Here is a 56731-nt window from a genome sequence, read left to right on the forward strand (position 1 = left end):
AAGGGAATCAAATCGATCCGTAGTCGGGTAGCGAGTATTGCTGAATACCTTCCTGAAGGTACGACGATGGAAGATTTCAAAACGATGATTCTCCGCTACATTTTCGACGTGGAAGATGTGAACGATGTTCCGCAGTACAAACTGACCGAAGAAGACTGGAAAGCCATTTATCAATTATCCGAAGAGCGCTATCGAAATTGGGACTGGAACTACGGAAAATCTCCGAAGTCGAACATCCAGCAGACGAAGCGTATTGAAGGAGCAGGAACATACGATATCCGGCTTGATGTGAATAAAGGATATATCAACAATGCGAAAATCTATGGAGACTTTTTCGGTATCGGTGACGTTACGGAAGTGGAAGACCGCCTGATCGGTACGAAATATGAAAGGGAAGCAATCAGGGAAGCTGTAGAGGACCTTGATATTTCCCATTATCTCGGCAAGGTTACTATGGAAGATTTTCTTACCATTGTTTATTGATGGACATACCCGGTTCAGAGAGAGCCGGGTTCTTTTCAAAGGGGCAAGCAACACAGTCGTGCCGTAATAAAAGATTGTTCTACTTAACCTTAGGGGAACATATGCATGGGAAGATAAATGTCACTTTTCACGAATAACTGGAGGGATTGCATGATCACCTGGAAAGAAGAGATTATGATTGAAGCCGACATTGATACCGTTTGGGGGCTTTTCAAGGATGAGCATATTAAGCGCATCATGCCCCAGGTGGAAGAGCATGCCCTGATCGAAAAAGAAGAACATGAAGTAGGTGCGAGACACCGGCAGACATACCGGGAAGGAAAACGGACGGAGACTTATATAGTAACGACAACCGCCTATGAAAACACTGAGGAATATAGGAAGAAAGAGGTCACTTTTACGGTCGGACGTGCTTTCGACATACGTACCTCCTATGAATTTCACAAAATAGGAGAAGAAGAGACAAAGCTCGTTTACGAAGGTACGAATGAAGGGGTGAATATTCTCGGCAAAGTGATGTTGAAATTCGCTACAGAGAAAAATAACAAAAAAGTTGTCCGCGAATTTTTGGAACGTGTAAAGGAAGAAGCGGAGAAGGAGAAAACTGATGTTCATTCATAAAATAGATGAAGAAGTAAGCTTGCGTCTAATTGAAACGAGGGATGCAGAACGTGTTTTCGAACTGGTGGATCGTCATCGTCTCCACTTGCGGACATGGCTTCCGTGGGTGGACCACACAACAAAAGTGGAGGATACGAAGGAAGCGATTCAAGGGTTCAGAAAAGGGTATGCGGAAGATAAGAGTATGACGGTGGTTATCCTTTACCGGGATAGCGTCGTCGGCATGACCAGTTTCAATAAGCTTGATTGGACGAATAAGGTGGCTTACATAGGATATTGGCTTGCAGAAGATTACCAGGGGAAAGGTATTATGACGAAGAGTGCGAAAGCGATGACGGACTTCGCTTTTTCTTCCCTCAAAATGAACAAGGTCGATATCACCGCTGCGGTTGAAAACAGGGCGAGCCGTGCTGTTCCGGAGAGACTAGGATTCACAGAAGAAGGAGTGATCCGGGAGGAGGAGTGGGTGAACGACCGCTTCGTCGATCATGCAGTATATGGGATGTTGCAGAGAGAATGGTGCTGAAATAAGTTTGCGAATACTCGGACAATATTTTATAATAATAAATGAATTCGATATAATGAATGACTATTCATTCATTTCAATCAATAAAAGGGGGAAACTGTCGATGAATGTAAGTGAACGGCTGAAACAGACAGCTCGGGAAATGCCTGAGAAGGATGCCTATATTTTTCAGGGGGAAAGGACGAACTATCAGACTTTTGATGCTTCGGTGACGAAATTCGCAAGTGCGCTGAAGAATCTCGGGTACGAAAAAGGGGATCACGTAGCGCTGATCAGCGGAAATAGCCCTGTCTTTATGATCGGATTATATGGAGCGCTCCGCGCCGGTTTGACCGTTATCCCGATCAACCCTACGTACACATCAAAGGAAATGGGATATATTTTGAAGAATGGAGATGTTAAAGGTGTCATCGCTCTTGACATGATTGTCAGCCAGTTGGATATCATCGATGATGACCTGATGGTAGAGCATTACTTTGTAGCGGACACAGGAACGGGAGTGAATCTTGACTCCTATTCTATAGCACCAAAAATGAAACCGTTTACAGAAACGGTGGCCTCCGGATCTCTTGATTTCACTCCTCCATCCCTCGATGAAGAAGACCTTGCTGTAGTATTATACACATCCGGAACGACCGGAAAACCTAAAGGGGCCATGCTGACACATAAGAATATTTACTCCAACGCTACAGATGTTGCGGAGTATCTAGAGATCAGTGAAACAGACCGGGTCATCGCGACATTGCCGATGTTCCACGTGTTCTGTCTGACAGTAGCTCTCAATGCTCCGATCGCAAACGGAGGAACGGTTGTCATTATCCCGCAATTTTCTCCTGAAGCTGTCTTCACTGCAGCCAGAGATTATAAAGCGACCGTCTTCGCGGGGGTTCCTACCATGTATAATTATCTGCTCCAAACAGGGGATGGGCAGGAGGACTCCTTTGGACATATGCGAATCAATGTCTCCGGAGGATCATCGCTTCCGGTATCGCTTCTTGAAGCTTTCGAGCAGAAGTTCAATGTCAGAGTTTCCGAAGGGTACGGGCTGTCTGAAGCTTCCCCGGTTACAGCTTTCAACCCGCTCGATCGACCACGGAAAGCGGGATCGATCGGTACGAATATCATAAACGTGGAAAACAGAGTAGTCGATGAGCTTGGAGAAGAAGTTCCGACAGGGGAAGTTGGAGAGCTTGTTGTAAAAGGACCGAATGTCATGAAGGGCTACTATAAGATGCCTGAAGAGACTTCTGTCACGATTAAAGACGGATGGTTGTACACAGGAGACATGGCGCGCAAGGATGAAGAAGGTTATTTTTACATCGTTGACCGCAAGAAAGACATGATTCTTGTGGGCGGATATAATGTCTACCCGAGAGAAGTCGAAGAAGTTCTTTACAAACACCCTAATCTCACAGAAGCTGCCGTTGTCGGAGAACCCCACCCAGAAGCAGGAGAAGCGGTCATCGCTTTTGTCGTCTCGGACGACCCTGCGCTTGATGAAGCGACGGTCATTGATTACTGCAAAGAGGAACTTGCGAAGTATAAGCTTCCGAAACGGATCGAGTTCCTCGAAGAGCTCCCGAAAAATACTACAGGTAAAATTCTGAGAAAGAGCCTGCGTGATCAGCTAAGCAAAAATTTGTAGTTGTTAGGTGTCAACAATTAGAAACTTCGCAAAAACGTGTGCGTTCCGCCGCAAAAACATTTCGGTGAGATTTTTGCGTACTTGTACTACAATAGTATTTGAGAAAGGCAGTTCTGATAAAGAACTGGCTGCATAAGAGGAAAGCCTCTCATTAGTAAGAGCCTTTCTGATTATGTAATTCCCTCACTCAAAAGTTAACCAGTCGTCTCTTTTGGCCAATGCTCTCGTAGCATTGGCTCTTTTTTTGTTAGAAAAGTGGAGACACCTTGCTCAGCCCTTCTCGCATAAGTGAAAATCAGCCTAAAGAAGCGTTTTTCTTCTTTATGGATGGTTTTCACTTATGTCGCTAAGGGCTAGGTGTCGCAACTAGACATAGAAAAGCGTAAAAGGCCCGCTTAGAAACCCGAATAAATTACGATATGCGACGCTTTCTTCCTTCTCCGACCCTTGAAACATCGCATTGTAAAGACTATATGATGTTTTCTGCTTCGGCAGATAAGAAACCACCGCATAAAATATGTTATGCGGTGATTTTACTTATTCTTTTCTGAAAACTGTCGCAAAGGCGAACACCACTCTTCGTTCGGGTTCTATCATTAAGGGAGTCTTATTCCAAAAAAGAAAGCTTCCTCTCTCAAAAAGAGAAGGAAGCCTAGTCCCGCTTATAATCAACCATATATTCGTCTTTCGTTATATAAAATGTTCTCTCCGGACGGTGAGTGATCAGACCGAGACGCTCCAGCATATAACAATTCACTCGGCGATAAGGATCGTTTTCGATGATCGGAAGTTCTCCTTCCTGCTGCATATACGTATCCACGGCTTGTTGCATCATATCGATATCTTTCGCAAGCTGCAGGTCTTCTTCCTCGAATAATTCATATGTTTCCCGCGACATATAATACGTTTTCTGCGGTTTGCCTGCAATGAAAGGAGCGAGCAACTCATAGTCGATAGTAAGATCCGGCTTTATGATGACGCTCAAAGGAACGCCATCCGGTTTCATTTCTGCGTACTCGTTAATAGCTTTTCTGACATCTTTGAGCGTAAGGTCCATAACCTCCAGCTTCTTTGTTGCGACCTGCGCTTGCTTCTTCTTTCTTCCCCACATAGTTATCACCTTCACTTCCCCTTGAAGTTATATGTCTATTATAGCAAAAATATCGAAATTTTCGGAAAAATAATTCGTATTTTGTAGACGAGGGAGGGAGAATCTGCTATAGTAATGAAGAAAATATTGGAATTAAAAGAAGGGGAATGGTAACGATGAACGAAGCGCTGAAAACTGAATATGAAGTGAATGAGAAAACGATCGCTCTTCTTGCTGTAGAAGAGGACGGGAAGATCAGAATGAAGGTGATGGAAGAAGATGATTTTTTCATTGTGGATAAGTCCCCTACGAAAGTGATCGATGCTTCCTGTAAATATTTCGGCAGTGATCTCTCCGGAAGAATCTCCGGTACAAAAGCGATTACCAACTACACACATAAATCCCCCATTGTCGTCTCCGGAATGCTTAAGCTTTACTATTTCCCGACGATGTCCCCCTCCCGGGTTGAATGCTCCTGGATCTCTCACAATTTTGTCCGTGACTTCTTTCCAAGCGAAACGGATTACAGAAAAACGATGGTACAATTCATGAATAATGTCTGGGAAGAACTCGCAGTTTCTCCGGGTGTGTTTTCCAATCAATTGGAACGTACCGCCCAGTTCCGATTGATGTATGAAAAACGTTTCATTTCTCCAGTGAGGCATTCGTTCGTCTCAGAGCCTTCTCCATCAACTCCTGTAAGATAAGTTCCACTTTTTTTCGAATGGCCGGATTGAAATAGTTCCGTTTCTCTTCATATCCTTCCGCGATGAAAGAAAAGGTAGTGAATGACTCGTGCCTCGATGTTTCCACCACCTGTACGTGATGATCATCCATGAACTTCCGCAGGTGACGCCTTTCCTCCCGGGCCACCATTTCCATTTTTCCGATCAGTTCCAGGTAAGGCTCTTTGATTTTGTAGTTTCCGTTTATGATATGATGACGGTCCTGTTTTATGACAGTGAGTGCCATCGTAAGGAACAGATAGCGGGAGGCTTTATCGAGTTCTTTTTCTTTGATATGGGCCATCGCGAATTCTCCTCTCACGTTTTCGAACGTATGTTCTCATTTTAGTGTATCACATGTACACCATAAATATGAAATCCAATTTTCGGGAATACTTTGCAGTAGGCAGACGGGCGAAATTCCATTAAAATGAAAGTACTATATCGAACAGAGTAGGATGAACTTATTATGCCAACGCTCGAGGAACTGCAACTATTAGCTGAAAATGATCAACTGTTTGATTACGCCATCCGTCAGTTGGAGAGGCTGGATCGTTTCGGACCGCTGCCGGGAATACTCCTTCCGCTGATTGAAGCCTTCCTTCCGATTTTACCGCTTCTTGTATTCGTGGTTGCAAATGCAGTGGTATACGGTCTTTTCGAAGGGTTTCTCTATTCATGGATCGGAGCGACCACAGGGGCTGTCCTTGTGTTTCTTCTCATCCGTAAACTGGGGCGGCAGCGTTTTTTCCTGTTTTTGAGGAAGCATAGGCAGGTAAAACGGGTGATGGTGTGGCTCGAGGAACACGGCTTCGGCCCATTATTTCTGTTGATGTGTTTTCCTTTTTCTCCGTCTGCCATCATCAATGTCGTTGCGGGGTTATCTGGAGTGAAGACGAGAGATTTCCTGCTCGCGGCAGTTCTCGGGAAATCCGTGATGATTTTCTCCATCACATTCGTAGGGGACAGTATCACTTCCTTCACATCAAATCCGGTCAAAACCATCGTCGTTCTCATCTGTATCAGCCTTTTCTGGATGCTCGGGAAATTCCTTGAGAAGCGTCTGGCCGTTCGTGCAGAGAGAAAGAAAGGTTAAAGTTTCCTCCGCGTGGGTAAGATATTACTACTAAATACCTGTGGAGGAAGCAGAATGAAAAAATACAAACATCTGATCCGTACAATCATTCTAGCCGTTCTGGTCGCTATCGTATTCCGGGCTTATTTCTTCGCCAGTTACATCGTGGACGGAGAATCGATGGAGCCCACCCTTTATGACGGGAATCTGCTGATGGTGAATAAAGTGTTATACGATTGGACCGATGTGCACCGGCATGATATTATCGTGTTTCATTACAACGAGGAAGATGATTACGTGAAAAGAGTGATCGGCTTGCCGGGGGATCATGTAGCGGTGAAGAATGATACCCTATATATCAACGGAGCGCCGGTAGAGGAGAAGTATCTTGATGAACTTCGTCCGGATGATGGTCGGGTTTTTACGGGAGATTTCACGTTAGAAGGGGTCACTGGCAACTCCGAAGTGCCGGAGGGCCAGCTCTTTGTTATGGGAGATAACCGAAGGGACAGCCTTGATAGCCGCAGCTTCGGTTTCATAGATATCCAGTCGATCGTCGGCAAGGTGGAAGTCCGCTACTGGCCGATGTCTCAACTCGGAATGACGTTTCGATGAACTGCCGCTTTGGTGGTTCATTTTCTTTTTGTATTGTAAAATAAGGGAAAAGGGGGAAGGCGGATGAGCGTCAGATTCATTACCGGCCGTTCGGGGGCAGGGAAGAGTGAGTACTGTCTTGGGGACATTGAAGCGAAGTTGAAAGAAGAACCGAACGGGCGCACCATCGTGTATCTCGTTCCGGATCAAATGACGTTCCAGCAGGAGTATGCGCTGTTGAAACGGGGCAACATCGACGGGGCGACCAGAGCTCAAGTGTTCAGTTTCTCCAGGCTCGCCTGGAAAGTGTTTCAGGAAACGGGAGGGGCGACAAGGTCGTACATAAGCTCCACAGGCGTGCAGATGCTTCTTCGTAAAATTGTAGAAGAGCGGACGTCTGATTGGAATGTGTTCCAGAAAGCGATGGAGAAGCAGGGATTCATTCATCAGCTTGAAGAAATGATCACAGAGTTCAAAAGGTATCGGGTCACACCGGAAGACCTGAGCAGACAAGTGGAGTCGATGGAAAGCTTTGTACACAGGACACCGGGAGAACTCGCGTTGCAGGATAAAGTCGAAGACCTGCATTATATTTACAGCCGACTTACCAGTTACATGGAAGGGAGCTACGTCGATGGAGAAGACCAACTTAAGCTTTTGACAGAGAAGATTCCACACTCTGCGTTTCTTGATGGAGCAGAAATTTACATAGACGGGTTTCATAGTTTCACTCCACAGGAATACGAGGTCATCCGCGAACTATTTCAACAGGCAAGTCGCGTTCAGGTGACGCTGACGCTCGACGAGGAGAAAAGCGAGGTCGAGGACGTCGATCTCTTCAGGGAAACGAAAGAGACGTGTGCAGTGCTGAAAGAGATGGCGAAGGAAGGGAACGTGGAAACAGAAGAATCGCTCCAGCTTTCCAACACGGAAGGACGTTTTCAGGATAAACCGGCGTTTCTGCATATGGAGAAACATTTTGAAGAGCGTCCGGCGCCTGCCTTCGAAGGGAAAGTACCGATCGGCATTTATGAAGCTGTCCACCCCCGTGCTGAGGTGGAAGGAGCGGCTCAGGAAATTTTGCGCCTCGTACGGGAAGAGGGATATCGGTACCGGGAGATAGCCATTCTTATGAGAGAGCCGGGAGTGTATCACAGTCTGATCGATACGATTTTCTCCGATTATGGAATCCCTGTGTTTCTGGATGAAAAAAGGACGATGCTGAATCACCCTCTTCTTGAATTGGTCCGCTCAGCGCTTGATGTCATCGAAGGAGGATGGAGATACGACGCTGTCTTCCGATTGTTGAAAACGGGATTCATTCCTTCTTCAGACCGCGTTCACCCGCTGGATGAGGATGCGATTGATGAGCTGGAGAACTATGTTCTTGAGTATGGCATACGCTCCAGGCAGCAATGGAGATCTGATGAACCATGGATCTACCAGCGGTTCCGGGGCTTTGAAAAAGCGGCTCAGACAGACGAGGAGAAGAAGAAACAGGAACGCATCAACGCATATCGTCTTCAAGTGACGAAGGCTCTTGAAGTCCTCGACGATGAGCTGCGGGGCAGAAAAACGAACGAGCAGCGTGCTGCTTCCTTGTTTGAGTGGATGAGTAACATCCGGGTGCCTCAGACGCTTGAAAAATGGCGTGAGTATTATGATGAATCAGGGGAAGTGGAAAAAGCTCGCGAGCAGGAACAGGCGTGGGATAATGTGCTGCAGCTGCTCGATGAGATGGTGGATATGATCGGAGAAGAGACGATGTCGCTTCAGGTATTCCGACAGGCTTTCGAGAGCGGTCTCGATGCCCTGACGTTCGCGCATGTGCCACCCAGCCTCGATCATGTCGTCGTAGGTAGCGTAGATCGGTCCCGACTGAGCGGAATGAAGGCAGGATTCCTTCTCGGAGTGAATGAAGGGACATGGCCGTTGAAACCGCCTGGCGATGGTATGATTTCAGAAGAAGATAGGGAGGTTCTGGCCGGATACGGGATAGAACTGGCAGCAGGAAGCAGAGAAAAGTTATTGTATGACCGGTTCTATATGTATCTCGCCGCTACGATGCCGGGAGAGAAATTATGGGTCAGCTATCCCCTGAGTGATGAAGAAGGCCGTACCAAAGCGGCATCACCGATGATCGGACGTATAGAGGCACTGTTCCCTGCTTGCAGCGAGCATATTCTGCTACAGGACCCGGATGATCTGGAAGATGCGAGCCGTTTCATTACGACCCCGGTCAAGACGAGGTCCGCCCTTACCGCTCAACTCGGTCGTTACGTTAAAGGTTACCCGATGCGGGACGAATGGTGGGGAGTATTGGACTGGTATATAGAAAGAGAGGAGAAGAATAGCACAACAAGACGTGTGCTGGAGAGTCTCTTCTATAAAAACGTCCCCGTACCATTGAAGAAGGAAACGGCGCATCGGATGCATAAGAAACAGGTGAAGACGAGTGTATCTGCGCTTGAATCGTACTATAGCTGCGGTTTCCAACATTTTGCCGGAAAAGGGTTGAATCTCGAGGAACGACGGACGTACAAACTCGATGCTCCGGATATCGGACAGCTTTTCCACGAGGCCCTTCGTCAGATCACCGACTGGATCGGAGAAGATGGCAGGCAGTTTTCTCAGCTTGATCGTAACGCGGCTACGCAGTATGCACGCCGGGCCACCCAGGAACTTGCTCCTGTCCTTCAACATCAGGTGCTGAAGAGTTCGAACCGCTATCAGTATATCCAGAATAAGCTCGAGAATGTCATTGCGCAGGCCACTTATATCCTCGGGGAACAGGCGCGGAGGACGAAATTCGCTCCTGTAGGGCTTGAGCTCGGGTTCGGTCAGGTGAAAGATGCGGAATTACCTCCGATGAGTGTAGATCTACCGAACGGCTTTGAATTGATGCTTCGTGGCCGGATCGACCGGGTGGATCAGGCGATGGAGAATAATGAATTGTTCCTTCGTATCATCGATTACAAATCGAGTGCGAAAGGTCTTAATTTATCGGACGTGTATTACGGGCTGTCGCTTCAAATGCTTATTTATCTTGAGGTCATCCTGCAAAATGCAAAAGACTGGCTCGGCATGGAAGCGACGCCGGCGGGTGTCCTTTACTTCCACGTTCACAACCCGATGATCACCGGGAAGAAGTTATTGAACGATGACGAAATCGAGCAGGAGATCGTGAAAAGCTTCAAAATGCAGGGACTTCTGCTCGAGGATGAATCGGCTGTCCGGATGATGGATACCGAAACGGACAAAGGACATAGCCCGGTCATCCCTGCAGGTCTGAAAGCGAAAGGCGGGTTCTATTCGAACTCGAAAGTAGCCGACCGTGAGATGTTCCAGGCGCTCGATACGTATATCCGGAAGCTGATGACGAGAGCCGGTATGGACATCACCGAAGGTACGATTCCGTTGAACCCTTACCAGAAGAAGCAACAGACGGCATGTCAATTCTGTTCGTTCCGATCGGTCTGTCAATTCGATCCGACCCTTGAAGAGAACCAATACCGGAAGCTTACAGAAATGAACGATACGAAAGTTTGGGAGAAACTGAAAGAGAAGGGGGAGGCCGATGGTTAGTTGGACGAAAGAACAGGAACAGGCCATCTATGATCATGGCCGCGATATGCTCGTATCAGCGGCAGCGGGTTCCGGCAAAACAGCCGTGCTTGTCGAAAGAATCATCCAAAAAGTGATCGACCGGGAAAGCCCCGTCGATATTCACGCCCTGCTCGTCGTAACGTTTACGAACGCCGCGGCCCAGGAGATGAGAAACCGCGTGACCGAAGCATTGAATGGTGCCCTGGAACAGAACCCGGGCTCGCTTCATTTAAAGAAGCAGCTCTCTCTCGTTCAGAGTGCATCGATTTCTACCCTCCACTCCTTCTGCCTGGAGATGATCAGGAAGTATGCCTACCTTCTGGATCTCGATCCTGCCTTCCGGATTTCTGATGATGTGGAAGCGGATCTCATGAAACAGGAGGTGCTCGAAGAACTGCTGGAGGACTGGTACGGAAAAGAAGGAGAAGAGCGTCGTGAATTTTTCGAACTCGTCGATCGTTTCTCCGGAGACCGTCACGATCTGGATGTGGAGTCGCTTATTCTGCAGATGTACACCTTCTCTGAGCAACATCCGTGGCCGGAGACCTGGCTTGAAGAGGTGGCAGAGATGTATAACGTCACTCCGGAGCATGAGGAGGCGGACCTCCCCTGGTTCACCCTCCTGAAACGGGAAGTGCACCATCAGCTTGATGCCATGGAGAAAGAGGCGGAAGAATTTCTCTCCCTTACACGTCAGCCTGACGGTCCCTATACATACGGAGAAACGGCAGATAAAGATCTTGCCCTCATCCGTGAAGCGAAAGCGAATCTCGCTATCTCCTGGCAATCGCTCGAAGACTATGTAAAAGAAGCGAAGTTCCCGGCACTATCGAGGAAGAAATCGGAGGTAGCTGAGGAGAAGAAAGAAGAAGCGAAAGATGTACGTGAGAGGTATAAGAAGCGCTTCAAGCAGATCCAGGAAGAGTGGTTCGCAAGGCCTCTCACCCGTTACCTCGAAGAAATGGGAGAACTTTACCCTGTAGTAAGACAGCTGACGGTCGTAGTGAGAGATTTCAAACAGCGTTACCAGGAAAAGAAGAAAGAAAAGGCTGTCGTCGATTTTTCCGATCTGGAACACTTTGCGCTCGAGATTTTGCGGGATGGGGCTTCTACTCCTGATAACCTTATTCCTTCTTCGGTGGCGAAGGGGTATCAACGCCAGTTCACAGAAGTGCTCGTGGATGAATACCAGGATACGAACCTCGTTCAGGAAACCCTGCTGCGTCTGCTGACAGACAGTAGCGAAGCGGGTGATCTCTTTATGGTGGGCGATGTGAAACAGAGCATCTATCGTTTCCGTCACGCAGAACCTTCTTTATTCCTTGAAAAATATCGTCGCTTCCAGACGGAAGAAGACGAAGGGAAAAGGATCGACCTTGCCCGTAACTTCCGGAGTCGCCATCAGGTGCTCAATGCGACGAACTACCTGTTCCGTCAGATTCTTGATGAGGAAGTCGGCGAAATGGATTATGAAGAAGAAGTCGAACTTATTTATGGAAATACTTCGTATGAAGACTGGACGGAAGAAGACACAAGTACAGAGCTTGTAATTGTGGATAGGGAAGACCCGGAAGAAGAAAAAGAGGACCCGGAAGAGGAAGATTTCAGGGATCTTGAGAAAGCTCAGCTCGAAGCTCGTACGTATGCGAGGAAAATAAGAGCATGGCTCGGCTATGATGGGCATGCACCGATGCAGATCGTAGACAAGGAGAGCGGGATGCCTCGTCCTGTAAAATTCCGTGACATCGTTCTTCTGCAGCGATCCATGACGTGGGCTCCGGTCATCGTTGATGAATTGAAGCAGCAGGGGATTCCGGTGTATGCGGAGCTCTCTACCGGTTATTTTGAAGCGATTGAAATCCGCGTGATGATCAGTCTGTTGAAGACGATCGATAACCCGAAACAGGATATCCCACTTGCCTCTGTTCTGCGATCTCCGATTGTCGGACTGGACGAAGATGAACTGGCCCGTATTCGTTTAGCAGATAAGAAAGCTGGATATTACGAAGCCATGAAAGCTTACCGGAATACGGAATCGGATGACCTCACCGGTAAATTGGATGATTTCCTTGAGACGCTGCATGTCTTCAGGGAAAGAGCCAGACAGGGAGCGTTGTCTGAGCTGATCTGGGATATCTTCCGGGAAACGGGATATTATGATTTTGCAGGTGGGATGCCGGGAGGGCGCCAGCGTCAGGCGAACTTACGAGCCCTTTACGACCGGGCGAAATCCTACGAATCAACGTCCTTCCGCGGACTGTTCCGCTTCCTTCGTTTCATCGAAAGGATGGAAGAGCGGGGCGACGATCTCGGAGCCGCACGGGCCCTCGGAGAGCAGGAGGATGTGGTGCGGATCATGACGATCCATAAAAGCAAAGGCCTTGAATTTCCGATTGTCATTCTCGGAGGTATCGACAAACAGTTCAATATGAGAGATCTTCATTCCCGTTATCTGCTTCATAAAGATCTTGGTTTCGGCTCGAAATATATCGACCCGAAGAGGCGCCTCATATATCCGACGATTGCCTACCATGCGCTCAGAGAGAAGAAGAAGCGGGAGATTCTTGCTGAAGAAATGCGGGTTCTTTATGTAGCACTCACGAGAGCCAAAGAGAAACTGGTTCTCGTCGGTAACGTTCCTTCTTTCCAGAAGAAGCAGGACAAATGGAAACGATTCGCAAATTACGAACCGTGGATGCTTCCGGCTTCGGACCGTCTCAGTGCAAAGTCTTATCTCGACTGGATCGGTCCGTCCCTTATCCGCCACCACCAGGCCGAGGTGCTGACAACAGAAGATATCGAGGTGAAAGCGCCTGAATCGATTCATCAGGATGAATCGGAGTGGAACATCGATGTCATCCACGGGAGTGAGTTATCTACAGTGGAAGAGGATATCGAGAAAAGGGATGAAGCAGTGAAAGAAGCCGTGGAGGAATGGAAGCCCGTCGGTCACGGAATAGAGCCGTTTGTAGAGGAGAGGCTGGATTACAAGTATCCTTATGAACAGGCAGCCCGACGCCGGGCCAAGCAGACGGTGACAGAAATAAAAAGAAAACAGGAAATCGATGAATATGCGGACACGTCCGTCGCTGTCCCGTATCGTGCTCCGATGAGGAAACGTCCGAAATTCATGCAACAGGAAAAATCCCTCACTGCCGCTGAACGTGGAACAGCGATGCATACCGTGATGCAGCATATTCCGCTCCGCCCTCACTCGCCTTTAGAAGTGGCCGAGGAAGTGGAAAGGCTCGTCGAAAGAGAAGTGCTCACCCGTGATGAAGCCGACGTCATTGACACTGATGCCATCTCCCGTTTCTTTGATACAGAGATCGGTGAACTCACCGTATCGCTTAACGATATAGAGAGAGAAACGGCTTTCAACTACATGCTTCCGGCTAAAGAAATTTACGCGGACTGGGAAGGTGACGAGGATGAATGTGTATTCATCCAGGGGATCATCGACCTCGTCCTCCCTTATAAAGATGGGTACATTTTACTTGATTACAAGACCGATCAGCTCGACGGGTCGGAATCTGAAAAGAAACTGGCTGACCGTTATCGTACGCAAATTGCCATTTATACGCGTGCCCTCGAATCCATCAGGAAGAAAAAGGTGCACAAGCGACTGCTGTACTTTTTTGACGCAGCGAAAGTCGTTGAGGTGGAAGGAGAATAAACGGATGGAAGACATCTGTGAACTGTGCTGGCGCTACCCGGTGAAAACGACAGAGCATCATCTGATCCCGAAGCAGCATGGAGGGGTCCATGGACCGACTGCTCAACTCTGCAGTCCCTGTCATCGGCAGATTCATGCTCTGTTCTCCAATCAGGAGCTGGCTCGTTTCTACAACAGGCTGGAACGGATTCAGGACCACCCCGATATGAAGAAATACTTGAAGTGGATCCGTAAGCAGGATCCAGCTAAGCGCATTACGACCAGGAAAGCCAACAGACGAAAATGATGGGGGAATCAGCATGAAGGAAGGAACACCTATACAAGGGAAGGAACGTCTGGAGTGGGTGGACACTGCAAGAGGACTGGCGATTTTAGGGATTTTCATGGTGAACGTTCCAGCGTTCAATGCTCCGTTCTTCCTCTATGGAGGGGGAGAGGAGTATTTCCCATCTGCGACGAGTGACGCAGTAAGGGCGATCATCGATATATTTTTTCAGGCAAGTTTTTATACCCTATTCTCGCTGATGTTCGGCTTCGGTCTTCAAATGATGAAAGATAGGCTTGTGCAAAAGGGAACAGCCTATGAAGCGGTGCTCAGAAGACGACTCTTCGTGCTGTTTCTATTCGGTGTGTTCCATGCTTTTGTAATATGGCACGGAGACATTCTACTGACTTACAGCGTGCTCGGTACTTTGGTGATTTTGTTCATGAAACGAAAGGACCGGACAGTTCTCGCATGGGCCTATGGATTGCTGCTGGCTGTCACGGTTCCTTTCACCCTGATGTTGTATGCGGCAAGGAATTATGGTCTTGAATATATCAACAGAGACGGAATAGAAGCAGCAATGACGAATTATGGAAATGGCTCCCTCCTGGATATCTGGTCGCAGAACACAGCTGACTGGTGGTATACGAACAGTCCGGGGAACTGGCCGTTTCTCATTATGAGCATGCTGCCGATGATGTTGTTCGGCATGTACATAGCGAGGAAGCGCTGGCTTCATGAGCCCGAGAGACACGAAGCGACGCTGTGGAAGTGGTGGAGCATTACGGGCTTGCTGTTCTTCTTGTTCAAGCTAGGGCCGTATTTCTTCGGAACACCTGCCTGGTTCGATATGGCTCAGGACAATGTAGGAGGTTCTGCATCTGCTGTATTCTATGTCCTTTCCGTTACATTGTTATATAAAAGCGCAGGGAAAGCATTGATCCGCCCTCTGAGGTGGGTCGGGCGCATGTCACTGTCCAACTATATCTTCCAGTCGGTGATCAGTTTCGTCGCTTTCTACTCGGTAGGTCTCGGCTGGTACGGGAATGTCACTCCTCTTCAAAGTGTACTCTTCGTGTTCGTTGTGTTCTCAGGTCAGATCATCATCAGTAGATGGTGGCTCTCACGGTACCGCTTCGGTCCTCTGGAGTGGGTATGGAGGACAGCGACGTACGGACGGAAGGTATAAAAATAGAAAAAAGATGATTCCGAATCGCTTCGGAATCATCTTTTTTTGATATTATGCAGCGCTGAGCACTTCTTTGATCTGTTCGATCGCCCAGTCCAGGTCCTCTTCAGAGATGATGAGAGGAGGAGCGAAACGGATGACATTCTCGTGGGTTTCTTTACAGAGAAGTCCTTTTTCTTTCAGCTGTTCACAGTAGCTGCGGGCAGGTTCATTGAGCTCTACACCGATGAATAACCCTTTTCCGCGCACTTCTTTGACAATCGGGTTATCAATGGACTTCAGTTCTTCCATCATGTGATTTCCGAGTCTCAAGGAACGATCGGCAAGCTTTTCATCCTCCAGCACTTCAAGAGAGGCAAGGGACACAGCGGATGCAAGCGGGTTTCCACCGAATGTAGACCCGTGGGAGCCCGGGTTGAATACGCCGAGGATGTCTTTGTTCGATACGACACAGGAAATCGGGAAGACCCCTCCGCCGAGGGCTTTTCCGAGAATAAGCATGTCCGGGTCTACATCTTCCCAATCACAGGCGAACATCTTACCGGTTCTTGCGAGACCTGCCTGGATCTCGTCCGCAACAAAGAGAACATTTTCCTGTTTGCAAAGTTCAGACGCTTCTTTCAGGAAGCCTTCCGGAGGCATGACGATTCCAGCCTCACCCTGAATCGGTTCAAGAAGGAATGCTGCTGTGTTTTCCGTAATCGCTTCACGCAAGGCATCGATGTCGCCGTAAGGGACGATTTTGATGCCTGGTAGTGTCGGACCGAAGCCACGCTTGTTTTCTTCATCAGAAGATAAGGAAACGGCGGACATCGTACGTCCGTGGAAGTTACCGGTACAGGCGATGATTTCCGCCTGGTCTTCTTCCACACCTTTCACGTCATAGGCCCAGCGGCGTGCAGCTTTGATTGCTGTCTCCACAGCTTCTGCGCCTGTGTTCATCGGAAGAGCCATTTCCTTGTTCGTGATTTTACAAATCTTTTCATACCAAGGTCCGAGCTGGTCGTTATGGAAAGCACGGGAGGTAAGTGTTACACGGTCAGCCTGGTCTTTCAGTGCCTGGATGATTTTCGGATGGCGGTGGCCCTGGTTGACGGCTGAGTAAGCACTAAGCATATCCATATAACGGTTGCCCTCGGGGTCTGTCACCCATACGCCTTCTGCCTGTGAGATGACGACAGGAAGCGGGTGGTAGTTCTTGGCACCGTATTCTTGGGTCTGGTCAATGATTTGCTGACTGTTTCTGGTCATGGAAATCCTCCTTCAAAACTTTTCGACAATTCTTATCCATTATAACAGGTTTATCTTTGTAATTCTTCACACATTTTTCGTTAGTCACATCAGGAAAGAAGTGGTACGATATAAGGAGAAAAGGAGGTTGTATTATGGCACATCTACATATTACGTCATGGGTATTGGCGTTTGCCCTGATAGGGCTGGTGACGACATTCACCAGAAGTGGAAATGAGAAAGCTGCGAAGATCTCCCATATGATTTTGCGGGCGGATTATTTGTTGATTCTTTATTCCGGAGGGTCTTTGTTCGCGGCTTATTCCAGCTACGGACCCCTTGTCATCATCAAATTGTTGATCGGTCTTTGGACCATTGCAGCAATGGAAATGGTAACCGTGAAGTACAAGAAGAAAAAGCCTGCGAAGAGTTGGTGGATCCAGCTTTCCATAGCAGCTATTCTGGCATTGATTCTCGGTTTCGGATTCCTGCCACTTGGTGTATTGCCTGTATAGAAATATGAAAAAGGAGTGTTCCGGGTCAGCGGAACACTCCTTTTTCTATTGTGATAAGGGGGTCAGGCACGGGGGAGTGCCTTTCAGCTATGTTTCAGGATATGGTAACCAAGAGGTGTTATCCTCAATAAATAATGATAATCATTCTCAATTGTAAAGTCAATGCTTTTTCGGGAAAAATTTAATAGAAAACCGTCCTCCAGGTTAGGAAAACGGTCTTCGTGTAGTTGCTATTTGATTTTAATCGGCATGTGTGCGGTTGTTCTTCTTCCGATCCAAATGAGAACGGCCAGCAGGACAGAGCCTGCGAAAATAGCAATTATTCCCCGGTATGCTAATGTATCAGGAAGAAAGGAAGGAGAGGTATCCGCATCAATATTCAACAAGCCGTCACTGAAGATGGTGATCGCTAAAGCAGTAAGGATGAAAACTGTCATCCCTATCCCTCCGAATCGGAGATACCCGGCCGTAATCATCCATCCAGCCATATAATTGATGAAGATGTGTACAAACAAGGTTAGAATAGCCAGAGCCCAGGGTTCAGGAAATCCGCCTGAACCTAAAAGGAAACTTTCTGCAGCCGAAATTATTGAAATGGTGATAGCAAGGCAGGCGGTGATAGTGAATGCAGCGATTATGTTTCCGGCATAAGTGGATTTTCTCGTCGTTCCCAACCTCACAAACGGGGAGAACATCGTTCCGCCTGAAATGATTCCAATGACAAGAGAGAAAATCCTGGCTGGTTCGTAGGCGAAATGGAAGAAGGTCTCTCCTCCGAGATAGATCGGCAAGATTCCCCATTTGAAAATAGCGTAAATCATAAGCAATATCCCGAGAAGCCATCCTGCCCATTGAAAGTGCATCGAAGATATCTCTTTGGCCACATTTCCTTTATTGTTCATGAGATGGACCCTCCTTGGTCATATGAATGAATAAATCCTGCAGAGAAGCAGACGAAAGTTCAAGTCCAAGTTGTGCTGCGTGTTTCTTATCTTCCTGTGAGGGGGTATGAAGCGCGAACGTGGTGACCGTTGGTCCGTACCTTTTTTCTTCCCCTGCATGTTTTCCTTCCATCCATTGATGAACATTCTCTTTCCTTCCCGTAACGAAGACACCTCTCTCTATGGCGTGATCGGTGGAGTCGCGGAGAATGACTTTTCCTTCGTGAAGGAAAATCACCTCTTCGAACAAGTGATCCATCTCGGATACAAGATGTGTCGAAAGGATGAAGGTCCGGGGATGACGTTCGAAATCTTTCAGGATCTCCTCATAGAAGATTTCCCGTGCCGGAGCATCCATGCCTGAGTACGATTCATCGAAAATAGTGATGGGAGCTCTGCTGGCCAGACCGATGATGACCGTAGCGATAGATTGCATACCTTTCGACAGCTTCTTCATGGGTTTCTTTGCAGGAAGACCGAACCGCTCCACGAGCTCTTCAGCATAGGTCGTGTCGAAATAAGGACGGAACTTCTTGGTGGACTTCATCATTGCCCTGATAGATCGCGTTTCTTCGCTATAATCTTTCTCATAAGAAAAGCTGATATGGGACATGAGGATTTCATTTTCATAAGGATCTGCTCCGCCGATGGTGATGTTGCCGCTGGTCGGTCGTCGGAAAGAGGCGAGTACAGATAGTAACGTGGATTTTCCAGCGCCGTTTCTGCCGATCAGACCATAGATTTTGGCAGCGGGAAGGATCAGGTCTATATCTTTCAGCGCTTCCGATTTCCGGTAGGTTACGTTCACTTCTTCCATGCTGATGTCGAAATTCATAACTCTTCGCTTCCTTTCATCATAGATATCAATTCTTCCCGGGAGATTCCAAGCTTCTCCGCTTCCTCGAGCATCGGTCTCATATACTGATCAAGAAAAGTTTCCTTCCTTTCTTTCAGCAATTGATCTTTGGCATTCTCTGCTACAAACATGCCGACCCCGCGTTTCTTGTAAATGATTCCATTTTCGACAAGAAGGTTGATCCCTTTCGATATCGTTAGATGGTTGATTTTGTAAAGTTGGACAAGCTGTGTCGTAGAAGGAATCTGTTCATGCTCTTTCAGCTGATCGTTGACGATCTGGTCTTCGATCTGTTCTTTGACCTGCAAAAAGATGGGTTTGTTTTCATCGAATGTCATCAATATCCCTCACCACCTTTATCACGCTCCTTGAACTATGGTTATATAGTTATGTATATAAGTATATATGTAAAAATGGAAAGCGTCAATACAATTGATTTTTCACATATAGATAAAGAAAGGCGTATGGTACAAAGGAGAAAGGATGATAGGCTATGTGTGGAATTGCGGGATGGATCGGAGAAGAGAGAGAGGACCATAGAAGGGACGTCGTGGATCGAATGACTGCGAAGATCGCTCATCGTGGTCCCGATGATCATCAGCTATGGATCGGGGAAGCTGCAGGCTTCGGCCACCGACGGCTCGCAGTCATCGATCCTTCTGGTGGAAAGCAGCCGATGGTACGCTCCTTTCAAGGAGAAACGTATGTACTCTGTTACAACGGCGAGCTATATAATACAGATGAGGTGAGGAATGTACTTCAACAGAAAGGATGGACGTTCCATACTCATTCCGACACGGAAGTAGTTCTGGTCAGTTATATGGAATGGAAAGAGAAAGCTCCGGAATACCTGAACGGAATCTTCGCTTTCAGTATATGGGAGACAAAGAGGAAGCGTCTGTTCCTTGCCAGAGACAGGATGGGAGTGAAGCCTCTCTTTTTTTCTGAACTGGCGAAGGGGTTCATTTTCGCTTCCGAACTTAAAGCGCTTCTCGTCCATCCTGACATGGAAGCGATTCTGGATCACCAGTCATTGAGCGAATTTTTTGCTCTTGGACCATCGAGAACACCTGGGAGTGGAGTCTTCAAAGGGGTCTATGAATTGAAACCGGGGCATGCCGGTTTTTTAGAAAACGGATCGTTCCGGATATTTACCTACTGGACTCTGAAAGGAAAAGAGCATACGGATTCTTTCGAAGAAACAAAGGAAAGGGTGCGTGAATTATTCCTGGAAGCCACCCGCAGACAGCTCGTATCTGATGTGGAAATTGGAACGTTCCTCTCGGGTGGGCTGGATTCGAGTGCTATCACTTCTGTTGCAGCAGGAATGAGAAAGGACCTTCCCACTTTCTCGATCGACTATGAAGACCAGGCTTCCCATTTCAGGAAAAATGACTTTCAGCCAGACCTCGATGCCCCATTCATCGAAAAGGTATCAAAAGCCGGAGGGACTAGTCACACGGTTTGTACGGCTTCTATCAGCGATCTTGTCGGGTCACTCGAACAAGCGGTGGAGCTCCGCGATCTTCCGGGGATGGCCGATGTGGACAGTTCACTTCTTTGGTTTTCCGGGCAAATGAAAAAGCATGTCACGGTCGCGCTTTCCGGAGAGTGTGCAGATGAAATATTTGCAGGATACCCGTGGTTTTACCGGGGGAATGAAGGCGGGTTCCCTTGGATCAGGTCTGAACGGGATAGGCAGCACCTTATCAGGAAAGAATGGAAGATGCGTCTGCCACTTGAGGAGTATGCAAAGAAGAAATACGAGGAAATAACTACAGAAGCTCCTCTGTCAGGTGAGGAAACAGTTATGGAAAAACGTCATAAGCAATTGATTTATGCGAATATGAACTACTTCATGCAGGTGCTTCTTGAAAGAAAAGATCGGATGAGTATGGGAGCGAGTCTAGAAGTCCGGGTGCCTTTCAGTGATCACAGGTTGGTGGAGTACGCCTATAATATCCCGAGAGACTATACTTTCCGGGAAGGACGGGAAAAAAGTCTGTTGAGAGAGGCGTTCCAGGGGATCGTACCGGAAAGCGTGAGGCACAGGAAGAAGAATCCATATCCGAAAACCTTTCATCCGGATTATACGAAAGCCGTATGTGACTGGATGGGGGATATTGTTTCGGATGGGAACCAGCCACTGTTCGATCTTTTTTCCCGGAAGCACATCAAGAAACTTTATGAGTCGGAAGGGAAGCAGATGAAGGAGCCCTGGTTCGGGCAACTGATGACAGGGCCGCAGTTGATCGCTTATTTGTGCCAGGTGAATCACTGGCTGAAAACGGTGCAGCCCAGAATAACAGTTGACGGATAATGGCACGGGGAGATAATCTTAAAGAATGAGTGAAAATAGAGGAGGAGCGGAAGATGAAACGACGAACAGGACTATTCATCATCCTTTCGTCTCTTCTTTTTTGTGTGCTTGGGGGACAGGCGTCGGCAGAAGAGACAGAGAGTCTGAAAGGCGAAAGCATTTACTATATAACGGTGGACCGGTTCATGAACGGGGACTCGTCTAACGACGGAAATTTGGAAACGGACACCCCTGATGGTTACCACGGAGGGGACATTCAGGGGGTTATCGAAAGACTGGGGCATGTGAAAGACCTCGGCTTTACGACAATCTGGCTGTCACCGCTCATGAAGTCTTCGGATTTCGAAGGGTACCAGGTAGAGGACTATCGAAGTGTCAATGACCATTTTGGAACCATGGAAGAGGTCCGGGCGCTTGTAGAAGAGGCCCATGCTATCGATATGAAAGTGGTTATGGATATGCCGGTGACAACTGTCAGTGCTGAGCATCCGTGGGTGGAGTCGGGATGGACAGAAGAGCCTGGCGACGGAATAGCTTCCGTGAATACGGGAGATTCTGAAGTTCAGGAAGAGTTTTCCGATATTCTATCCTACTGGACAGAAGAAGCCGGTCTTGACGGGTTCGGCTTCCCTGATGTAGAGAAAGCGGAGCCAGAATTTTGGACAAAAGTTACATCGGGTCTGGGATCTGGAATCACCATCGGTAAAGGGGAAGATGAGTCCTATCTGGATGGCGGGTTTGACATATGGTACGACGAAGAGTACCAGAAGACTATTTCTGAAGTATTCGCTAGTACAGGGGAAGTGGAAAGCCTGAAGGACCCGGAAGCGGAAGTTTCTGCAAGTGCTGTCGATTTCCGCGACACGAAGAGATTCACGACCATGGCGGAAGCGAATGGGTTCAACCCGATTACGAGATGGAAGCTTGCACTCACGCAGCTCTATGCGGATCAGGACGTCCCCGTCGTCATGTACGGAACCTCTATTCCAATGGGAGAGAAGCCAGGGATCGGCAATCTGCCTATGATGAACTTCGGTGGTACGGATGAAGAAGTTACGCAGCGGATCGAAAAGCTGAATTCAATGCGCTCAGAATTTCCTTCCCTGATACAGGGGGAGAAACAAGAGTTGTACAAGCAGGACGGGATGGCGGTCTATCAGGTCGATGGAGACCAGACCATGGTAATGGCGATCAACAATTCGGAAGAAACGAAGACGACGAACCTTACGTCCCTCGAAGATGAGAAACAGCTGCGAGGATTGATGCATGACGGGCTGCTCCGTCAATCGGAAGATGGGGATTATCCGATCGTTCTTGAGAGGGAAACGGCAGATGTATTCGTGGTTGAAGACAATGCCGGTCTTAATTGGGCATTCATCGGTTTTGTCGGTGGGATTCTGTCTCTTTTCGTCATATTTGTCGTGGTCGTCACGATGAAAAATAGAAGAAGTGAAAAAACGAACACTGATTAATCAGTGTTCGTTGATTTTTGGTCAGAAGCACTCCCGCTTTTTATTTATAATCCTCATTCAAGAAAAAGAGAGCTATCGTACCAGGTCCCGAGTGGGCACCTACGGCTGATCCGACCATGTCGATATGGATAGATTGCGGAGAGAAGCGTTCTTTGATCATGGAAGCCAAGTGCTCTGCTGTTTCGATACTGTCTCCGTGACTGATAGCGATTCGCTGGTTGTTAAGGTCTTTGCCGCGCTCTTCCATCAGATCGACCATCCGTTTGAACACTTTCTTCTGGCCTCTCACTTTCTCGAGTGGGATGAGTTTTCCATCTTCGACGTGAAGAAGCGGTTTGATTTTGAGGAGGCTTCCTACAAAGGCTTGGGCTTTGCTGACCCGTCCGCCACGATGGAGATATTCCAGATCGTCGACAGTGAACAGATGCTCCATATGAGCGGAATGATAAGAGACGAGACCTTTGACTTCCTCTAATGTGGCGCCCTCTCTACTTTTCTCTGCAGCTCTGAGAACGATGAGTCCGTAACCGAGAGAAGCGGCTTTCGTATCGATGACATCGAATGATGCGTCCGGATACTCTTCCCTGAGCTCCTGTTCCACAATTTTTGCTGATTGATATGTACCGGAAAGTTCAGAAGAAAAAGCTACATAGAGAAAAGGTTGGCCTGCTTCGATTTTTTCCACGAAAAGGTCACGGAAGGCCTGCCCCGTCACTTGAGACGTCTTAGGTGCTTCTCCTGCACGCATGGCATCATAGACTTCTTTCGGGGATATATTCTTCCCGTCTTCATATTCCTTCTCTTTCAGCAGAACTTTCAAGGAAACCATCTCTACGCCGTGTTCCTGCAATGTGTCCCGGGAGAGATCACTCGCCGAGTCGCAGATGATTTGTACGGTCATGTTTTCACCTTCATTCTTTGGTATTATGGTCTAGGTTTAAGTTTAGGTCTAAGAGGTTAGTTAGTCAAAGTATACCATATAGAAGTATGTCTATTTGACGAAAAATGAATTATAATAAATATACATAAGGGGGAACGTCATGTTTACATTCGAAGCGAAACGGATCGTTGTCGTAATTATAGGAGCGTTGTTCAATGCGCTTAGTCTTAACTTGTTCCTGATTGAAGCGAACGTTTATGCCAGCGGGTTTACCGGAGTGGCCCAGCTGATTACAAGTATTATCCAGGACTTTCTGAATATCCACTTTATAACTACAGGTATCATTCTGTTTCTACTGAACATCCCTGTGGCTATTCTGGGTTGGTTGAAAGTAGGCAAGGGATTTACCATATATAGTGCTATCTCTGTCGCTTTTACTACACTTTTCCTGGAAATCGTACCACTGACTCAGCTTTCTGGGGATATTATATTGAATGCCGTTTTCGGAGGGGTGCTTGGCGGTGTCGGTGTCGGGATCACGTTGAAGTGGGGTGCTTCTACAGGTGGTCTGGATATCATAGCTATGGTGCTTTCAAGAATGAAAGACCGTCCGATCGGAACATATTTTATGATGATCAACAGTGCTATCATCGCGATTGCCGGTTTGATTTATAAGCCGGAGAATGCGTTGTATACATTGCTTACATTGTATGTAACGACGCGTGTGATCGACGCGATCCATACCCGTCACGAGAAACTGACAGCTATGATCATCACTTCGAAAGCCAAGGAGATGGAAGAAGCGATCCATGCCCAGGTGGTACGGGGGATTACAACACTTCCGGCCAGAGGCGCGTTTACCGGGGAGGACAAGAATATGCTCGTGATGGTCATCTCCCGCTATGAGCTGTATGACCTTCAGCATATTATCCATGAAGTGGATGAACGTGCATTTACCAATATTGTCCAGACAACTGGTGTATTTGGCTTCTTCCGTAAAGAATAAAAATGTTGTACCCTAAAGATATACATTAATCCTGAAGGGGGATACTTATATGAGAAAGTGGTTCTTATCGATTCTGATGCTCGCCCTGGTCGTACTGGCAGCTTGTGGCTCCAGCGAAGATACAGAAACAGGTAGCGAGAGTCAGGATGAAAACCAGGAAGAATCGACAGACGTCGAAGCTTTGGCAGAGCAACTGACTTTGAACAGTGAAGTAGAGACAGATAATCAGGAAGCGAGCATCCGTTTTTCCCTTACGAATGAAGGAGAAGAAGCGGTGGAATTAGGTTTTGCTTCCGGTCAGCAATTTGATGTTCACATTGCTGATGAGAATGGGGAGAATGTTTATACGTATTCTGCCAACCGTTCATTCACCCAGGAACAGTCGACCAAAGAACTGGATGCTGATGCAGTGATGGAGAATGCTGTTCAATGGGACGAGAACGTGGAACCGGGAGAGTATGAAGCGACGGTTACTTTCCTTATCGATACGATCAATGGAGAAGATGTGGGCGATCGCGAATTCGAGTCTACCTCAATGTTCACGATAGAGGAAGCGGAAGAAACTTCTTCTGACGAGGGAACAGAAGGCAGTACAACCGATGACGCCGGTGATGACAGTTCCTCCAATGAGGGGGATTCGGATGAAGGACCCTCGAGTGAAAATAGTTCCGAAGGAGAAGAAACGACTTCCATTGACGGAAATGATGCCTTCCGCAACCTTGAACTCAGCGGAGAAAACGGAAATTATACGATTTCCGGAGAGGCGAGAGTGTTTGAAGGAAGCTTCCTTTATCGAGTGGAAGATGGACATAATGAACTTATCGGGGAGACACCGGTCCAAGTGGATTCCGGTGCACCAAGTTGGTCCGAATTCAGCCTGGACATTTCCATCCCTGAGTCTGATCTTCCTGATTTCGGCACGCTGACACTGATGTTGTATGAGAACAGTGCCAAAGACGGAGAACCGACGAACGTCAACTATGTCCCACTTGAACAATTCAATGGAGAATAAGTAAAAAAACCTTGAGGCAGGAATTTGCCTCAAGGTTTTTTAGTATCCGGCTTCTACGATAGTAGCTTCCACTTTCGGTGTCAGCTCGTCCCAATCCGCATCCGGCTTTTTATTTACGGTAATGAAATTCTGGAAGCCGAAAACGTTATCGACCCCTTCAAGCTCCATCAATGCATTCATGATCGGAAACTCACTGCTCTGCCCGGGCATGACGGAAACGCTACCGTCTCCAGGGAAAATACGGGAGTCTGTCGTGAATTTTCTTGCGTTCGGGTTCGGTGTTTCTTCTACAACTACGCCCATTTCAAAAACCTCCTCTTACCTTTCTACTCATTCATTCTAGCAGAAAACACCCGTGAGCAAAACGAAAGAAACAAAACATTCCTTCTTATCTACATGCTTGTGATACAATGAAACCACTTTTTGAGTCAAAAGGGGGAAAGAGATATGAAAACACGTCTGAAAGAATCTTTGGAAATGATCAAAGAAAATGATTATGAACTCCCTGAACATATGAATCAGCAGGAAATCACTACAGTTATGCTGCAGAATATAGGGGCAGTCGATCCCTATTTGCGCGTTGATTTAATCAATAATATTTTATCCACTTTCATTGAAAGGAACTCCTATTCCGAACAACAGCTGAGGAATATGCTGACGTCCCTGATGAATAAAAATTATCTGTTCTACAGAATCAATACATCCAAACAGGAAGAGGATGCGGTATTTCGTCGCAGTTATTCCGTTCTTCTGATGTCTCCGATTTTAAGAAAGCATACGGAATCTTCTTTTTTATCAGAGGACACCCTGCACCGTGTCTGGGAAAATCTGAAGAAGTACATGAAGCAGGAACAGGATCACCGGGGTCATGTGAAAGAGAAGGGATGGGTGCATACGATGGCCCATGCCGGAGATGCTCTCAATAGCATTTCGGAATGTGCCTGTATCACATCGGAAGAAGTGAAAGGTATGTTGCCGATCATCCGGGAACAGTTCCTGATTGATCGTCCTTATCTTTTCGATGAAGAAGAACGTATGGTTACTGCGATCATGTCTATGTTCGATAAAATTGAAAAGACGGAGAAAGTGGAGTGGCTCTGGACGTTTCTTTATAAACGAAGAAGTTGGAAGGACCCTGCAGAAGACTTGATCATAAACAACAGTAAGCACTTGCTGCGTGCCCTCTATTTCCGGATGCTCGAAAACGAAGAAAATGACATGTGTGAGGTTTTACTTCAGATATTAAGGGAATTAAGAACACAAGAACTTTACTGAAAAGGAGGGGACAGCTATGCTCAAGAAGCTCGGAACGTGGATCGGAACGATTGCAGGAGTCGCTCTTGGTTCATTCATGTATGCCATCGAAAAAATTTTTGGGCTTTCTGTCTATACACTCCTTTTAAACGTCGATTTTATTCCGGGCCTTCGCCATGCCATGGGGAACCCGGCACTCGAATGGCTCCTTCATCTCATCGTGTCCTGGGTAATCGGAATCTTGTTCGTTTATGTTCTTCACCATTGGAATAAACAAACGTCTCCATTTCGATATGTTCTTTCGGGAATATTGTCTCTGGGGGCGGCAAGTACGTATGTTCCGCTTACTATTCTTGCCATCCAGCCCACCCCTTCTATTACAGACAAAGAAGCTGTGAGTTATTGGCTGATAGGGCATGGTATCTATGCATACGTGCTGGTATGGAGTTATGACTTATTACTGGGCAAAAAGCACAGTTCTTACTTCGGTTTAGCTCCTGCATAATGTCTACATTCAAAAAAAGAGCACGTCACCGGCTGGTGACGTGCTCTTTGTACATCTTTCTTAATGGCGTCTTTCAAGCTCTTCTTCAAGCTGTTGAAGCTCTGCACGTTCCTGAGGAGAACATTGCTCATACGCAGCCTGAATCGCTTCACGGGCTGATTGCATGTCGTTATCCTCGATATCGCTTTGTCTTTGTCTGTTTGTCACGCGTTCAACTGCCTGTTTTGCCTGGTCAAAAAAACGGTTCTCCATCTTAAAACCCTCCTCGGCCAAGTCGTTCCTGTTGGATTTGCTTGCGTTTTGCATCATCAAGACGATCCGGTTCCATTCGTTTTTCATCGAATCCCCGACGTTTCTTCTCGTCCATGAACGCTCCTCCTTCATAAAAAAAGCCTGAACGTATCAAACGTTCAAGCTTAGTATGAAGTGAGTAGTACTCCTTCATTCATGGAAATTTTATCCTTACTTGGCTGTCTTGTTGGTGCGAAGATACTCATTCAGGAAATCGGCGATTCCGTCTTCTTCATTCGTACCGATCACTTCATTCGCGATGGATTTCAATCCTTCGATGGCATTTCCCATCGCTACACCTGTACCTGCATAATCGATCATTTCAAAATCATTATCTTCATCCCCGAAAGCGATGATCCGTTCTTGAGGAATACGATAATAATGAGCGATCTTGTGCACGCCGACGGCTTTGTTCAAACCGGAACGAACGATTTCAATGACATGCCATGGGGCGCCCCAGCGGCGATGGTCGATGGCTTCCGCATGTTTATCGAGCTCTTCGCGGATTTTTTGGACTTTCTCCATATCCCCTTCTTTGGGCTGAATCAAGAGAGAAGTCGGATCCGTTGTAAGGTGGCTGGATAGAGGTCCGATAGTGACAGGGTGTTCATTCGTATCGAAAATCTTCATCATCTCTTCGTCATGATAATGAAGGTGTACGTGATCTTTCACTTCTGCAAGTATATTCTTTACTCCCATCTCTTTTGCCATGTGAGCAATTTCTCTCGCCTTTCTCAAAGGAAGGGGAGAATGGATCGCATCCCATTTATTATTGAGGGGATGGTGGATGAGTGCACCGTTGAAATTGACCATCGGCGTCTCTAATCCGAGTTCATGATAGTAATTGATACTTGCACGGTGAGGGCGGCCGGTAGAAATGATGACGACATGGCCATCTTTTATAGCTTGTTGGACTGCCGCTTTCGTTTTCGGGCTGATTGTTTTTTCATCTGTAAGTAACGTGCCATCAAGATCCAGAGCGATCAAATGTTGTTCCATAGTGTCACCTCGACTGATGGAAATATGAAAAACTTTCCATGCAAATTTTGTGATGTTATCATAAATAAGAATAGTCGTATTTTAACAAAATAAAATAGAGAAGGAAAGGAAATGACTAATGATTACAGTACAACGTGAATTGTGGAAAGGCATTCCTGTTCTTCATGTAACTGAAGCTGCTAAACAGGAAGAGCCGCTACCTGTATTTACATACTTCCACGGATTCACTTCCGCTAAAGAACACAATTTACCTCAAGCCTATCTCCTGGCAGAGAAGGGGTACCGGGTCCTGCTTCCGGACAGTCTGTATCACGGAGAGAGAGAAGAGAACCTTCATCAACAACAGCTGAACCTGAAGTTTTGGGATATCGTTTACCAAAACTTAAAAGAATTACAGACGCTATATGATGAACTGGAAATTCGCGGACTGCTCGAAGAAGGACGGTTCGGCGTCGGTGGAACATCGATGGGTGGGATTACGACGGCGGCAGCTTTGACGATGTACCCGTGGATTGATGTTTCATGCGTGATGATGGGGTCGCCGAAACCGGTCGAGTTTTCGAAAAAATTGATCGAAGATGTAAGGGCGAGTGGAGCAGAGCTTCCGGTCAGTGATGAGGAACTGGAGAGCCTGTATCGTGCGCTTTCCACCATCGACTTATCCCTGCAACCTGAAAAACTGAAAAGTCGTCCACTGTTTATGTGGCATGGCGATGCAGATCCGGTGGTGCCGTTTACGCATGGCTATGACTTCTATCATGAGGTCGAATCCATGTATGAGAATAAGCAGGCGATCCGTCACGTGAAAGAACCGGGACGGGACCATAAAGTCAGCCGTTTCGCTATTCTCAGGATGGTGGACTGGCTTCAGAAAATGCTGTAGCGAAAAATTTAACGTACGGAAGATTTTCCGTTATAATGCGTATAAGAGTATATGAAGGAGGTTGAGCAATGACTACTGCACTTGAAGAAAATGCAATGGGTGCTTTGGAGAACGTTATTGACCCGGAACTCGGTATAGATATCGTAAACCTTGGACTCGTTTACGGAGTAGATGTAGATGAAGAAGGGAAAGCTGTTGTGACGATGACACTCACAGCAATGGGGTGCCCGTTGGCTGGTCATATCGAACAGGACGTGAAGCGCGCGCTTTCCGATCTTCCTGAAATCGAAGAAATCCAGGTGAATATCGTATGGAACCCGCCTTGGAGCAAAGATCGCATGAGCCGTTATGCAAAAATCGCTCTTGGGATTCCGGATTAATAAGAATAGCAAAAAAGCTTCCCGCTTGAGGGAAGCTTTTTCTATTATCTTCTAGAGGAACATCAGTACAAGAAGTCCGACGATGAAACAGTAGTAAGCGAAATATTTCAGGTTGCCGTTGGCCATGACGTTCATGAACCACCTCAGTGAATAATAGGAAGCGATAATCGAGCCTACAAAGGCAAGCATATAAGCTGTCCACATCTGTCCACTTTTCGCACCGAGGATATCTTCAAGAGAGAGAAGCATCGATCCAAGACTGACAGGGATGAAAAGAAGGAAAGAGAAGCGTAAGGCGGTTTCCTGTTTCATACCCAGTAGCATGGCTGCCACGATGGTCGCTCCGGAACGGCTGATTCCAGGGATCAGTGCTACCCCTTGAGCCAGCCCAACGATAACAGCGTCTTTCATCGTGAGGCTTCTATCATTTTTATTACCGCGAATATTACGTATGATCCACAAAGCCAGCCCGGTGACGAGAAGTGTCGCACCTACAATCCATACGGCATCAAGATTACTGTCGATATAATCTCCGAAGACGACTCCGAGGACGCCAGCTGGAATGGTTGCGACAATCAGATAAAGGATGAAATCGAAATCATCTTTGTATGCCTTGTCCTGTTTCAAAAGATAACCGAGTCCGTTTTGGAACAGACGCAGAATATCTTTCCGATAAATCATAAGAACAGCAATCAGAGAACCGAAATTGACGAGAACGAGAAAGTCGAGACCTTCATCTTTCAATGATATGATTTCCTGTAAGATTACCAGGTGCCCGCTTGAAGAAATCGGAATCGGCTCTGTGAAGCCCTGAAATATACCGAGTAATAAGTATTTGATCCATAACCATATTGCTTCCACTGTGAAGAAGCCTCCTTCATAAAAAAACTACTGCTCTATTATATGTGTTTCTTTTCCATCTTTCCATTAAAAAAAAGAAGCGCATCGGCGCGCTCCTTTTAAGCTTCTTCCTCTTTGAGTCCTACATCCGCCAGTAAAACGACTCCAACGGTGAATACGATAGTCATCATGATGACCTGGAGAAAAGAGAAATCGGCCTGGTTCATGTTACTGACTACATAGGCAGTCATGAAACTGAATACAAATGACCAGAAAATCGTGTAAAGAAAACGCATTATCATTCACCTCATTTATGTACATTCTTATAAACAATAGTACCAAAGAAAGGACAATAAATAAAACATAAAAACAAACTTTGCACTTAGGTAGCGGTATGTGTAAAATAAAGATGATACGATACCGTGTATAGGAGTGTTTATGTGATTCGGACATTAGCATCGATACTCATGATCATCATATTAAGTGGATGTGCCTATAATGTAAGCGGCACCCAGACGGAGAGAGTCGGGATGCTGGTAGAAACATCCGTCGAAGACCAGGCCTGGGGACAAAAAGGATACAAAGGGCTGAAATCGATCGAAGAGAACTATGACGTCGACATTTATCATAAAGAAGGCATTGATACCTATCAGAAGACATCTTTAGCAGTACAGGAACTGGTGGAAAATGGAACGAAAGTGATTTTCGGTCACAGTAATTCCTACGGGGAATATTTTCAGGAACTGCACGGGGACTACCCGGATGTGCAATTCATCTATTTCAATGGAGATTACGTAGCTGATAATGTAACGAGCATCAATTTCGATTCGACGGCTATGGGTTTTTTCGGAGGTATGGTCGCTGCTGAAATGTCAGAAACGAATAAAATCGGGATGATTGCATCATTCAGTTGGCAACCTGAAGTCGAAGGGTTTTATGAAGGCGTGAAACACGTCAGCCCTGATGCCAGTGTGCATGTCAATTTCACGAATAGTTGGGACAACACGAAACGTGCTTATGAAATTTACCGTGAGATGGAAGCGCTGGATGTAGATGTCTTTTATCCGGCAGGGGATCAGTTCTCCGCACAAATCATCCAACAGGCAGAGAGAGATGGGCACTACTCGATCGGCTATGTCATGGACCAGTCCGATTTAGGAGCGCGGTCTGTGTTGACGAGTACAGTTCAACATGTGGATCAGCTCTATGTCTCTACGATGGAATTAGTGATGGACGGAGATCTTGAAGGGAAGAAATACACCTATGATTTCGGGAATGACGCGATTTCATTAGGAGAGTTCAGCCCTGAAGTCCCTCCTTCCGTGCAGAGTGATATAGAAAAAGATATAAATGAATATAAAGATAGTGGAGAATTGCCGAACCGGCCATGACCGGTTCGGTTATTTTTATGGCGCGATTAATTGCTGAGAGTATGGTACAGTTTCTCTTGATTTTATCGTGAAAGTGTCTAATAAACCTGTTTATGGAATAGTTTAGAAGTAAGGGGAGCATTATTGTTTCATTATCTTAGATTTGAGGCGCTTTTGACTGTTTGCTTCGTAATTTTGTAGCATTCTTGTGTCTGGGAAGGTAGTCAGGCTCGCCCGCTTATATTAGAGCTTCTGAACGGGCTTCTCCACATTTCATTTGTCTAGCTGCGCCATCCAGAAGCCCATGAGCCAAGCAGCCCAATCAGAAAAAAGAAAGGGCCCTTTTTGTCTGATAGGTCTGCTTAGCTCAGAACTTCTGAGCGGGATGGCTCCACATTTCATGTCTAGCTGCATCACCCAGAAACCCGAGCCATAACTGGACCGGATCAGTGAAAGGAAAAACGCCTTTCAACTGACCGGTCCAGTTATGACTGAGTTTCTAAGCGGGGTGATTTCACATTTCATTTTAAAAGCTTGCAGGGGGAGTGGTTTTACATTAAAATTAGTACCAAGTCATAAGATTAGATTATACCTTAAGGGGATGAATATATGAACGCAGGATTTCTAGGAATCGGTCATTATACGCCGGAGAAGGTGCTTACGAACAAAGACATGGAGAAGATTGTGGATACGAATGATGAATGGATCCGTACGCGTACCGGAATCGAAGAGCGAAGAGTCGCTGCGGACGGAGAAGATACTTCTCACATGGCTTACAAAGCTGCAACATCCGCTATCGAAGATTCAGGAGTAAAAGCGGAAGAGTTGGATATGATTATCGTAGCGACGGTGACACCTGATCAGCCTTTCCCTTCCGTTTCTGCTATGCTGCAGCATCAGCTTGGAGCAACGAACGCAGCTGCTATGGATGTAGGAGCGGCTTGTGCCGGGTTCATGTACGGAGTGATCACTGCCCAGCAGTTCATCGATACCGGAGCCTATAAGAATGTTCTTGTAGTCGGAGCGGAGAAGCTTTCCAAGATTACCGACTGGAAAGACAGAAATACTTGTGTCCTTTTCGGGGATGCGGCTGGAGCAGCTGTCATCGGACCTGTAGAAGAAGATAAAGGGATCCTCTCTTTCGAACTGGGGGCTGACGGTTCAGGCGGTGGACATCTGTATCAGGATCAGCAAGATGCTATCCAAATGAATGGCAGAGAAGTATTCAAGTTTGCGGTACGTCAGATGCCAGAATCTTCTGTAAACGTGGTGAAGAAGATCGGTCTGAAGGAAGAAGACGTCGACTTTCTAGTACCACACCAGGCGAATATCCGTATCATGGAAGCTGCAAGAGAGCGCCTCGGTATTCCTGCGGAGAAGATGTCAACGGCTATCAGGAGATACGGCAATACATCTTCTGCGTCGATTCCTGTCGCTTTGTCAGAAGAAGTGAAAGCAGGTAAAATCAAAGAAGGAGACCTTGTCGTTCTCGTCGGATTCGGTGGAGGATTGACGTGGGGAGCCGTAGCACTTCGCTGGGGAAAATAATGCAGAATGACGATTGTCTTGTTGAAGAGAATCGGCAGGATATGAGTTTTTCCTGAATAGCAACTTACGAATTTCCTGAAGGAGGATGAAACAATGGATAACAAACGAGTTGTCGTTACCGGGCTGGGTGCTGTTACACCGCTCGGTAACAACGTAGACGATACATGGAGTAATATAAAGAGCGGAAAATCCGGGGTAGGACCAATGACGAAGATGGATCCGGAACAGTATCCGGTTTCGGTTGCTGCTGAATTGAAGGACTTCGATCCGTCTGTATATATGGATAAAAAAGAAGCACGCCGCATGGACCCGTTTGTCCAGTATGCAATGGCTGCTTCTCAGATGGCTGTAGAAGACGCCAACCTTGAAATCACGGAAGATATCGCTCCTCGTACGGGCGTATGGATCGGCTCAGGTATAGGTGGTATGGGAACATACGAATCAGAATTCGAAAAGTTCCAGAAGAAAGGATATCGTCGGGTGAGCCCATTCTTCATTCCGATGATGATACCTGACATGGCAGCTGGACAAGTATCGATTTCTCTCGGAGCAAAAGGGATCAATTCCTGTACCGTTACGGCCTGTGCTTCAGGAGCGAATTCTATCGGGGATGCCTTTAAAGTCATCCAGCGTGGCGATGCGGACATCATGATTGCCGGAGGAACAGAAGCACCGATGATCCAAATGGCTTTCGCAGGGTTCTCCTCGGCTAGAGCACTTTCGCTGAATGAAGACCCTCACACCGCCAGCCGTCCGTTCGATAAGAACAGAGATGGCTTCGTAATGGGAGAAGGAGCCGGTATTGTGGTTCTTGAAACACTTGAATCCGCGAAAAAACGTGGAGCGAAAATCTACGGAGAATTGACCGGTTATGGTTCGACCGGGGATGCCCATCACATTACAGCTCCCGCTCCGGAAGGCGAAGGTGCGGCACGTGCGATGACACAGGCTCTTCAGGATTCTGGTCTGGAGAAAGAAGATATCGACTATATCAATGCACACGGTACTTCAACAGAGTTGAACGATAAATTCGAAACGATCGCGACGAAGTCTGTGTTTGGAGATCATGCTTACAAGTTGGCGATGTCTTCGACGAAATCGATGACCGGCCATCTGCTTGGAGCAGCCGGAGCTGTAGAAGCGATCATTTCCCTAAAAGCTATCAACGAAAGTATTCTTCCACCGACGATCAATTATGAAGAAGCGGACCCTGACTGTGATCTGGATTATGTCCCTAATGAAGCGAGAGAACAGAAGGTCAGCAAGATCATGAGTAACTCCCTCGGTTTCGGCGGGCATAACGTAGCGCTCATTTTTGAAGAATATAAGGAAAAATAATGAATAACAAAAAATCCTTTCCCGAACGGTGGGAAAGGATTTTTTGATTAGGTGTTTAAGCGGGATGGCTCCGCTTTTTACTTCATAATCTAGCTCTGAAGCCCAGAAGTCCATAACATAAGCGGCCACTTCTGTTTCGGAAAAAAGCATCCGAAGCCAGAACCGTCCGCTTATGTTAGAACTTCTAAACGGGCTTCTCCACTTTTTATTTCAAGAATTCCTGGATCGTTTCTTTCGTTTTCTCTTCATCATGAGCGAGCACCAGGCCGATCGGATATTCTTTCCGTTCGTTCCAGACGTTTTCATCTGTCGGGATTCGAAGTTTTTCGATGTCTTCTACCGGATTAAGGAGAAAATCCTTTCCAAGCGAAAGGGTCTTTCCTGTTCCGATGTTCATATCCATATATGGTTGCACTGTTCCGATCAGGCGGGGAGCTTTCAGAACCCCGTTTAAGGAAATGAGTTCTTCCTTTAGACGGCTGATGACCTGTTGCTGACGTCTCACACGTCCATAATCGCCTTCCTGGTCTTTCCGGAATCTGGCATATCCGAGAAGTTCTTTTCCTGATAGTTTTTGTGTACCTTCCTCAAGGTCGATGATTCCAGTACTGTCTTGATAATACATATCCTTCTCCACATCTATTTCCAGACCGTTAGGAGCGATGGTATCAACAATTTCGGTGAAGCCGTCGAAGTCGACAACTGCGAAATATTCCATTTCCACACCGAAGTTTTCTTTGATGGTTTTTCTCATGAGTTCGGGGCCTCCGATAGCGAAGGCGGCGTTGATCTTATTGTACCCATGCCCTGGAATCTTTACGTACGTATCTCTCATCAGAGATACGAGTTTTGCAGATTGTTCTCCAGGTTCATACTGAGCGATCATAATCGTGTCCGTACGGGCTTCTTCGTTCTCACGCTGGTCGCTTCCGAGAAGAAGGACATTCGTTTTTCCGTCCCCGTTATCGGTGCCGTTCCATTCTTTGGCATATTCGCTCTTTTCTTTTTCGAGAGTGTCTTCCGCATTTGCAGAAGATTTCCCTTCAGCATTCTGTTTTCCGTTGATGTATTCGACAGCAGTGTAACCTGCTACTGTCAGGGTCATGATCATAAGAAGCGCGACGAGTAGCTTACGCTTTCGTTTCCTTCTTTTTCGTCTGCGCAGTGCGCGGCTTGGAGCCATAATGATTCTCCTTTCTCCATAAACCTCCAATTTAAATGTACCGTGAATTCCGGGATAAGTAAAGGACAAGTTAGGTATGAAACGGCTGGTTGTCCCATATCATAGAGAAATACGAAAAACAGGAGGAAAATCTGTGTGGTTTTTCTTATTTTTAATAGGGTTCGGTCTTGCCGTCTCAGGAGGAACGGTCACGATAACATATCTTAACCTTATACCTGCAGGCCTTGGATGGAAGAGTTTCGTATACATGATATTCACGCGTCCGGAGTGTGTGCTTTTTTTCATAGGACTGGCTGTGATGCTCTTAGCTATTTGGAAAATCGAGCTATAGGAGATGGAATAAAAATGAAAAGGATGGTCATACTGATGCCTAAGGAAAGAAGGTAAGAAAGTGAGGGTGCTGATATGCAGCTGATACATGATGTATGGGTAAATTGGTTCGAAGGAGAAGAAAACAGTTATAATGTCTGCCGTTTCCACGAATGGAGAAAGAAAGACAAGATTGAACTTCTTGACCGTATCCCTGTAGTGAAAGTGGAAGAGGAATTGTATGAATTCATCGAAAATGATCTGCAGGATTTGCCGAAGAAACTTCTTTTTCTCATCTACAAACAGACACGCATGAAGAAAAATCAAAAGACGTATCCGGTAGAGCATGCGGCTATCGTTTCAAACGGGAAAGATGTCATTGCCTTTGATACGCTCGGGTATAATATTCCGGTGAAAAAGAGTCGCCTAATCCCACGTCATGAAAGGCAAGTGCTCGACATGGTCGAAAACATGAATGTCTTACCGCTCAGAAGCAAACGGAAAATCGCAAAAGACTATCACATTCTATCTCTTCCTCCTGCTGCCATGGCCGGTTTGACAAGAAGGGAAAGGCAATTGAAGCAGGTTCTGATGATGGCTCTCGATCAACTTAAGTATACGGAACACGAGGAAGAACTGAGGTATTGGCTTACGGAGTGGAATCCAGAGTATTATCCATTCATCAAATCGATCAAGCCGAAACAGGCATGGAAGATGTTGTACAAGGAAACGAAAGAAGGCTGGAGTATGCAGCACGAAGAATTTTGTCAGAAGCTGATAAGAGGACAGGCTTTCTTCGAGTCCTTATGGAAACAGGAACACAAAGAAGAGAAAGCGAAAAGCCAGAACTGAGAACAGTTCCGGCTTTTTTGATGGGTCATCTTTTTCTGTGTACGCGGCCAAGGCCCATCGCTTTTTTCGCTTTCTTGAGTGTTTTCTCGGCGGAGCGATTAGCCTGTGCAGCGCCCTGGTCGAGAATCTGGTCCAGTTCTTCGGATTCCAGAAGTTCATAATAGCGTGTCTGAATCGGTGAAAGGACCCCGACGACCGCTTCTCCGGCATCCGTTTTGAAATCTCCGTACCCCTTCCCTTCGTACGCTTCCACCAGCTCATCAATAGAGCGGCCGGAACATACGGAATATATGGTAAGCAAGTTGGAGATTCCCGGTTTATTCTGAGGATCATACTCGACGATGCCTTCCGAATCAGTGACGGCACTCTTGATTTTTTTGCGGATCGTCTTTTCATCATCAAGCATGGAAATGAACGCTTTCTGATTGTCATCAGACTTGCTCATCTTATTCGTAGGTTGCTGCAGGGACATGATGCGAGCACCCGCCTTCGGTATGCTGACTTCAGGTACCGTGAAGATATCATTGAACTTGTTGTTGAAGCGTTCGGCCAGATTCCTTGTCAACTCGAGATGCTGTTTCTGGTCGTCGCCCACTGGTACGACCTCGGTCTGATAAAGAAGAATATCAGATGCCATCAGAGGAGGGTAGGTGAGGAGACCGGAAGAAACTCCCTCTTTTCCTCCTTGTGATTTATCCTTGAACTGGGTCATCCGTTCAAGTTCTCCGATGTAGCTGACGCACTGTAGCATCCATCCCAGTTGGGTATGCGCAGGAACTTCAGACTGGATGAATAATGTCGATTTCGAAGGGTCGATTCCGACGGCCAGATAAAGGGCTGCCAGGGAACGGATGTTGTCTCTCAGCTTCAGTCGATCCTGCGGTACAGTGATTGCGTGCTCGTCGACGATGCAGAAATAACAGTGATTATCCTCCTGCAAATCGACGAAATGTTTCAGAGCTCCGAGGTAGTTGCCGAGCGTCAATGTACCACTTGGCTGAATACCTGAAAAAATGACGGACATACATATCTCTCCTTTTACTATTGAAAATAAGGTACAAAAAAAGCACCCGTCTCTGCCTGTGCAGGGACGAATGCTTCGCGGTACCACCCTGATTGCTGCATCTCTCACATGCAGCCATCTTTATATCGTTAACGCCGATCTACGAAAAACTCCGAAAGCCCAGGTTCTGCATAATATCTCCGCTGTTTGCACCAACCACAGCGTCTCTATCGCTTGAGATGATTACACGTACTCATCTTTCATCAACGTTTCTTACTCTTTATTTCATCGTGATAAAAGTATAAGGAATCGGGGACGATTTTGCAACTTATACATAGTAGATCGCAAGCAGAAGAAGCATAGCGATAAGCATGAGACTGCCATGGAAGAAAAACATCCTGAGCCATGAGTGGTTGATGGTATCGGAAGGGAGGGGTTTTTCCTTCCATTCTTCCAGATAATCACGTTGCTTCGACACTTTACTGTAAAACCTGCGAAAGCTGTAGGTAACGCCGTCGAAGAACTTTCCACGGATCACCCACATAAGAAGGGCTACGAACAAGTAGAAAAACACAATGTAAAAAACGGAGTTGATGTAGTAGAACAAGGTATACTCAGGTGCATTCATAAGAAACATAACGCTGGCAATAAGGAAATTCAACAAAACGACGACAGGTGGTCTTTTGATTACTTCCACAATTACACCTCTTTTTAATTAAAATCGACATCATTATAGCATTGAATTGTGTCCTTTCATAGAAAATTAATGACCTGTAATTGTAATTATATTGCAACAAAGCATAGTTCTTTCGACTCAAATAGATGAGTGTATACGCATTCACGCCGGGGATTCTTTAAAAAAGTTTTAAAAAATTAATGCAAAATTTTAAGAAAACTTGTATAATTCATATTGCGGGTTGTTCGAACCGCTGAATTTTCAGAATATATTTATTTTAAGGGGAGGTCTTTTCCACATGAAGAAGTCGAATTGGCTATTGCTAGTGCTAGCACTGGCTCTAAGCATGTTCCTGGCTGCCTGCTCCGGCGGAGGCGACGAGAGCGCTGACGATGGTAGCGGCGAAGGATCAGAAGACACAGAACAGCAAGAAGGTAATGAAGGGGAAGAAGGGACAAGCGGTGACAGCGAACAGGTGTTGAACCTGAGTGACACTGCAGATATCCCTACAATGGATTCATCCATGGCAACAGATACGGTTGCATTCCAATGGCTAGGATCTACGAAAGACGGACTTTATCGTCTTGATGAGAACGCGAACGCAGAGCCAGGTATCGCAAAAGATCACACGATGAGTGAAGATGGTACAACATACACATTTAACCTTCGTGAAGATGCAAATTGGTCCAACGGTGACCCTGTAACTGCTAATGACTTTGTTTATGCATGGCAACGTGCCGTGAACCCGGACACTGGTTCCGAGTACGGTCCATATATGATGAGCGGTGTAATTAAAAACGCAGAAGCAATATCCACTGGTGAAATGGAAGTCAGCGAACTTGGTGTAACAGCTGTTGATGACTACACGCTAGAAGTTCAGCTGGAACAACCGACACCATATTTCGAATCTCTTACAGCGTTCGGTACATTCCTGCCACTTAATCAGTCCTTCGTTGAAGAACAAGGCGACAGCTATGCGCAGGAAGCTGAAAGTCTTCTATCCAACGGTCCTTTCAAGTTTGAATCCTGGGATCAGGGTGAAGGCTGGACAGTAGTGAAAAACGAAGAATACTGGGATGCTGAAAATGTTCAGCTTGATGAAATCAACGTGAACGTTGTAAAAGATACCGCAACAGGTGTCAACCTTTACAACTCCGGAGAAATTGATCGGACTAACTTATCTTCTGAATTTGTCGATGAGTACCGTTCTTCCGAAGAATTCCAGATCAAAGATGAACCTACTTTGTTCTATCTTAAGATGAACCAGACTGGTGATATTCTTTCCAACGTAAATGCACGTAAAGCGATTCAATACGCAATCAATAAGCAAGACATGACAGACGTTATTCTTAACAACGGTTCTAAACCTTCAACTGGACATATGCCTGAAGGTTTCGTCTCAAGCCCTGGTACTGATGAAGGCTTCCGTGAAATGAACGGAGACCTTGTCACTTACGATCTTGAGAAAGCGAAAGAACACTGGGCTACTGCAAAAGAAGAGCTTGGTATGGATTCTATCGAACTAGAATATCTTGGTGGAGACACAGAAACTGCTAAGAAACTTGATGCTTATATCAAAGACCAACTTGAGCAGCTGGAAGGTCTTACAGTCAACGTATCATCCGTACCTTTCGAAGTACGTCTTGAGCGCGACACGAACATGAACTACCAGCTTCAATTTGCCGGTTGGGGTCCTGACTACATCGATCCTAACACGTTCCTTAACATGTGGTTGACGGATGGCGGAAACAACCATACTGGTTACGCAAGTGAAGAGTATGACAGCCTGATCAACGAAGCGAACACGGATCTTGCACAAGAGCCGGAAGCTCGTTGGGACAACTTCCTTGAAGCAGAGAAGCTTCTAATGGATGACGCTGTACTTGCTCCACTTTATCAGCGTAGTCTTGCTCAGCTACAGAAGCCTTATGTTAAAGGTGTATATGTAAACCCTATGGGTGCTGACTATACGTACAAGTATGCTTATATCGAAGGTAAGTAATTCGAACATTCTTAACTTTATATAGGCTGTAATGAAGGAGAGAGTATATGTCACTGGACGTATGCTCTCTTTTTCCCTGTTAAGGAATTTTTCCGATAATACGGAACTTTCAGTCAATTACCGACAAGATGGGAACTTTATAAACACACACAGGAGGTGTCGGCATATGGTGCGTTACATTTTGGAACGTCTCGTCTATATGTTCATTACGTTGCTTTTGATTGCTACACTGACTTTCTTCCTGATGAAGCTTCTACCGGGTACGCCTCTAAGTGCGGCGGATAAGCTTTCGGAAGAACAGCAGGCAATCGTTCTTGAAAAATACGGATTGAATGATCCGGTTCCTGTTCAGTATTTCAACTATATCACTGGACTGTTTCAGGGAGATTTAGGATTGTCCTTCCAGTTCGATAATAGAGAAGTATCAACGATTTTACTTGAAAGAATGGGACCATCTATGACACTCGGGGCACAGGCGCTCCTATTCGGTACTATCATAGGGATGCTGCTCGGTTTGATAGCGGCTATCTATCATAATGGTTTCCTCGATTACGGTTCTACTTTCATTGCAGTTGTAGGTAAGTCGATTCCGTCTTTCGTATTCGCTGGTATTCTTCAATTCTATCTAGGCGTTCAATGGGGGCTCTTTCCAGTTGCTCTTTGGGAAGGCTGGGAATATACCGTCTTACCAACCATTGCGTTGGCCATCTTCCCAATTGCAATTGCTGCCCGTTACATGCGGACAGAAATGCTTGAAGTCCTGGGTTCAGACTTTATTACAACGGCAAGGGCGAAAGGGGTCAACCGTTTCGGTGTCGTGTTCAAGCACGGTCTCCGTAATGCTCTAATCCCGCTTGTAACTATCATAGGCCCGCTTGCCGTCAGCCTTATGACAGGTACACTCGTAATCGAAAACATTTTCTCGGTGCCAGGAATCGGGGAGCAGTTCGTCAAATCGATCAATACTAATGATTACCCGATTATCATGGGGACGACACTTTTCTTCTCATTCCTGTTCATCCTTATCATCCTGATCATTGACCTGTTATACGGGCTCATTGATCCGAGAATCAGACTGACAGAAGGAGATTAATTGAGTATGGAAAATCATAAACCTTCAAAAGATTTATTTGTACCTGTCGAACGCGAAGAAGAAGAACAGCATGAGATAGGCAGACCGAGTCTTTCGTTCTGGAAAGATTCGATGATTCGCCTACGTAAAAATAAAGCAGCTATGGTAGGGCTCGTCCTCTTGATTCTCATTGCATTCATGGCCATCTTCGGCCCATATATGAATGAATATACGGCGAACGAGCAGGATCTTGGCCGAGCGAAAATCCCTGCCAAAGTCGAAGGTCTCGGCTGGTTGGGCATGGATGGTACGTTGTCCACAGTAGAAGAAGGAGAAACGGTGGAAGATGCTCAGGCAGATGCGCTCGCCCGCTTCAAAAATGATGAAGAAAATACGGAGATCAACGTATTGAGTGACGGATCTGATGGTGGTCAGGCTAGAGTAGAAGCCATCCATGATCCTTATGCCGCAAAAGATATAGAAAATAATTTCTGGTTCGGTACCGACGGACTCGGACGTGACCAATGGACCAGGGTATGGGAAGGTACGCGTATTTCCCTTTATATCGCTCTCTTAGCAGCAGCTATTGATATGGTCATCGGGGTTGCCTATGGTGGTATTTCCGCTTACTACGGCGGACGTGTGGATAACTACATGCAACGTTTCATTGAAATCATCACAGGTATTCCGAACCTTGTTGTCGTCGTTCTGATGATTCTGATCATGGATCCCGGGATTCTGTCGATTACCATCGCACTAGTCATTACCGGGTGGATACCGATGGCACGTATCGTGCGGGGGCAGGTATTGAAACTGAAAAGTCAGGAATTCGTACTTGCTTCACAAACGCTCGGTTCTTCGGATGGACGTGTGATCCGTAAGCACCTTGTGCCGAACGTCATGGGATTGATCATCATCAATACGATGTTCACAATTCCTTCGGCCATTTTCTTTGAAGCATTCTTGAGCTTTATCGGACTTGGGCTGCCGACGCCTCAAGCCTCTCTCGGTACGCTTATCGATGAAGGGTTCAAATCACTTCAGATTTACCCGTTCATCCTGTTCTGGCCGGCTCTTGTCCTGTCGATATTAATGATTGGGTTTAACGTACTAGCAGATGGTCTTCGTGATGCATTCGATCCGAAGATGCGCGAATAGGAGGTAGGTGTTACAACATGGAAAACTTACTCGAAGTAAATAACCTGCACGTATCTTTTGACACCTACGGCGGGGAAGTCAAAGCAGTTCGAGGTGTAGATTTCAGTGTGAAAAAAGGGGAGACGCTCGCCATCGTAGGGGAGTCCGGCTCCGGCAAATCCGTAACGACCAAAGCGCTTATGGGTCTTATCCCACAGCCGCCGGGTCGTATCAAAGAAGGAGAAATCCTTTTTGAAGGTAAAGATTTGACGAAAATGAAAGATAAGGAACTGGCGAATATCCGCGGGAAAGACATCGCAATGATTTTCCAGGATCCGATGACGTCCCTGAACCCGACGATGAAAGTCGGAAACCAGATCATGGAGGGACTGATCAAGCACCAGAAGAAGAGTAAATCGGAAGCGAGAGAACGGGCTCTTGAGTTGTTGAAGCTTGTAGGGATACCTAACCCTGAACAGCGCATCAAACAGTATCCTCACCAGTTCTCTGGTGGAATGCGTCAGCGTGTTGTAATCGCGATTGCTCTTGCCTGTAATCCGAAGCTTCTTCTGGCGGACGAACCGACTACCGCTCTTGACGTAACGATTCAGGCGCAGATTCTTGAAGTGATGAAGGACATCCAGAAGGAAATGGATTCAGGGATCGTCTTTATCACGCACGACCTTGGTGTCGTAGCAAACGTCGCAGATAGAGTCGCGGTCATGTACGCAGGTAAAATCGTGGAGATCGGAAAAGTGGATGATATCTTCTACAATCCGAAGCATCCATACACATGGGGACTGCTCGGTTCTATGCCTTCTCTCGAGAGTACAGAGGACGAACTATATGCCATCCCCGGTTCTCCACCCGACTTGCTGAACCCTCCGAAAGGGGACGCTTTTGCTCCACGAAGCGATCATGCAATGAAGATCGATTTCGAACAGGAGCCACCGATGTTCAAGGTATCGGACGATCATTATGCAGCGACTTGGCTACTTCATGAGCATGCTCCTCATACAGAACCGCCGAAAAGTGTACAGGATCGTATGAAGGGTATGGCCCGTGAGCGTTCGGAAGGAGATAAAGTATGAGTACTACCAAGGAAAAATTGCTAGAAATCAATAACTTGAAACAGCACTTTAAATCCGGAAGAAAAGGTGTCATCAAAGCGGTGGACGGTCTTGACTTCGATATCTATAAAGGAGAGACATTCGGTCTGGTGGGAGAGTCCGGTTGCGGGAAATCCACAACAGGACGAACCATCATCCGCTTGTACGATGCCACTGACGGAGAAGTCCGATTCAACGGAGAAGATGTCCACAGCGTAAAGAATAAAGATGAATTGAAGCGGTTCAACCGCGAGATGCAAATGATCTTCCAGGATCCTTATGCATCTTTGAATCCACGTATGAAAGTCGAGGACATTATTGCAGAAGGTATTGATGTCCATGGCCTGGCTTCCAATGATCAGGAGCGAAAGGAAATCGTCGTAGATCTGCTTGAGACGGTAGGTTTGAATGAGGACCACGCTAACCGATATCCCCACGAATTCAGTGGCGGACAGCGTCAGCGTATCGGAATTGCCCGCGCCCTTGCTGTGGATCCGAGTTTCATCATCGCAGACGAACCGATTTCGGCTCTGGACGTTTCCATTCAGGCACAGGTCGTAAACCTGCTGAAGAAACTTCAGGCGGAAAAAGGGTTGACGTACTTGTTCATCGCTCACGATTTGTCTATGGTGAAATATATCAGTGACCGGATCGGCGTTATGTATTTCGGTAAAATGGTAGAGCTTGCGGATGCTGATGAGTTGTACAAAAATCCTATGCACCCGTATACCCAGTCGCTTTTATCAGCGATTCCACTACCGGATCCGGACTACGAACGGAACCGCCGACGTTTCAACTATGATCCGAGTGATCATGATCAGAGCGAAGAGCCGGAATTTCGGGAAGTACGCCCAAATCATTGGGTTCTTTGCACACAGAAAGAAATGGAGAAATACCAAAAAGATTTTCCGGTATCCTGAAGGAAGGAGGCCGCTCTTAATGGAAGAGCGGCCTTTTTCTGATTTTTTTCTTAAAAATATGGAAAATGACTGTTCATTTATCCTGAAAATCTTATATAATGAAGGAAGAGAAAAAATCTGGTAAGGGACGGTTAGAGATGAAATATTTGCACCTTAAGATGTTGCTCGCTTTGTTTATGGTATTCGGTTTTGCCTCCGTAGTTCATGCGGAAGAGGGAGAAGAACTTCCGGGAAAAGAAGTAGCGAAGAAAGAAGTGGGAATGAAAGAACTTCCGCTTCCAGATAAGATTCAGCGCTTTTTATATGACTCCGGACTCGATTTTACATACCCTGATGCTGTCCGAGGCATCTACGTAACAGCAAACTCCGCAGCAGGATCGAGAATGTCTGAGTTGAAGGAACTCGTAGGTTCTACGGACTTGAATGCGATGGTCATCGATGTGAAAGAAGACCATGGAAATATTATGCTTGAACCACATAACGAAAAGTACAAAGAAATGTTCGAAGGTCGTTATGAAAGTGTCATGGATGACCCCCGAGCCATTCTTGAAGACCTCGAAGAACAAGGTATCTATCCGATTGCGCGAGTCGTCGTTTTCAAGGATAACGTGCTTGCAGAAGAACGACCGGATCTTTCATTCCAACGGAACGGCCAAATCTGGAGAAACGGAAAAGGCGAAGCGTTCGTGAACCCATTTGAAAAAGAAGTCTGGGAATACAATGTGGAAGTCGGAAAGATGGCTGCAGAGTTAGGCTTTAAAGAAATTCAGTTCGATTACGTACGGTTCCCTGAAGGGTTCGCATCAAGAGATGATGAGCTTCAATACGGGAAAGGCGATTATAATGTCGAAGGTGTAAATGATGTACAACAGCGGGTGAATGCTGTGACTGATTTCGTAGCCTATGCGCGCGAGTCCCTTCGCAATTATGATGTGGATGTAGCTGTAGATATCTTCGGGTACTCCGCAGTTGTACCGGAAGAGCCGAATATCGGTCAGAACTTCTCGAAGATTTCATCGAACGTTGATGTCATTTCCTCTATGATTTATCCGAGTCACTGGGGGCCTTCCTTCGGTATAAGTAAGCCGGACACAGAACCGTATCGTCTGATTGATGAATATGCGAAGGTCGAGAATGAACGTCTCGCCACCTTAGAGGAGGCACCAACTTCCCGTCCATGGATCCAGGACTTTGAAGCTCCGTGGCTTTATTCAGGAGCTACCAAGCAATATGGGAAGCAGGAAGTCGAAGCACAGATCCGTGCTCTTAACGAGAATGGTATCGAGGAATTTCTTCTCTGGAACGCAGGGAACAGCTATACCAAAGGAGTAGACTATACGCCTTAATCACGAAAGCCGCCGGATATTCCGGTGGCTTTTTGTATATACTGGAAAGAGGTTTTTTCTATATGTAGATGCTCGAACTTCTAAGCGGGATGTCTTCACTTTTCCGTTGTCTAGTTGCATCACCCAGAAATCCGAGGCATAAGTAGCCCAGATAAGAGAAAAGAAAGAGCGCTTCTCATCTGACAGGTCTACTTATGCCTAAGATTTCTAAGCGGGGTGTCTCCACTTTTCTTGATCTAGTTGCGACATCCAGAAACTCGAGCCATAAGCGACTCGGATCAAAGAAAGGGAAAGAACACCTTTCGTTGACCAAGTCGCTTATGACTGAAGTTTCTAAGCGGGATGTCTCCACTTTTCCAGGTCATTTAACAAAGTTAAAGAATTTCGTTATAATAAGTATGACTACGAATAAGGGAGTAGATCGATGAACTGGTTTGAGAAGCTTAATCAGTATTTTCCAATTGAAGAAATGAAATCTCAGGAACACATGGAAACCCTTTTGAAGGAAAAAGGGGATGTCTATCATAAAGACGAAGGTGAAAAGCATGTATTGATGTATGCGGAATTTCCTACTTTCGTATTTATAGACTATGTGTATGTATCCGCCGCTGCCCGGGGAGAAGGTCTCGGTCATAAGCTGATAGAAAAAATGAAACAGAAGAACAAGCCGATTATCCTTGAGGTGGAACCGGTCGATTATGAGGATTCTGATACAGAGAAACGACTCAGGTTCTATCAGAGGGAAGGTTTCACGCATGCCAGATCGATCGGGTACTCAAGACGCTCGCTGGCCACGGATGAGTGGAGTCAGCTCGAGATTTTGTACTGGTCTCCGGAGGATGCGGATGAAGAGGAGATCTTCGAGCAGATGAAACAGATGTATGAAGAGATTCATACGTATAAAGATGAAACATTTTACGGGAAGTCTTATCAGCCTGTAGATGAAGTACTGAAAATCGATGAGAAACGATCCGTCACAAATATGATGGATGAGCTCGATGATAAAAAATGACCCTATAATAGCCTTCTGTGTCCATGCAGAGGGCTTTTTTCAATGAGCGGGGAACAGTTGATAATGAAAACTTTGTGAAAATCTTAATTAAGAAGGTTTTAGGTGTGGGTGTATGTGGTATAATAACAGGGAAGCAGTTGATAGCAAGAGTATATCCCCGTTATTGCAGTGGTTTTTTTAGAAGTGATATGGATTTCAGAACTATTTTGTGTTATAATGAACATAGGATGCAATTTAAATTCATTTTAAATTGATAAACAATGTCACTTAAAGTTTGATTATATTATATAATGAGGAGTGAAGTTCTACATGGTTACACTTTATACCTCACCGAGCTGTACATCATGCCGCAAAGCCAAAGCCTGGTTAGAAGAGCATAATATCGAATACACAGAAAGAAACATTTTCTCAGAACCGCTTACGATTGATGAGATCAAAGAAATTCTTCGTATGACGGAAGATGGAACGGAAGAGATTATTTCCAAACGTTCAAAAGTATTCCAAAAATTAGATACTGATTTCGATCAACTGCCTATGCAAGAGCTATTCGATTTGATCAAAGATAATCCGGGTCTATTGCGCCGCCCGATCATCATCGATGATAAGCGCCTACAGGTTGGTTACAATGAAGATGAAATCCGTCGTTTCTTACCGAGAAGCGTACGTACTTTCCAACTGAAAGAAGCACAACGTCTCGTTAATTAATAAAGAAAGCTATGCCTCTGAATGGGCATAGCTTTTTTAATTAGTACGGTAAAGAAGTCTTCCCGTCCATAGTACAAAAACAACGAGGAACATAGAGAAGAGAATAGGACCATAAGCAATCTGTGTCACTGTTTCTGATACTTTTTCGTTCTGAAGGATCAACTGTCCGGATGTATAGGCGAGAATTCCTGTACCGATGTAGAGAAAGAGCGGAAAACGGTCGAGAACCTTCAAGATTAATGTGCTTCCCCATATAATGATAGGGACGGAAAGTAACAAACCGAAGATGACATAGGTGAGACGATTTTCTGAAGCTCCGGCAATGGCCAGCACATTATCAAAACCCATAACGATATCCGCAGTGACTATCGTACGGATAGCCTGCCAGGCACTCACACCTCCACTTACGGATAATTCTGCTTCCTTCGGGTTCAGCAGCTGAATAGAAATGTAAAGAAGCAGGATTCCTCCAATCACAGTGAGGAAAGGGATCTGAAGAAGATAGATGGCGACGGCAGTCATGAAAATCCGGCACCCGATAGCAAGCCCTGTGCCGAAGAATATCGCTTTTTTTCTTTCCGAATCAGGGAGATGACGGCATGCGAGGGCAATTACGACAGCATTGTCCCCCCCGAGAACGAGATCGATGGTAATGATAAGCAGTATGGGTTCAAGCATGTCCAAATCCATGGGGAAAAAAGCCTCCTTATCTAGTGACAAATTGTTGCAAATAGTCTAAAATATAAAATCAACCTCATCTTCGATTGAGAAAGCAATTCATTTTGAAGTCGAGGAAACTTATCCTACAATAGAGATAGATAACACACCGAATTTATTAAAGCTTGATTGAAGCCATTCACTTTCGGGTATTGTGTTAATCAATAGAGCAGTCTCTTCAGCCTGTTATACTACTTCGAAGGGAGAGAGACGAAATGGAAATAGAACGGATCAATGAGAACACAGTCAAATTTTATATAACGTATAACGATGTGGAGAAGCGCGGATTCAACCGCGAAGAAATCTGGTATGATCGTGAGCGTAGTGAACAGTTATTCTGGGAAATGATGGATGAGGTGAGTGATCAGGAAGACTTCTCACCGGAAGGACCTCTTTGGATCCAGGTCCAGGCTATGGATAAAGGAATGGAGATCATTGTGACGAAAGCTCAGCTGTCTCAGGATGGTCAAAAACTTGAGCTTCCTGATAATGAAGACAAGAACATCGACATTCCGATGGATGAGAAGCTCGAATCCCTGCTTGAAAGTGAGCCGGCGGATACGGCTAAGAATGATACCGAGGAAAAAGAGGAAGAGGAAGAAGAAGGCTCTGAAGAACCTCTTGCTTTCGCGCTCCGTTTTCCGGACATTGAAGATGTCATCCAGTTGAGTCATTATGTGACACTGCCTTCCACCGTTCATGATTCGCTTTATCACTATGAAGATGCCTATTATGTATATATTCAGTTCACCGATGAAAATATGAATGATCGGGATCAGGAAAATTACTTGAGCCGTCTGATGGAATTCGGGTCGGAAACGACGAATACGATTCATCTCATAAGTGAATACGGAAAGACGATTTTTGAAGAGGATGCTCTACAATCGATCGCTAAGCACTTTTCCGCTTAAGGAAAGTGCTTTTTTTTGTCTTTTTTTAACCTAGCCTGCTGCCTTTTGTTGCAGGATTCTTCCGACTTTTGTCGAATAGTTTCTAGATGACACAATTCTATGGATAGGTGGTGGGACATGTTTTCAGCATTAGATGACCACGGGGTTCCGTGTGTATTGTACCGTCGTTCAACGAAAGAAATAGAACATCTGAAAAAGGGTGGTCCTTTTTATTGTCCGATGTGCGAAGAAGCAGTGCAGCTTCGTCTCAGTACGAAGCGTGCCCCGCATTTTGCCCATTTGCCGAGGAGTTCCTGTTCATATAAGGGAGAATCTCTTCGTCATCAGAAAGGCAAACTGATGCTTTTTGAATGGCTTCATAGACAAAAGTTGAAACCCAAGCTCGAGCATTTTCTTCCTGCGATCGGACAACGCCCCGATGTCTATGTCGAGTGGAAGACATATAAGTTCGCATTAGAATTCCAGTGTTCCGTTATTTCCCCCGCTGAAGTGAAGAGAAGAACCAGGCACTATCAGAAAGCAGGAATTGTTCCATTGTGGATTATTTCCGAAGACAAGGTGAAAGGCAAGCCCCCATTACTTTCCTTTTCTGAATTCCTACGCAATTTCATCTATTGTTTCGATAATCATCTACACTTCTATACCTTCTCCCCTGAATCGAAGCGCTTCTCCATCCTGGATATTCACCAGTCTCTTTCTTCGAGAAAAATACTTGTCCGTCCAAGGTCGACATTCCTGCCATCGTTATCTTTTCCAGATTTATTTCGAGCACGCGAAGCCTCTATCCAATGGGAATGGTGGGAACGTAGTGTCTATCGCTATCGGACAACTCCGATTCTTCGTCCTTCCGGGAAAGACCGTCAGTTTCTCCAGTTCCTATACTTGAACCGTATCCATTATTCTCTGATCCCTTCCGTCTGTTTTCTGCCTCTTCGTTACCAACCCTTATATGATAAACCTGCTCATTTGTGGCAGACGAGAGCGATTGTCAGCCACTTTCTTCCTTTGAAGAAGGGGGAGATACTTCGTATGCCTTCGATTCCTGTACGGGATATTCTTGGAAAGAAGACGATCGATTTGATGGATGAATACCTCGAAGAACTGGCATACTTAGGATATGCAGTGAAAAAAGGGGAGTGCTGGTATAAACAAAGTGATATCCCTTTTTCGCAAAATATAGAGCAGGCGCTGCGGCAGGATAAGGAATTAATGATACAATTGAAACATAGGGATGATAAACCTTAAGTAATTTCAGAAGAAAAGAGGAGGCTATTCATTGGCTCAAACGAAAGAATTACCGAAACGTGAAGAGATTCCCACAGAACGTACGTGGAGACTCGAAGATATCTTCGAGACAGACGAAGCGTGGTACGAAGAGTTTGAACAACTGAAGAAGGAAACAGAAAAGATTCCCCCTTTTGAGAATACGTTAGGAAATTCCGGAGAGAGGCTTTATGAACTGTTCGATTTCCAGGACCGTTTCTCGGAACGTTTAGGGAAACTATTCACATATGCACACATGCGCAGCGATCAGGACACGACGAATGCGTATTATCAGGAAATGAATACGAAAGCGGAGTCCCTGCTTACAGAAGCTTCTCAGGCGATGAGCTTCATCGTTCCAGAGATTCTCTCGCTGCCAGAAGGTACGATAGATAAGTTTCTCGAGGATTACGAACCGCTGAAGCATTACGAACATACATTGAATGAAATCACTCGTCAGAAAGAACACATACTGAGTGAGAAGGAAGAAAAACTGCTCGCCGGTTTTTCGGAAATTTCCGGAGCTCCGGCCCAGACTTTCGGAGCACTTAACAACGCTGATCTTACTTTTCCTTCGATCAAGGATGAAGAAGGGAACGAGGTGGATGTAACGCACGGTCGGTACTTGAATTTCCTGAAATCCGATAATCGTAAAGTTCGCGAAGATGCTTTCCGCGCAATGTATGATACGTTCGGGTCTTTCAAAAATACGTTCGCTTCCACATTGAGTGCCAATGTGAAGAAGAACAATTTCAAAGCGACTGTACGCAATTATGATAGTGCGAGACAGGCGGCTCTCGATTCCAATAAAATTCCGGAAAGTGTGTACGATAACCTGATTGAAGCTGTACACGATCGTCTGGATCTCATGCATCGCTACGTCCGATTGAGAAAGCGTGTATTGGGGCTGGATGAAGTGCACATGTACGATCTTTATACACCGATTGTAAAAGATGTGGAAATGAAGGTGACGTACGAAGAGGCACAGGAGAAGGTATTGGAGGCTTTGAAGCCGCTCGGTGAAGATTATGTGGAGAAGCTGAGTGAAGGGTTCCAGAATCGTTGGATCGACGTGGAGGAGAACAAAGGGAAGCGCAGTGGTGCCTATTCTTCAGGTCACTATGGCACAAACCCTTACATTCTTATGAACTGGCAGGACAATGTGGATAACCTGTTCACATTAGCTCACGAGTTGGGTCACTCCCTCCATAGTTATTACACCCATCAACATCAGCCGTATCGTTACGGGAACTATTCCATCTTCGTTGCAGAAGTCGCTTCCACGACGAACGAAGCGTTGCTGAATGATTACATGGTGGAAAATACGACAGATGAAAAAGAGAAGCTGTATCTGTTGAACAACTATCTCGAAGGATTCCGTGGTACGGTATTCCGTCAGACGATGTTTGCGGAATTCGAACATGAGATCCATAGACGGGAGCAGGAAGGCGAAGCACTCACGGCGGAGAAGCTGACGGAGATTTATTACAATCTCAACAAAAAATACTTCGGGGACGATACGTTCATCGACGAAGAAATCGGCCTGGAGTGGGCGAGAATTCCTCACTTCTATATGGGATACTACGTGTACCAGTACGCCACAGGGTTCTCTGCAGCGACGGCCCTCGCCAATCAGATCCAGGAAGAAGGGGCTCCTGCCGTTGAACGATACAAAGACTTCCTGAAAGCAGGAAGCAGTGATTATCCGATTGAAGTGCTGAAGAAGGCCGGAGTAGATATGACTTCCAAACAGCCTGTCCTTGAAGCATTGGATGTATTTGAGCAGAAGCTTGAAGAGATGGAGCGTCTGCTTGAAGGATGACTATAATCAGAGAGAGCCGTTCTCATCAAGGAGCGGCTCTTTTTGCATGAAAAAAGCAGATGTCCATTCAGACATCTGCCTCTTTCTCTAGTTATCGCTGTATTCCCAGAAGACACCGTGTTTCACAGGGACTTCGCGTACTTTTCTTTTCAGTACGAGTTTTCGCATTTCCCGTTTCGCTTCCTTCTCCGTCCAATCGTAGACGACGGCTATTTCTTTGTTGGCGACGAAACGGTACTGTTTCATGAATTCTTCGAGATTCGGTTTCAGAGAGGGAGCAGGGTCCTGTTGCAGCATATCTTTTAATACTTTTACATAAATATGATAATCATAAAGTCCGGTGATCTTCAGGCCTGCGTCTTCTTCCGATTCGTTGAAAATGACGATGGTCGGTGTCTCGTCCACTTCCATTTCTCTCATAAGTTTCATGTCTCCCCGAAGCGCGCGTTTCGCCGTTTCGGAGTGAAGGTCCTTCTTGAATTCTTCCACATCAATGCGACTCTTCTCCGCACATTCAATCAGTACTTCTTCCTGAGACACATTCCGTTTCTCTAAAAATACATACTCCTGCACCTTCCTCAAGAATCTCATGCCGGCTTTTTTGCCCTGGAACTCAGCCGCTTTCACTGCAAGTGCTGTAGAAAGCGGGGAAGAAACCGGATTTTCAAGCCATACATCGCCATCACAGCACATCCCTGTTACGGAGGTCATGTGATCCCATTGTTTCTTCAGCCGTTCCGGATTATCCGGACAGCTTTTCTGCAGGGTGGTCAATGATCCGCTCAGAATAGGACGTATTTTAAAGTAACGTCCGTATTCGAGAGTGAGTTTTTTGAGGAAAGGTTCGAGCGACCAGCATTCAGGACAGAGTGGATCCACGAATACATAGATCTCGATCGGCCGCTTCTGTAAATTGAAAAAACCTTCCTGAAAGCCCTGGACTGCTTTGTCCGGCTGGCCTAAGCTTCTCCAACTCACATAGATTCCCCTTTCTCGTCTTCCGGTGTATTCATCATGTGATTCGCTGTCATCGTAAGTCGTTCGAGCATAATCCGTTCGTACGGCTGTTCAATGCCGACTTCAAAGACTGCTTCTCTCATGCAGGAAAGCCATGCATCCCGCCTTGTCGGTGTGATAGGAAAAGGCAGGTGTCTCGCCCTCAGCATCGGATGACCGTGTTCCTGAATATACAGAGGTGGTCCCCCGAAAAATTGGGTGAGAAATTGCTTCTGTTTTCTTTTCGTTTCTGTCAAATCATCCGGGAAAATCGGTTTCAGTTCCGGATGGTCTGCTACACGTTTATAAAAAGCGTCGACAAGAGCGTGCAGACGCTCTTCCCCGATCGCTTCGTAAATGGATCGATGTTCCTGAGTCATAATCTTGATCCCTTCCTATCTATACTATTCATTGTAGCAAGGGGGAGAAGAAGCAACAACTAATCTGATTGCATCCTCGCTTCATAAAACCTCCGGATCTTGTTTTTCGTTTCCCTCTTCGGGATGGAAAAACGGTCCAGAAGCTCTTCGAAGACTGTTTCTCCCTGGGCTTTTGAGTTCGCTTCAATTTCCAGTTCATAGTCCTGTACTTGGAAATATCGACTGTAATCGAGAGTGACGGTCGTATTTTTGTAGTCGATTTCTCTTCTTCTGGTAGCCAGTGATCCAAGAAAGCGTAGATCCGCAGAATCGATCCCCATCGCTTCCAACTGTTTTGTGATATTCGGTTGCTTAGCACCTCTGTTCTGGATCCACTGATCGGCCTGTCGTTCATCGATAGTATCGTGCGTTTCGAGTAGCCCTTCCGGATGCGGTTCTTTCAGCGTCATCGTCCAGCTGTCCCCTTTATGACGGATGCGAAGGGCTGCTCCGTTCTCTTTCAGTTGCATATCTTCTGTTTCAAAGTAGTAGTTCGTCTGTTCGGTGAATGATTCTTTCTCAAAAGGCAAACCCTCAAGCATTCTCATATATTCTTTCTCTGTAAGCAAGTTTTTGAACTCGATTTCAATTTCCTGACTCATCTGATTCACTCTCCTCTGTAGAAATTTCGCATCAGGCAGGGGCGCGGACAGCCTGTTTCCTATGGTATTATGATACAATGGATTTGAATCAAAAATCACTTCATAACCATTATTAGATGTCTGATAAGGTGGTGCGCGGTATGAATTGGGAAGCTTTTTTTGCACCGTATGCCCAAGCTGTGGAAGAGTTGAAAGTCAAACTCAAAGGAATGCGGCAGCAATATGATTTCGAAGGAGAAGAATCTCCGATTGAATTTGTGACAGGAAGGGTAAAACCTAAGAGTAGTATCATTGATAAAGCTAAGAAGAAAGCCATCAACCCGGAAAACATCGAAGAAGAAATGCAGGATATCGCAGGTGTACGGGTGGTCTGTCAGTTTGTGAGTGACATTTACGTCGTCTCTGATATGCTGCGTCACCGGAATGATTTTTCCATCGTGGAGGAAAAAGACTACGTATCTGAAAAGAAAGAAAGCGGCTACCGTTCTTACCACGTCGTTATTCGATACCCTGTCGAAACGATCCACGGTCAGAAAAACTTGCTGGCAGAGGTTCAGATCCGAACGCTTGCCATGAACTTCTGGGCAACAAACGAACACACATTGAACTATAAATACTCCGGACAGATCCCTCCGGAAATCAAAGCCAGATTGAAGCGGGCAGGGGAAGCGGCTTTCCGCCTGGACGAAGAAATGTCCAAAATCAAGGATGAAGTGTACGCGGCCCGTAAAGAATTCCGCAAAAAGGACGAATACAAACAGAGGGATAACCGGGACTGAAGAGGTGAGAAAATGAAATTCGCTATCCTTTCTAAAGGAGATCGCAAATCGAACGAGCTCCGGACGAAAATCAAAAATTACTTAAGTGAGTTCAAATTGGAGTACGACGAAGAAGCTCCGGAACTCGTCATCTCCGTCGGTGGAGATGGCACGCTTCTCGAAGCTTTCCATACTTATTTGAATCGCCTGGATGACACGGCCTTCATCGGAATTCATACGGGGCACCTCGGATTTTATGCGGATTGGATGCCAGAGGAAGTGGAGAAGCTGATCATCGAAATTGCACGTACACCTTTTCAGGTCGTCGAGTATCCCCTTCTTGAGGTGGTCATCAAACAGAAGGATCACGAAGAAGAAGAGCGCCATCTCGCACTTAATGAGTGTGCGATCAAGACATCAGAAGGGTCGGTCGTCGTCGACATCGATATCAAAGGAGACCATTTCGAAACCTTCCGGGGCGACGGGTTGTGTATCTCGACTCCATCCGGAAGTACAGCTTATAACAAAGCTCTTGGAGGAGCGATTCTCCATCCATCGCTTGAAGCGATCCAGGTAACTGAAATGGCTTCAATCAACAACCGGGTGTTCCGTACGATCGGATCTCCGCTTGTATTGCCAGGCCATCATACTTGCGTGTTCCGTCCACTGAATGAACGGAGTTTCCTTTTTACCATCGATCACCTCACGAGGACCTACAGCAACGTCGAATCCATCCAGTGCCGGGTAGCGAAAGAAAAGGTGAGATTCGCAAGGTTCCGCCC

Annotated in this window: 56 protein-coding genes and 1 other annotated feature (2 of these 57 running past the window's edge); of the genes, 37 read left to right on the forward strand and 19 right to left on the reverse strand. The window is 46.2% G+C overall.

Annotated elements, in window-relative coordinates; translation table 11 throughout:
- The 4 genes from BLQ44_RS09420 to BLQ44_RS09435 all read left to right on the forward strand — a co-directional run.
- On the forward strand, positions 1-483 hold the 3' portion of the coding sequence (locus BLQ44_RS09420) for a lipoate--protein ligase (RefSeq protein ID WP_093193637.1). It extends 516 nt beyond the left edge of the window; 483 of the gene's 999 nt are visible here — the last part of the coding sequence; the start codon falls outside the window, past its left edge; the stop codon is at positions 481-483.
- 150 nt (positions 484-633) lie between these two features.
- A complete protein-coding gene (locus BLQ44_RS09425) occupies positions 634-1104 on the forward strand; it encodes an SRPBCC family protein (RefSeq protein WP_093193638.1) in 471 nt (156 codons plus the stop codon).
- The gene (locus tag BLQ44_RS09430; protein ID WP_093193639.1) at positions 1091-1630 is read left to right on the forward strand and encodes a GNAT family N-acetyltransferase; all 540 of its coding nucleotides are present in this window, start codon (positions 1091-1093) and stop codon (positions 1628-1630) included. Before BLQ44_RS09425 ends, BLQ44_RS09430 begins: the two co-directional genes overlap by 14 nt.
- A 103-nt stretch (positions 1631-1733) precedes the next feature.
- Positions 1734-3275: a fatty acid--CoA ligase family protein gene (locus tag BLQ44_RS09435; RefSeq protein WP_093193640.1), complete on the forward strand. Its 1542-nt coding sequence runs from the start codon at positions 1734-1736 to the stop codon at positions 3273-3275.
- Positions 3276-3927: 652 nt separating this feature from the next.
- On the opposite strand, the gene BLQ44_RS09440 is transcribed toward BLQ44_RS09435, so the two are convergent.
- Complete coding sequence (locus BLQ44_RS09440; RefSeq protein ID WP_093193641.1) at positions 3928-4386, reverse strand: DUF3939 domain-containing protein; 459 nt, start codon at positions 4384-4386, stop codon at positions 3928-3930.
- Between the two features lie 155 nt (positions 4387-4541).
- Here BLQ44_RS09440 and BLQ44_RS09445 point away from each other — a divergent pair, with 155 nt between their 5' ends.
- Positions 4542-5072 (forward strand): competence protein ComK, encoded by a 531-nt coding sequence (locus tag BLQ44_RS09445; protein WP_176757486.1) that lies wholly within the window; start codon positions 4542-4544, stop codon positions 5070-5072.
- On the opposite strand, the gene BLQ44_RS09450 is transcribed toward BLQ44_RS09445, so the two are convergent.
- Complete coding sequence (locus BLQ44_RS09450) at positions 5011-5394, reverse strand: hypothetical protein (protein WP_093193643.1); 384 nt, start codon at positions 5392-5394, stop codon at positions 5011-5013. The genes BLQ44_RS09445 and BLQ44_RS09450 overlap by 62 nt on opposite strands.
- Before the next feature lie 165 nt (positions 5395-5559).
- On the opposite strand from BLQ44_RS09450, the gene BLQ44_RS09455 reads away from it, so the two are divergent.
- The 6 genes from BLQ44_RS09455 to BLQ44_RS09480 all read left to right on the forward strand — a co-directional run bounded on the left by BLQ44_RS09455 (position 5560) and on the right by BLQ44_RS09480 (position 15495).
- Positions 5560-6186 carry a TVP38/TMEM64 family protein gene (locus tag BLQ44_RS09455; RefSeq protein ID WP_093193644.1) on the forward strand — a complete coding sequence of 209 codons (627 nt, stop codon included), beginning with the start codon at positions 5560-5562 and terminating at the stop codon, positions 6184-6186.
- 54 nt (positions 6187-6240) lie between these two features.
- Positions 6241-6780 carry a signal peptidase I gene (gene lepB, locus BLQ44_RS09460; RefSeq protein WP_093193645.1) on the forward strand — a complete coding sequence of 180 codons (540 nt, stop codon included), beginning with the start codon at positions 6241-6243 and terminating at the stop codon, positions 6778-6780.
- 63 nt (positions 6781-6843) lie between these two features.
- Entirely contained in the window at positions 6844-10344 is a 3501-nt protein-coding gene (gene addB, locus BLQ44_RS09465; RefSeq protein ID WP_093193646.1) for a helicase-exonuclease AddAB subunit AddB, read from the forward strand.
- Positions 10337-14041 carry a helicase-exonuclease AddAB subunit AddA gene (gene addA, locus BLQ44_RS09470; RefSeq protein ID WP_093193647.1) on the forward strand — a complete coding sequence of 1235 codons (3705 nt, stop codon included), beginning with the start codon at positions 10337-10339 and terminating at the stop codon, positions 14039-14041. Before addB ends, addA begins: the two co-directional genes overlap by 8 nt.
- A 4-nt stretch (positions 14042-14045) precedes the next feature.
- Positions 14046-14327, forward strand: a complete 282-nt coding sequence (locus BLQ44_RS09475; RefSeq protein ID WP_093193648.1) for an HNH endonuclease — start codon at positions 14046-14048, stop codon at positions 14325-14327.
- A gap of 13 nt (positions 14328-14340) precedes the next feature.
- Complete coding sequence (locus tag BLQ44_RS09480) at positions 14341-15495, forward strand: DUF418 domain-containing protein (protein ID WP_093193649.1); 1155 nt, start codon at positions 14341-14343, stop codon at positions 15493-15495.
- A 51-nt stretch (positions 15496-15546) separates the two neighbouring features.
- Here the strand turns inward: BLQ44_RS09480 and BLQ44_RS09485 are convergent, their stop codons facing one another.
- The gene (locus BLQ44_RS09485; protein WP_093193650.1) at positions 15547-16746 is read right to left on the reverse strand and encodes an ornithine--oxo-acid transaminase; all 1200 of its coding nucleotides are present in this window, start codon (positions 16744-16746) and stop codon (positions 15547-15549) included.
- A gap of 134 nt (positions 16747-16880) precedes the next feature.
- Here BLQ44_RS09485 and BLQ44_RS09490 point away from each other — a divergent pair, with 134 nt between their 5' ends.
- Positions 16881-17240 carry a YisL family protein gene (locus BLQ44_RS09490; protein ID WP_093193651.1) on the forward strand — a complete coding sequence of 120 codons (360 nt, stop codon included), beginning with the start codon at positions 16881-16883 and terminating at the stop codon, positions 17238-17240.
- Positions 17241-17470: 230 nt separating this feature from the next.
- Here the strand turns inward: BLQ44_RS09490 and BLQ44_RS09495 are convergent, their stop codons facing one another.
- The 3 genes from BLQ44_RS09495 to BLQ44_RS09505 are packed head-to-tail and all read right to left on the reverse strand — an operon-like array spanning position 17471 to position 19375.
- Positions 17471-18142 carry a hypothetical protein gene (locus BLQ44_RS09495; protein WP_093193652.1) on the reverse strand — a complete coding sequence of 224 codons (672 nt, stop codon included), beginning with the start codon at positions 18140-18142 and terminating at the stop codon, positions 17471-17473.
- The gene (locus BLQ44_RS09500) at positions 18132-19016 is read right to left on the reverse strand and encodes an ATP-binding cassette domain-containing protein (RefSeq protein ID WP_093193653.1); all 885 of its coding nucleotides are present in this window, start codon (positions 19014-19016) and stop codon (positions 18132-18134) included. The genes BLQ44_RS09495 and BLQ44_RS09500 overlap by 11 nt, the downstream gene beginning before the upstream one ends.
- Complete coding sequence (locus BLQ44_RS09505; protein ID WP_093193654.1) at positions 19013-19375, reverse strand: GntR family transcriptional regulator; 363 nt, start codon at positions 19373-19375, stop codon at positions 19013-19015. The genes BLQ44_RS09500 and BLQ44_RS09505 overlap by 4 nt, the downstream gene beginning before the upstream one ends.
- A 155-nt stretch (positions 19376-19530) precedes the next feature.
- On the opposite strand from BLQ44_RS09505, the gene asnB reads away from it, so the two are divergent.
- Together asnB and BLQ44_RS09515 are read left to right on the forward strand one after the other, a co-directional pair.
- Entirely contained in the window at positions 19531-21357 is a 1827-nt protein-coding gene (gene asnB, locus BLQ44_RS09510; protein WP_093193655.1) for an asparagine synthase (glutamine-hydrolyzing), read from the forward strand.
- A gap of 53 nt (positions 21358-21410) precedes the next feature.
- Positions 21411-22829 carry an alpha-amylase family glycosyl hydrolase gene (locus tag BLQ44_RS09515; RefSeq protein WP_093193656.1) on the forward strand — a complete coding sequence of 473 codons (1419 nt, stop codon included), beginning with the start codon at positions 21411-21413 and terminating at the stop codon, positions 22827-22829.
- 40 nt (positions 22830-22869) lie between these two features.
- On the opposite strand, the gene BLQ44_RS09520 is transcribed toward BLQ44_RS09515, so the two are convergent.
- Positions 22870-23730 carry a DegV family protein gene (locus BLQ44_RS09520; protein WP_093193657.1) on the reverse strand — a complete coding sequence of 287 codons (861 nt, stop codon included), beginning with the start codon at positions 23728-23730 and terminating at the stop codon, positions 22870-22872.
- A 139-nt stretch (positions 23731-23869) separates the two neighbouring features.
- Here BLQ44_RS09520 and BLQ44_RS09525 point away from each other — a divergent pair, with 139 nt between their 5' ends.
- A complete protein-coding gene (locus tag BLQ44_RS09525; RefSeq protein WP_093193658.1) occupies positions 23870-24715 on the forward strand; it encodes a YitT family protein in 846 nt (281 codons plus the stop codon).
- A gap of 49 nt (positions 24716-24764) precedes the next feature.
- Positions 24765-25727: a BsuPI-related putative proteinase inhibitor gene (locus tag BLQ44_RS09530; protein WP_093193659.1), complete on the forward strand. Its 963-nt coding sequence runs from the start codon at positions 24765-24767 to the stop codon at positions 25725-25727.
- A 39-nt stretch (positions 25728-25766) separates the two neighbouring features.
- On the opposite strand, the gene BLQ44_RS09535 is transcribed toward BLQ44_RS09530, so the two are convergent.
- Entirely contained in the window at positions 25767-26030 is a 264-nt protein-coding gene (locus BLQ44_RS09535) for a NifU N-terminal domain-containing protein (RefSeq protein ID WP_093193660.1), read from the reverse strand.
- A 144-nt stretch (positions 26031-26174) separates the two neighbouring features.
- Between BLQ44_RS09535 and BLQ44_RS09540 the strand changes: the two genes are divergently transcribed.
- Positions 26175-27002: a DUF2785 domain-containing protein gene (locus BLQ44_RS09540; protein ID WP_093193661.1), complete on the forward strand. Its 828-nt coding sequence runs from the start codon at positions 26175-26177 to the stop codon at positions 27000-27002.
- A gap of 16 nt (positions 27003-27018) precedes the next feature.
- Positions 27019-27486 carry a hypothetical protein gene (locus BLQ44_RS09545; RefSeq protein ID WP_093193662.1) on the forward strand — a complete coding sequence of 156 codons (468 nt, stop codon included), beginning with the start codon at positions 27019-27021 and terminating at the stop codon, positions 27484-27486.
- 60 nt (positions 27487-27546) lie between these two features.
- Here BLQ44_RS09545 and BLQ44_RS09550 read toward each other — a convergent pair whose 3' ends face one another.
- Both BLQ44_RS09550 and BLQ44_RS09555 read right to left on the reverse strand, forming a co-directional pair.
- The gene (locus BLQ44_RS09550; protein ID WP_093193663.1) at positions 27547-27738 is read right to left on the reverse strand and encodes a DUF3813 family protein; all 192 of its coding nucleotides are present in this window, start codon (positions 27736-27738) and stop codon (positions 27547-27549) included.
- 210 nt (positions 27739-27948) lie between these two features.
- On the reverse strand, positions 27949-28776 hold the full coding sequence (locus tag BLQ44_RS09555) for a Cof-type HAD-IIB family hydrolase (protein ID WP_093193664.1): 828 nt from the start codon (positions 28774-28776) through the stop codon (positions 27949-27951).
- Between the two features lie 118 nt (positions 28777-28894).
- On the opposite strand from BLQ44_RS09555, the gene BLQ44_RS09560 reads away from it, so the two are divergent.
- Together BLQ44_RS09560 and BLQ44_RS09565 are read left to right on the forward strand one after the other, a co-directional pair.
- Positions 28895-29659, forward strand: coding sequence for a prolyl oligopeptidase family serine peptidase (locus tag BLQ44_RS09560; protein ID WP_093193665.1), 765 nt, complete (start codon positions 28895-28897; stop codon positions 29657-29659).
- A gap of 68 nt (positions 29660-29727) precedes the next feature.
- Positions 29728-30039: a metal-sulfur cluster assembly factor gene (locus tag BLQ44_RS09565; RefSeq protein ID WP_093193666.1), complete on the forward strand. Its 312-nt coding sequence runs from the start codon at positions 29728-29730 to the stop codon at positions 30037-30039.
- A gap of 51 nt (positions 30040-30090) precedes the next feature.
- Here BLQ44_RS09565 and BLQ44_RS09570 read toward each other — a convergent pair whose 3' ends face one another.
- Positions 30091-30900 carry an undecaprenyl-diphosphate phosphatase gene (locus tag BLQ44_RS09570; protein WP_093193667.1) on the reverse strand — a complete coding sequence of 270 codons (810 nt, stop codon included), beginning with the start codon at positions 30898-30900 and terminating at the stop codon, positions 30091-30093.
- A gap of 98 nt (positions 30901-30998) precedes the next feature.
- Positions 30999-31175 carry a YjzD family protein gene (locus tag BLQ44_RS09575; protein WP_093193668.1) on the reverse strand — a complete coding sequence of 59 codons (177 nt, stop codon included), beginning with the start codon at positions 31173-31175 and terminating at the stop codon, positions 30999-31001.
- Between the two features lie 144 nt (positions 31176-31319).
- Between BLQ44_RS09575 and BLQ44_RS09580 the strand changes: the two genes are divergently transcribed.
- From BLQ44_RS09580 to fabF, 3 genes are all read left to right on the forward strand, one after another.
- Complete coding sequence (locus BLQ44_RS09580; protein ID WP_245688144.1) at positions 31320-32270, forward strand: BMP family ABC transporter substrate-binding protein; 951 nt, start codon at positions 31320-31322, stop codon at positions 32268-32270.
- Positions 32271-32858: 588 nt separating this feature from the next.
- Entirely contained in the window at positions 32859-33797 is a 939-nt protein-coding gene (locus BLQ44_RS09585) for a beta-ketoacyl-ACP synthase III (protein ID WP_093193669.1), read from the forward strand.
- Between the two features lie 93 nt (positions 33798-33890).
- A complete protein-coding gene (gene fabF / locus BLQ44_RS09590) occupies positions 33891-35135 on the forward strand; it encodes a beta-ketoacyl-ACP synthase II (RefSeq protein ID WP_093193670.1) in 1245 nt (414 codons plus the stop codon).
- A 205-nt stretch (positions 35136-35340) separates the two neighbouring features.
- On the opposite strand, the gene BLQ44_RS09595 is transcribed toward fabF, so the two are convergent.
- Positions 35341-36318: an LCP family protein gene (locus tag BLQ44_RS09595; protein WP_093193671.1), complete on the reverse strand. Its 978-nt coding sequence runs from the start codon at positions 36316-36318 to the stop codon at positions 35341-35343.
- A 405-nt stretch (positions 36319-36723) separates the two neighbouring features.
- Here BLQ44_RS09595 and BLQ44_RS09605 point away from each other — a divergent pair, with 405 nt between their 5' ends.
- Positions 36724-37479, forward strand: a complete 756-nt coding sequence (locus BLQ44_RS09605) for a DUF3603 family protein (protein WP_093193673.1) — start codon at positions 36724-36726, stop codon at positions 37477-37479.
- A 25-nt stretch (positions 37480-37504) separates the two neighbouring features.
- Here the strand turns inward: BLQ44_RS09605 and trpS are convergent, their stop codons facing one another.
- Positions 37505-38503 (reverse strand): tryptophan--tRNA ligase, encoded by a 999-nt coding sequence (trpS, locus tag BLQ44_RS09610; RefSeq protein WP_093193674.1) that lies wholly within the window; start codon positions 38501-38503, stop codon positions 37505-37507.
- Between the two features lie 59 nt (positions 38504-38562).
- Positions 38563-38758: a binding site (T-box leader), on the reverse strand.
- Between the two features lie 52 nt (positions 38759-38810).
- Positions 38811-39179, reverse strand: a complete 369-nt coding sequence (locus tag BLQ44_RS09615) for a DUF3899 domain-containing protein (protein ID WP_093193675.1) — start codon at positions 39177-39179, stop codon at positions 38811-38813.
- Between the two features lie 277 nt (positions 39180-39456).
- Here BLQ44_RS09615 and BLQ44_RS09620 point away from each other — a divergent pair, with 277 nt between their 5' ends.
- From BLQ44_RS09620 to spxA, 8 genes are all read left to right on the forward strand, one after another.
- Positions 39457-41160 carry a peptide ABC transporter substrate-binding protein gene (locus BLQ44_RS09620; RefSeq protein WP_093193676.1) on the forward strand — a complete coding sequence of 568 codons (1704 nt, stop codon included), beginning with the start codon at positions 39457-39459 and terminating at the stop codon, positions 41158-41160.
- A 166-nt stretch (positions 41161-41326) separates the two neighbouring features.
- A complete protein-coding gene (gene opp3b, locus BLQ44_RS09625) occupies positions 41327-42253 on the forward strand; it encodes an oligopeptide ABC transporter permease (RefSeq protein ID WP_093193677.1) in 927 nt (308 codons plus the stop codon).
- Positions 42254-42259: 6 nt separating this feature from the next.
- Positions 42260-43390, forward strand: a complete 1131-nt coding sequence (gene opp3C, locus BLQ44_RS09630) for an oligopeptide ABC transporter permease (protein WP_093193678.1) — start codon at positions 42260-42262, stop codon at positions 43388-43390.
- 17 nt (positions 43391-43407) lie between these two features.
- Positions 43408-44460, forward strand: a complete 1053-nt coding sequence (locus tag BLQ44_RS09635; RefSeq protein ID WP_093193679.1) for an ABC transporter ATP-binding protein — start codon at positions 43408-43410, stop codon at positions 44458-44460.
- Positions 44457-45398: an ABC transporter ATP-binding protein gene (locus tag BLQ44_RS09640; RefSeq protein ID WP_093193680.1), complete on the forward strand. Its 942-nt coding sequence runs from the start codon at positions 44457-44459 to the stop codon at positions 45396-45398. The genes BLQ44_RS09635 and BLQ44_RS09640 overlap by 4 nt, the downstream gene beginning before the upstream one ends.
- A 137-nt stretch (positions 45399-45535) precedes the next feature.
- A complete protein-coding gene (locus BLQ44_RS09645; protein ID WP_093193681.1) occupies positions 45536-46744 on the forward strand; it encodes a putative glycoside hydrolase in 1209 nt (402 codons plus the stop codon).
- A 424-nt stretch (positions 46745-47168) separates the two neighbouring features.
- A complete protein-coding gene (locus tag BLQ44_RS09650; protein ID WP_093193682.1) occupies positions 47169-47756 on the forward strand; it encodes a GNAT family N-acetyltransferase in 588 nt (195 codons plus the stop codon).
- A 309-nt stretch (positions 47757-48065) separates the two neighbouring features.
- Complete coding sequence (gene spxA, locus BLQ44_RS09655; protein WP_093193683.1) at positions 48066-48461, forward strand: transcriptional regulator SpxA; 396 nt, start codon at positions 48066-48068, stop codon at positions 48459-48461.
- Between the two features lie 36 nt (positions 48462-48497).
- Here spxA and BLQ44_RS09660 read toward each other — a convergent pair whose 3' ends face one another.
- Complete coding sequence (locus BLQ44_RS09660; protein WP_093193684.1) at positions 48498-49151, reverse strand: TerC family protein; 654 nt, start codon at positions 49149-49151, stop codon at positions 48498-48500.
- Positions 49152-49393: 242 nt separating this feature from the next.
- On the opposite strand from BLQ44_RS09660, the gene mecA reads away from it, so the two are divergent.
- The 3 genes from mecA (at position 49394) to pepF (ending at position 53174) form a co-directional block, all read left to right on the forward strand.
- Positions 49394-50089 (forward strand): adaptor protein MecA, encoded by a 696-nt coding sequence (gene mecA, locus BLQ44_RS09665; protein WP_093193685.1) that lies wholly within the window; start codon positions 49394-49396, stop codon positions 50087-50089.
- 117 nt (positions 50090-50206) lie between these two features.
- Complete coding sequence (locus tag BLQ44_RS09670; protein WP_176757487.1) at positions 50207-51334, forward strand: competence protein CoiA; 1128 nt, start codon at positions 50207-50209, stop codon at positions 51332-51334.
- Between the two features lie 31 nt (positions 51335-51365).
- The gene (pepF, locus tag BLQ44_RS09675; RefSeq protein WP_093193687.1) at positions 51366-53174 is read left to right on the forward strand and encodes an oligoendopeptidase F; all 1809 of its coding nucleotides are present in this window, start codon (positions 51366-51368) and stop codon (positions 53172-53174) included.
- Between the two features lie 87 nt (positions 53175-53261).
- Here pepF and BLQ44_RS09680 read toward each other — a convergent pair whose 3' ends face one another.
- From BLQ44_RS09680 to BLQ44_RS09690, 3 genes are read right to left on the reverse strand one after another with little or no spacing between them, the layout of a single operon-like run.
- The gene (locus tag BLQ44_RS09680; protein ID WP_093193688.1) at positions 53262-54152 is read right to left on the reverse strand and encodes a ClpXP adapter SpxH family protein; all 891 of its coding nucleotides are present in this window, start codon (positions 54150-54152) and stop codon (positions 53262-53264) included.
- Complete coding sequence (locus BLQ44_RS09685; protein ID WP_093193689.1) at positions 54149-54550, reverse strand: globin domain-containing protein; 402 nt, start codon at positions 54548-54550, stop codon at positions 54149-54151. Before BLQ44_RS09685 ends, BLQ44_RS09680 begins: the two co-directional genes overlap by 4 nt.
- A 59-nt stretch (positions 54551-54609) precedes the next feature.
- Positions 54610-55191 (reverse strand): CYTH domain-containing protein, encoded by a 582-nt coding sequence (locus BLQ44_RS09690; protein ID WP_093193690.1) that lies wholly within the window; start codon positions 55189-55191, stop codon positions 54610-54612.
- Positions 55192-55331: 140 nt separating this feature from the next.
- On the opposite strand from BLQ44_RS09690, the gene BLQ44_RS09695 reads away from it, so the two are divergent.
- Both BLQ44_RS09695 and BLQ44_RS09700 read left to right on the forward strand, forming a co-directional pair.
- Entirely contained in the window at positions 55332-55970 is a 639-nt protein-coding gene (locus BLQ44_RS09695; protein WP_093193691.1) for a GTP pyrophosphokinase, read from the forward strand.
- Positions 55971-55982: 12 nt separating this feature from the next.
- Positions 55983-56731 carry the 5' portion of an NAD kinase gene (locus tag BLQ44_RS09700; protein WP_093193692.1) on the forward strand. The gene runs 73 nt beyond the window's last position, so only the first 749 of its 822 coding nucleotides appear in the window; its start codon is at positions 55983-55985; its stop codon lies off the right edge, out of view.

The organism is Salimicrobium halophilum, from assembly GCF_900100295.1.
Taxonomy (GTDB): Bacteria; Bacillota; Bacilli; order Bacillales; family Halobacillaceae; genus Salimicrobium; species Salimicrobium halophilum.

What these genes read in the sequence shown, in the direction of transcription:
- BLQ44_RS09425 (WP_093193638.1), top strand. Translation starts at nt 634, where the DNA reads ATGATCACCTGGAAAGAAGAGATTATGATTGAAGCCGACATTGATACC.
- BLQ44_RS09430 (WP_093193639.1), top strand. Translation starts at nt 1,091, where the DNA reads ATGTTCATTCATAAAATAGATGAAGAAGTAAGCTTGCGTCTAATTGAA.
- BLQ44_RS09435 (WP_093193640.1), top strand. Translation starts at nt 1,734, where the DNA reads ATGAATGTAAGTGAACGGCTGAAACAGACAGCTCGGGAAATGCCTGAG.
- BLQ44_RS09440 (WP_093193641.1), bottom strand. Translation starts at nt 4,386, where the DNA reads ATGTGGGGAAGAAAGAAGAAGCAAGCGCAGGTCGCAACAAAGAAGCTG.
- BLQ44_RS09445 (WP_176757486.1), top strand. Translation starts at nt 4,542, where the DNA reads ATGAACGAAGCGCTGAAAACTGAATATGAAGTGAATGAGAAAACGATC.
- BLQ44_RS09450 (WP_093193643.1), bottom strand. Translation starts at nt 5,394, where the DNA reads ATGGCCCATATCAAAGAAAAAGAACTCGATAAAGCCTCCCGCTATCTG.
- BLQ44_RS09455 (WP_093193644.1), top strand. Translation starts at nt 5,560, where the DNA reads ATGCCAACGCTCGAGGAACTGCAACTATTAGCTGAAAATGATCAACTG.
- lepB (WP_093193645.1), top strand. Translation starts at nt 6,241, where the DNA reads ATGAAAAAATACAAACATCTGATCCGTACAATCATTCTAGCCGTTCTG.
- addB (WP_093193646.1), top strand. Translation starts at nt 6,844, where the DNA reads ATGAGCGTCAGATTCATTACCGGCCGTTCGGGGGCAGGGAAGAGTGAG.
- addA (WP_093193647.1), top strand. Translation starts at nt 10,337, where the DNA reads ATGGTTAGTTGGACGAAAGAACAGGAACAGGCCATCTATGATCATGGC.
- BLQ44_RS09475 (WP_093193648.1), top strand. Translation starts at nt 14,046, where the DNA reads ATGGAAGACATCTGTGAACTGTGCTGGCGCTACCCGGTGAAAACGACA.
- BLQ44_RS09480 (WP_093193649.1), top strand. Translation starts at nt 14,341, where the DNA reads ATGAAGGAAGGAACACCTATACAAGGGAAGGAACGTCTGGAGTGGGTG.
- BLQ44_RS09485 (WP_093193650.1), bottom strand. Translation starts at nt 16,746, where the DNA reads ATGACCAGAAACAGTCAGCAAATCATTGACCAGACCCAAGAATACGGT.
- BLQ44_RS09490 (WP_093193651.1), top strand. Translation starts at nt 16,881, where the DNA reads ATGGCACATCTACATATTACGTCATGGGTATTGGCGTTTGCCCTGATA.
- BLQ44_RS09495 (WP_093193652.1), bottom strand. Translation starts at nt 18,142, where the DNA reads ATGAACAATAAAGGAAATGTGGCCAAAGAGATATCTTCGATGCACTTT.
- BLQ44_RS09500 (WP_093193653.1), bottom strand. Translation starts at nt 19,016, where the DNA reads ATGAATTTCGACATCAGCATGGAAGAAGTGAACGTAACCTACCGGAAA.
- BLQ44_RS09505 (WP_093193654.1), bottom strand. Translation starts at nt 19,375, where the DNA reads ATGACATTCGATGAAAACAAACCCATCTTTTTGCAGGTCAAAGAACAG.
- asnB (WP_093193655.1), top strand. Translation starts at nt 19,531, where the DNA reads ATGTGTGGAATTGCGGGATGGATCGGAGAAGAGAGAGAGGACCATAGA.
- BLQ44_RS09515 (WP_093193656.1), top strand. Translation starts at nt 21,411, where the DNA reads ATGAAACGACGAACAGGACTATTCATCATCCTTTCGTCTCTTCTTTTT.
- BLQ44_RS09520 (WP_093193657.1), bottom strand. Translation starts at nt 23,730, where the DNA reads ATGACCGTACAAATCATCTGCGACTCGGCGAGTGATCTCTCCCGGGAC.
- BLQ44_RS09525 (WP_093193658.1), top strand. Translation starts at nt 23,870, where the DNA reads ATGTTTACATTCGAAGCGAAACGGATCGTTGTCGTAATTATAGGAGCG.
- BLQ44_RS09530 (WP_093193659.1), top strand. Translation starts at nt 24,765, where the DNA reads ATGAGAAAGTGGTTCTTATCGATTCTGATGCTCGCCCTGGTCGTACTG.
- BLQ44_RS09535 (WP_093193660.1), bottom strand. Translation starts at nt 26,030, where the DNA reads ATGGGCGTAGTTGTAGAAGAAACACCGAACCCGAACGCAAGAAAATTC.
- BLQ44_RS09540 (WP_093193661.1), top strand. Translation starts at nt 26,175, where the DNA reads ATGAAAACACGTCTGAAAGAATCTTTGGAAATGATCAAAGAAAATGAT.
- BLQ44_RS09545 (WP_093193662.1), top strand. Translation starts at nt 27,019, where the DNA reads ATGCTCAAGAAGCTCGGAACGTGGATCGGAACGATTGCAGGAGTCGCT.
- BLQ44_RS09550 (WP_093193663.1), bottom strand. Translation starts at nt 27,738, where the DNA reads ATGGAGAACCGTTTTTTTGACCAGGCAAAACAGGCAGTTGAACGCGTG.
- BLQ44_RS09555 (WP_093193664.1), bottom strand. Translation starts at nt 28,776, where the DNA reads ATGGAACAACATTTGATCGCTCTGGATCTTGATGGCACGTTACTTACA.
- BLQ44_RS09560 (WP_093193665.1), top strand. Translation starts at nt 28,895, where the DNA reads ATGATTACAGTACAACGTGAATTGTGGAAAGGCATTCCTGTTCTTCAT.
- BLQ44_RS09565 (WP_093193666.1), top strand. Translation starts at nt 29,728, where the DNA reads ATGACTACTGCACTTGAAGAAAATGCAATGGGTGCTTTGGAGAACGTT.
- BLQ44_RS09575 (WP_093193668.1), bottom strand. Translation starts at nt 31,175, where the DNA reads ATGCGTTTTCTTTACACGATTTTCTGGTCATTTGTATTCAGTTTCATG.
- BLQ44_RS09585 (WP_093193669.1), top strand. Translation starts at nt 32,859, where the DNA reads ATGAACGCAGGATTTCTAGGAATCGGTCATTATACGCCGGAGAAGGTG.
- fabF (WP_093193670.1), top strand. Translation starts at nt 33,891, where the DNA reads ATGGATAACAAACGAGTTGTCGTTACCGGGCTGGGTGCTGTTACACCG.
- BLQ44_RS09595 (WP_093193671.1), bottom strand. Translation starts at nt 36,318, where the DNA reads ATGGCTCCAAGCCGCGCACTGCGCAGACGAAAAAGAAGGAAACGAAAG.
- BLQ44_RS09605 (WP_093193673.1), top strand. Translation starts at nt 36,724, where the DNA reads ATGCAGCTGATACATGATGTATGGGTAAATTGGTTCGAAGGAGAAGAA.
- trpS (WP_093193674.1), bottom strand. Translation starts at nt 38,503, where the DNA reads ATGTCCGTCATTTTTTCAGGTATTCAGCCAAGTGGTACATTGACGCTC.
- BLQ44_RS09620 (WP_093193676.1), top strand. Translation starts at nt 39,457, where the DNA reads ATGAAGAAGTCGAATTGGCTATTGCTAGTGCTAGCACTGGCTCTAAGC.
- opp3b (WP_093193677.1), top strand. Translation starts at nt 41,327, where the DNA reads ATGGTGCGTTACATTTTGGAACGTCTCGTCTATATGTTCATTACGTTG.
- opp3C (WP_093193678.1), top strand. Translation starts at nt 42,260, where the DNA reads ATGGAAAATCATAAACCTTCAAAAGATTTATTTGTACCTGTCGAACGC.
- BLQ44_RS09635 (WP_093193679.1), top strand. Translation starts at nt 43,408, where the DNA reads ATGGAAAACTTACTCGAAGTAAATAACCTGCACGTATCTTTTGACACC.
- BLQ44_RS09640 (WP_093193680.1), top strand. Translation starts at nt 44,457, where the DNA reads ATGAGTACTACCAAGGAAAAATTGCTAGAAATCAATAACTTGAAACAG.
- BLQ44_RS09645 (WP_093193681.1), top strand. Translation starts at nt 45,536, where the DNA reads ATGAAATATTTGCACCTTAAGATGTTGCTCGCTTTGTTTATGGTATTC.
- BLQ44_RS09650 (WP_093193682.1), top strand. Translation starts at nt 47,169, where the DNA reads ATGAACTGGTTTGAGAAGCTTAATCAGTATTTTCCAATTGAAGAAATG.
- spxA (WP_093193683.1), top strand. Translation starts at nt 48,066, where the DNA reads ATGGTTACACTTTATACCTCACCGAGCTGTACATCATGCCGCAAAGCC.
- BLQ44_RS09660 (WP_093193684.1), bottom strand. Translation starts at nt 49,151, where the DNA reads ATGGATTTGGACATGCTTGAACCCATACTGCTTATCATTACCATCGAT.
- mecA (WP_093193685.1), top strand. Translation starts at nt 49,394, where the DNA reads ATGGAAATAGAACGGATCAATGAGAACACAGTCAAATTTTATATAACG.
- BLQ44_RS09670 (WP_176757487.1), top strand. Translation starts at nt 50,207, where the DNA reads ATGTTTTCAGCATTAGATGACCACGGGGTTCCGTGTGTATTGTACCGT.
- BLQ44_RS09685 (WP_093193689.1), bottom strand. Translation starts at nt 54,550, where the DNA reads ATGACTCAGGAACATCGATCCATTTACGAAGCGATCGGGGAAGAGCGT.
- BLQ44_RS09690 (WP_093193690.1), bottom strand. Translation starts at nt 55,191, where the DNA reads ATGAGTCAGGAAATTGAAATCGAGTTCAAAAACTTGCTTACAGAGAAA.
- BLQ44_RS09695 (WP_093193691.1), top strand. Translation starts at nt 55,332, where the DNA reads ATGAATTGGGAAGCTTTTTTTGCACCGTATGCCCAAGCTGTGGAAGAG.